This window comes from Flagellimonas lutimaris (assembly GCF_003581615.1).
Taxonomy (GTDB): domain Bacteria; phylum Bacteroidota; class Bacteroidia; order Flavobacteriales; family Flavobacteriaceae; genus Flagellimonas; species Flagellimonas lutimaris.
Window position 1 is genome coordinate 1 of record NZ_QXFH01000063.1, and the last position, 57,671, is coordinate 57,671.

Consider the following 57,671-nt stretch of genomic DNA (forward strand, 5'->3'; position numbering starts at 1 on the left):
TTCCATCCTCGGTCTCATCTCCGTTGGTGACCCCATCGCCATCACAGTCGGAACTGTTCCAGGTCGAATCAGGATCAACCGTTTGGCTATCCAGTACAAAATCACATGGGTCTTGTGGATCGGTGCCATCCTCATTCTCTTTTTCATTGGTCACACCATCGCCATCACAATCTGCTTCGAGATAATCGCCACTTTGCGGCAAGGTTATACTCTCCGGATTGTAGTCGCATGGATCCAATGGGTCCGTTCCATCCTCGGTCTCATCTCCGTTGGTGACCCCATCGCCATCACAGTCGGAACTGTTCCAGTTCGAATCGGGATCAACCGTTTGGCTATCCAGTACAAAATCACATGGATCCAATGGGTCGGTGCCATCTTCTTTCTCAACACCATTGGTGACACCATCGCCGTCACAATCTGCTTCGAGATAGTCGCCACTTTGTGGCAAGGTTATACTCTCCAGATTGTAGTCACATGGATCCAATGGATCTGTTCCATCCTCGGTCTCATCCCCATTGGTAACTCCATCCCCATCACAATCGTCTTTCTTCCATTCTTCTGATGCTGAACAATCCTGATTCTCGGATACAAAATCACAAGGATCGAGTGGGTCCGTTCCATCTTCATTCTCTTGTCCATTGCTCACACCGTCTCCGTCGCAATCGTCTTTCTTCCATTCTTCTGATGGTGAACAATCCTGATTCTCCAATACAAAATCACAAGGATCCAGTGGGTCCGTTCCATCTTCTTTTTCTTGTCCATTGCTTACACCATCACCATCGCAATCGTCTTTTTTCCATTCGTCGGATACTGAACAATCTTGGTGTTCCAGCACAAAATCACATGGGTCCAAGGGGTCAGTTCCATCTTCTTTTTCTCGTCCATTGCTTACGCCATCACCATCACAATCGTCTTTTTTCCATTCGTTGGATACCGAGCAATCCTGATGTTCAAGCACAAAATCACATGGGTCCAATGGGTCCGTCCCATCTTCTTTCTCCTGTCCATTGCTTACGCCATCGCCATCACAATCGTCTTTTTTCCATTCGTTAGATACTGAACAACCCTGGTGCTCCACTACAAAATCACAAGGATTCAATGGATCTGTTCCATCTACTTTCTCCTGTCCATTCTCTATACCATCACCGTCACAATCGTCTTTTTTCCAAGTTTCAGATGGCGAACAATTCTGATGCTCGAATATAAAATCACAAGGGTCATTAGGGTCTGTACCATCCTCATTTTCTTGTTCACAGGTAACCCCATCACCATCACAGTCCTCATTTGATAATTCGGCCATCAAGGGATGCCACAAACTAGCAGTACTCAATACAGAGGTGGTTCCCTGAGCAAAATCGCCAGGAACAACAGAATTATTGAAAAAGGAAGATGTATATAAATGGTCGACACTAAAGGACGAAGTAAGCCCAAATATCAAAATCAACACCATAAAGGTGAATTTTTGAGCTACGTAATTCCTTAGTCTCACAAAAGTAAAGTTCTCCATAAATGATAAGTTTTGGTCAACTAATCACCATGGCAAAAGCAGTTTTAGTAATTGTAAGAAAATTGGGGTTCTCTCGTTTGTTCTAATGTCACTGGTCCTTACGACACACATTGACTCAATTACGTCACATAATTAAACTATTTGACAATTACCTCCTATTTTAATCGATAAAAGGCGATTTCCTCATCATTATTTACCTCATCTACCTGTTTTGCAAATGGATAATTCCCAAGTAGGATGTACAGTGAAATTAAAACAGGCGAAAATTACTTTTCTTTTTGGTTTTGGCTAGTTTAAATCCTTTATTTTTTTTCTAATTATATTAACAATCCCGAATCCTTCTAAAAATGACTGGCAAGACATATAAATCCACTATTTTTGCCGAAATTTTTGTTGATGGAATTTGAAAAGGAAATAGCAAAACGAAGAACTTTTGGCATTATCTCTCACCCTGATGCCGGAAAAACAACCTTGACCGAAAAATTACTCTTGTTCGGTGGTGCAATCCAGGAAGCTGGTGCCGTAAAAAGCAATAAAATTAAGAAATCGGCCACAAGTGATTTTATGGAAATTGAGCGCCAAAGAGGTATTTCCGTAGCTACTTCCGTATTGGCTTTTATTTATAAAGACAAAAAAATCAATATCCTAGATACACCGGGACACAAGGATTTTGCAGAGGATACTTTTCGCACCCTCACTGCTGTTGACAGTGTTATTGTAGTAATTGATGTGGCCAAAGGTGTCGAGGAACAGACTGAGAAACTGGTAGAAGTTTGCCGTATGCGGAATATTCCGATGATCGTATTTATCAACAAATTGGACCGCGAAGGTAAAGATGCTTTTGATCTTTTGGATGAAGTGGAACAAAAACTAGGGTTGAAAGTAACTCCCCTTAGTTTTCCCATCGGAATGGGATATGATTTCAAGGGCATTTACAACATCTACGAAAAAAACATCAACTTATTCAGCGGTAATAGCAAAAAGAACATTGAAGAAACCATTGCCTTTGATGACTTGGATAATCCAGAGCTTGAAGAAATCATCGGGACTGATGCGGCCAATGAATTGCGAGATAATTTGGAACTTGTAGCTGGAGTTTACCCGGATTTTGATAAGGAGGCTTATTTAAAAGGTGAGTTGCAACCTGTTTTTTTTGGTTCTGCCTTGAATAATTTTGGAGTACGAGAACTTTTGGATTGCTTTGTGAACATTGCCCCATCTCCGCGACCTAAAAAAGCAGAGGAACGTTTGGTAAATGCCAATGAAAAGGATTTTTCTGGTTTTGTTTTTAAAATTCACGCCAACATGGACCCCAAACACCGGGATCGCTTAGCATTTATAAAAATTGTATCGGGTACTTTTGAAAGAAACACTCCGTATTTACATGTTAGACAAGGGAAAAAACTAAAATTTTCCAGTCCCAATGCCTTTTTTGCCGAGAAAAAAGAGATTGTGGATATTTCCTATCCTGGAGATATTGTTGGTCTTCATGATACTGGAAACTTTAAGATCGGAGACACATTGACCAGTGGCGAAGAATTGCATTACAAAGGGATTCCAAGCTTTTCTCCTGAACACTTTAGGTATATCAACAATGCCGACCCTATGAAGGCAAAACAATTGTACAAAGGAATCGATCAACTCATGGACGAAGGTGTTGCGCAATTGTTTACTTTGGAATTGAATGGACGTAAAGTGATTGGCACTGTTGGAGCTTTGCAATATGAAGTAATCCAATATAGATTAGAGCATGAATACGGTGCTAAATGCACCTATGAGAACTTTCCTGTACATAAAGCTTGTTGGGTAGAAGCCGAAGATGAAAACAATGAAGAATTCAAAGAGTTTAAACGCGTAAAGCAAAAGTTTTTAGCTACCGATAAAAGAGGTCAATTAGTATTTTTGGCAGACTCCCCCTTCTCTTTACAAATGACACAACAAAAATATCCTTCGGTAAAACTGCATTACACTTCGGAGTTCGAGTAAAATTCAAAACTCTATAGCTCACAGCATTCTGAATATGAGTGTATTGAAGATTTCATATGTCTTTTTTTTGTACATTGGATAGCATAACCAATTAAATAAAGGATATTATGACGACTTCAGTAAAACCACCAACTTGGTTCTGGGTGGTGAGCGTTATCGCTCTTCTATGGAATTTAGTAGGTGTTTTTAATTATCTCAACCAAGCTTTTAACCAACAGGCCATTTTAGAAACTTTGGATCAAGCCCAGCGTGAAGCTTTTGAAGGCATCCCATCTTGGGCCACAGCAGCTTTTGCTATTGCCGTATTTTCTGGAACTATTGCATCAATTGGCCTTTTGGTTCGTAAAAAATGGGCGAAACCACTTTTTATTATCTCATTGATTGCGGCCGTGGCACAATTTATCCACTGGCTATTCATTTCGAACGCAGTGGAAGCATTTGGACCCTCTACTTACGCCATGCCTGTAATCATTATCGTTATCGGGCTCTACCTGATCTCTCTTTCGAAAAAAGGCATTCAGAAAGGTTGGTTAAAATAAATTACAATAAAAAAGCCCCGAAGAATCATCGGGGCTTTTTTTATGCTTCTCCAGTAGGTCCAAAATTTAATGGAATTGCTGGTTGTTCGTAGTCTTGTATCGGTCCGTGTGCCTTTTCAAACCTGCTTACATTATCATTTAATGCCTTAAGCAGTTTTTTGGCATGCTGTGGCGTTAAAATTACCCTGCTCTTTACCTTCGCCTTCGGGGCACCTGGCATTAAGCTTATAAAATCCACAACAAATTCGGATACGGAGTGATTGATGATCGCAAGATTGGAATAAGTTCCCTCTGCAGTTTTTTCATCCAACTCTATATTGATCTGCTTCTGTTTTTTCTTTTCTTCAGCCATACTATTACTTATCTTAAAAAGAAAAACCCCGACCTAAAGGCCAGGGTTTGTTTTTATTTAGAATTTGAATTCCTCTTTTCGGGCCATGATTTCATCGTACTCCTCTTTGGAACCTACGATAATACTGTCATAATCCCTCATACCGGTACCGGCTGGAATCTTATGTCCTACAATTACATTTTCTTTCAATCCTTCCAAAGTATCTATTTTACCACTTACAGCGGCTTCGTTCAATACTTTAGTAGTTTCCTGGAACGATGCAGCCGAGATAAAGGACTTGGTCTGCAATGAAGCTCTTGTAATACCTTGCAAGATTGGCGTAGCAGTTGCTGCCACAGCATCTCTCGCAGTTACCAAGGTCTTGTCCTCTCTTCTAAGAATTGAGTTCTCGTCCCTAAGCTCTCGTATAGTCAAAATCTGTCCTGGCTTCAACCTTTCGGAATCACCGGCATCTTCAACAACTTTTTTACCGAAAATCTCATCATTCTCATTGATAAAGTCGTCTTTATGTGCCAACTGATTCTCTAAGAAGATAGTATCTCCTGGATCTTGGATTTTTACCTTACGCATCATTTGTCTTACAACAACCTCAAAGTGCTTATCATTGATTTTTACACCCTGTAAACGGTACACTTCCTGTACTTCGTTCACCAAGTACTGCTGTACTGCAGATGGCCCTTTGATAGACAAGATGTCTTCCGGAGTAATGGAACCATCGGACAATGGCATACCTGCACGTACGTAGTCATTTTCCTGAACCAGAATCTGGTTGGACAATTTAACCAAGTACTTTTTGATATCACCTGTCTTAGATTCAATAATAATCTCACGGTTACCACGCTTAATCTTACCGAAGGATACAACACCATCAATCTCGGACACAACGGCCGGATTGGATGGGTTACGTGCTTCAAATAGCTCGGTCACCCTTGGAAGACCACCGGTAATATCACCTGCTTTAGCAGATTTACGTGGAATTTTCACCAAGATCTTTCCTTCTTTAACCTTGTCACCATCATCGATCATCAAGTGGGAACCAACTGGTAAGTTGTAAGAACGCAATGTTTCACCTTTACCATCCTTGATCAACAAGGTTGGAATAAGTTTTTTGTTTCTGGATTCAGAAATTACTTTTTCTTGGAAACCGGTTTGTTCATCGATTTCAACTTGGTATGTAACCCCTTGCTCAATGTTCTCGTAGGCAATTTGCCCAGCGAACTCAGAAACAATCACACCATTGTATGGATCCCATTCACAAATTACAGTTCCTTTGGTAATCTTCTCACCATTCTTGATGAACAATTGAGAACCGTAAGGAATGTTGTTTGTACTCAATGTGATTCCTGTTTTTGGATCAACTATCTTAACTTCAGAAGTTCTGGAGATTACAATGTTGGTTTTACCACCTTCACTGTTTTCTCCTGCTACAAGTCTTAAATCTTCAATCTCTGCAACACCGTCAAACTTGGACTCCAACTTGTTGTCCTCAGAAATGTTACCTGCAATACCACCCACGTGGAAGGTACGCAACGTCAACTGTGTACCAGGCTCACCAATGGACTGTGCAGCAACAACACCTACAGCTTCACCTCGTTGTACCATTTTATTGGTGGCAAGGTTTCTACCGTAACATTTGGCACAGATTCCCTGTGGAGCCTCACAAGTCAATGGAGACCTTACTTCTACTTTCTCGATTGGAGCAGCTTCTACCCTTTTTACATCGGCTTCATTGATTTCCTGTCCTGCTTTCAGCACAAGTTCTTCGGTCAATGGGTTGTACACATCGTGCAACGATACCCTACCCAAGATTCTTTCACCCAAGGTTTCAACAATCTCCTCGTTTTTCTTCAATGGTTCTACCTCGATACCTCTCAAGGTTTCACAATCTTCGCTATTAACGATTACATCTTGTGAAACATCCACCAAACGTCTGGTCAAGTAACCCGCATCCGCTGTTTTCAAAGCGGTATCCGCAAGACCTTTACGTGCGCCGTGAGTAGAGATAAAGTATTCCAAAATCGACAATCCTTCCTTAAAGTTCGAAAGAATCGGGTTTTCGATAATTTCTCCACCACCTGCGGTAGATTTTTTAGGCTTGGCCATCAATCCACGCATACCGGTCAACTGACGAATCTGCTCTTTGGAACCCCTTGCACCGGAATCCAACATCATATATACAGAGTTGAATCCTTGCTTGTCTTCACGAATTCGCTTCATGGCCAATTCGGTCAACATAGCATTGGTAGATGTCCAAACATCAATAACCTGGTTATATCGCTCATTGTTGGTGATAAGACCCATGTTATAGTTCATCATAATACCATCGACCTGCTCGTTTGCCTCGCCGATCATATCCTGCTTTTCTGCAGGGATGATAATATCACCCAAACTAAAGGATAGACCACCTTTGAAGGCGAAATCGTATCCCATGGCTTTAATCTTATCCAAGAATGCGGCAGTCGTCGGCACATCAGTAACGGCAAGAATGTCCCCAATAATATTTCTTAGGGCTTTCTTGTTCAATACCTGGTTGATGAATCCTGCTTGTTCTGGCACTTCCGTGTTGAACAATACACGACCTACCGTGGTTTCAATAATTTGATAGACCAATTCACCTTCCTCGTTAAAGTCTTTTGCTCTTACCTTGATTCCGGCGTTAAGTGAAACTTTTTTCTCGTTGAAAGCAATCTCTACCTCTTCAGAAGAATAGAAGGTAAGTCCTTCACCCAAAACAGGCTCTTCTTTGGTAGACTTCTTATGCTTGGTCATATAGTACAACCCTAATACCATATCCTGTGACGGTACGGTAATCGGAGAACCGTTGGCTGGGTTAAGGATGTTCTGTGAAGCCAACATCAATAATTGTGCTTCCAAAATGGCCTCTGGCCCCAATGGCAAGTGAACTGCCATCTGATCCCCATCAAAATCCGCGTTAAATGCGGTACATGCCAATGGGTGCAAACGAATTGCCTTACCTTCTATAAGTTTAGGCTGGAACGCTTGTATACCCAATCTGTGCAATGTGGGGGCACGGTTCAATAATACCGGATGTCCTTTAAGGACGTTTTCAAGAATATCCCAAACTACGGGCTCTTTCTTGTCTATAATCTTTTTGGCAGATTTAACCGTCTTTACAATACCTCTTTCAATCAATTTACGGATGATGAATGGCTTGTAAAGCTCGGCCGCCATATCTTTAGGTAGACCACATTCGTACAAGTTCAATTCCGGTCCAACAACAATTACGGAACGAGCGGAGTAATCCACACGTTTACCCAATAGGTTTTGACGGAAACGACCTTGTTTACCTTTCAAGGAATCAGAAAGGGATTTCAATGGTCTGTTAGATTCTGTTTTTACCGCAGATGCCTTTCTTGTGTTATCAAAAAGGGAATCCACAGCTTCTTGAAGCATACGTTTTTCGTTCCTCAAAATCACCTCTGGTGCTTTGATTTCCATCAAACGCTTCAAACGGTTGTTACGGATAATTACCCTACGGTACAAGTCGTTCAAATCGGAAGTGGCAAAACGACCACCATCCAATGGTACCAACGGACGCAATTCTGGTGGAATCACTGGAATCACTTTCATGATCATCCACTCAGGGTTGTTCTCCCTATTGTTTTGCGACTCACGCAAAGCTTCCACAACCTGAAGACGTTTCAAGGCTTCAGTTTTACGTTGTTTTGAGGTTTCTGTGTTCGCCTTGTGGCGTAGTTCGTAAGACAATTGCTCCAAATCGATTCTGGACAATATGTCAATCAAACATTCGGCACCCATTTTAGCGATGAACTTGTTTGGATCATTATCCTCCAAGTATTGGTTCTCGGTAGGGATGGATTCCAAAATGTTTAAGTATTCTTCCTCGGTCAAGAAATCCATTTTATTGATTTCCTCACCTTCTGGACCTTTGGCAATACCCGGCTGGATAACCACATACCTCTCGTAATATATGATCATATCCAACTTTTTGGAAGGCAATCCCAAAAGGTACCCTATTTTGTTTGGCAGCGAACGGAAGTACCAGATGTGTGCCACAGGAACCACAAGGTTAATGTGCCCTACACGATCTCTACGTACTTTTTTCTCCGTCACTTCAACACCACAACGGTCACAAACGATTCCACGGTAACGGATTCTCTTGTATTTACCACAGGCACATTCGTAATCCTTTACAGGACCGAAAATACGCTCGCAGAACAACCCATCACGCTCTGGTTTGTGCGTTCTATAGTTAATGGTTTCAGGTTTCAACACTTCGCCACGGGACTCGGCCAAGATAGACTCCGGAGAGGCCAATCCTATGGAAATTTTGTTGAACCTTTTTTGTGCGTTATTATCTTTTATTCTAGCCATAACAATATGGTGATGATATAGTTAATGTATATAGTATTCTATTCTTCCAATCTGATATCCAAGCCCAAACCTTTAAGTTCGTGCATCAATACGTTGAAAGATTCTGGCAATCCAGGTTCTGGCATGGTCTCACCTTTTACGATGGTCTCATAGGTCTTGGCCCTTCCGATAACATCATCCGACTTAACGGTCAATATCTCTCTAAGGGTAGATGATGCGCCATAGGCTTCCAATGCCCAAACTTCCATCTCTCCAAAACGCTGACCACCAAACTGTGCCTTACCACCCAATGGTTGCTGAGTAATCAATGAGTATGGTCCAATAGATCTTGCGTGCATCTTGTCGTCTACCATGTGACCTAGTTTCAACATGTAGATAACACCAACAGTTGCACGTTGGTCGAAACGCTGACCAGTTCCACCGTCATATAGATAGGTGTGTCCAAATCTTGGAACTCCTGCTTCATCTGTAATCTCGTTGATTTGATCCAATGAGGCTCCATCGAAAATTGGTGTCGCATATTTCTGACCCAATTTTTGTCCGGCCCATCCCAATACGGTTTCATATATCTGACCAATGTTCATCCTTGATGGTACACCAAGTGGGTTCAATACAATGTCCACTGGGGTTCCGTCTTCCAAGAATGGCATATCCTCTTGACGAACGATACGGGCAACGATACCTTTGTTACCGTGACGACCTGCCATTTTATCACCAACTTTAAGCTTACGCTTTTTGGCGATGTAAACTTTTGCCAACTTCATGATACCTGCAGGAAGTTCATCCCCAACGGAGATGGTAAACTTGTCCCTTCTTAGGTTACCTTGAATATCGTTCAATTTGATTTTGTAGTTGTGCAACAAGTCCGCAACCAAAGCATTAGTAGCGTCATCTGTTGTCCAGCTTCCTCCAACCAAGTGAGCGAAATCGTCAACAGCATTCAACATTTTGATGGTGTATTTCTTTCCTTTTGGAAGTACTTCTTCACCCAAATCGTTGATTACGCCTTGTGATGTTTTTCCGCTGATCAAACTGAACAATTTCTCGATCAATTCATCTTTCAGTTGTTGGAACTTCACCTCGTAGTCCATTTCCAATCTGGCAATGGCTTCTTTATCTTCGGAACGCTTTCTCTTATCCTTAATGGAACGGGAGAACAATTTCTTGTCGATTACCACACCTCTCAACGATGGAGAAGCTTTCAATGAAGCATCCTTAACGTCACCTGCTTTGTCACCAAAGATGGCACGCAACAATTTTTCTTCAGGAGTTGGGTCTGATTCTCCTTTTGGAGTAATCTTACCAATCAAAATATCTCCTGGCTTTACTTCGGCACCGATACGGATCATACCGTATTCATCCAAATCTTTTGTTGCTTCCTCGGATACGTTAGGAATATCATTTGTTAATTCCTCCGCACCCAACTTAGTATCCCTTACTTCAAGAGAGTACTCGTCAACGTGAATAGAGGTAAAGATATCCTCACGAACAACTTTTTCGGAAATCACGATCGCATCCTCAAAGTTGTATCCTTTCCAAGGCATAAAGGCAACCTTCATGTTTCTACCCAAGGCCAATTCACCTTTTTCGGTAGCATAACCTTCACAAAGCACCTGACCTTTTTTCACTTTGTCGCCCTTTCTTACGATTGGCTTCAAATTGATGCTGGTTCCCTGGTTTGTTTTTCTAAACTTCACCAATTGATATGTCTTTGAGTCATCGTCAAAGCTTACCAAGCGCTCTTCTTCGGTCCTTATATATTTTATTGTGATTTTCTGAGAATCCACATATTCCACAACTCCATCTCCCTCTGCATTGATCAATACTCGAGAATCTGTAGCTACTTGTCTTTCCAGACCTGTACCCACAATTGGAGAATCCGGTCTCAACAATGGAACTGCTTGACGCATCATGTTTGACCCCATCAAGGCACGGTTCGCATCATCGTGCTCCAAGAAAGGAATCAAGGATGCAGAAATGGATGCAATCTGGTTTGGTGCAACGTCTGTGTACTTTACCTCTGTTGGATCCACTACTGGGAAATCACCTTCTTCACGGGCAATTACCTTTTCTCTTTCAATGGTGCCATCTTCCGCCAATGGAATATTGGCTTGGGCGATCTTCATTCCCTCTTCCTCTTCTGCACTAAGGTAGATATGGTTTTTCGTATCTACTTTTCCGTCTTCCACTTTACGGTAAGGGGTTTCCAAGAAGCCCATATTGTTCACCTTGGCAAATACGGACAAAGAAGAAATCAAACCAATGTTCGGTCCTTCAGGTGTCTCAATCGGACACAATCTTCCGTAGTGTGTATAGTGAACGTCACGCACCTCGAAACCTGCTCTTTCACGGGAAAGACCACCTGGCCCCAGTGCGGACAATCTTCTTTTGTGTGTAATCTCGGCCAACGGGTTGGTCTGGTCCATGAACTGGGACAACTGGTTGGTTCCGAAGAAGGAGTTGATCACGGACGACAAAGTCTTCGCATTGATCAAATCGATCGGGGTAAACACCTCGTTGTCACGAACGTTCATACGCTCACGGATGGTACGTGCCATACGTGCCAAACCTACACCAAATTGTGAGGATAATTGCTCACCTACGGTTCTTACACGACGGTTGGACAAGTGATCAATATCATCAATCTCTGCTTTGGAGTTGATCAACTCGATCAAATACTTGATGATAGTGATGATATCTTCCTTGGTCAACACTTGTTTGTCCATTCCGATATCCAAGCCCAATTTCTTGTTCATTCTGTAACGACCTACTTCACCTAAGTTGTAACGTTGGTCGGAGAAGAACAATTTGTCGATAATACCACGAGCTGTTTCCTCATCTGGCGGCTCTGCATTACGCAATTGTCTATAAATGTGCTCTACCGCTTCTTTTTCGGAGTTGGTAGGGTCTTTTTGCAAAGTGTTGTGGATGATGGCATAATCGGATTGTGCATTGTTCTCCTTGTGTAGAAGAATAGTTTTCACATCAGCATCAATGATTTCATCGATATGCTCTTTTTCCAAAACGGTATCACGATCAAGTACAATTTCGTTACGTTCGATGGAAACTACTTCTCCTGTATCCTCGTCCACGAAATCCTCATGCCATGTGTTCAACACCCTTGCGGCCAATTTACGGCCCAATACTTTTTTAAGTCCGGTCTTGGAAACTTTTACTTCTTCCGAAAGGTCGAAGATTTCCAAAATATCCTTGTCCCTTTCAAAGCCGATGGCACGGAACAAAGTGGTTACCGGTAATTTTTTCTTCCTATCGATATAGGCATACATCACCGAGTTGATATCGGTGGCGAATTCAATCCAAGATCCTTTGAAAGGAATTACCCTGGCTGAATACAATTTTGTTCCATTTGCGTGGAAAGATTGTCCAAAGAAAACCCCTGGAGATCTGTGCAACTGGGAAACTACAACTCGCTCTGCTCCGTTGATCACAAAGGTTCCACTAGGAGTCATGTAAGGGATAGTACCCAAATACACATCCTGTACAATGGTTTCAAAATCCTCGTGCTCTGGATCGGTACAGTATAATTTTAAACGTGCCTTTAAGGGTACGCTATAAGTAAGTCCACGCTCAATACATTCTTGGATGGAATATCTTGGTGGATCTATGAAGTAATCCAAAAACTCAAGTACAAACTGGTTTCTGGTATCTGTGATTGGAAAATTCTCCATGAAGGTGTTGTAGAGACCTTCGTTTCCTCTTTCGTCAGATTTAGTTTCAAGCTGGAAAAAGTCTTGGAACGATTTTATCTGAATGTCCAAGAAATCCGGATATTCCGGTATGTTCTTAGCGGATGCGAAATTAACTCTTTCAATAGTGTTTGTGAACATCTATGGACAAATTTTGATCGTGAATACTAAGTGGGTTCGTGTACGGCTTTATACACTCCTTATATAAATAGGCTAAGGTCTAACCAAAAAATGGAAAGACCTTAACCAAGTTCTTATGGGAAAAGCGATTATTTAAGCTCAACTTCTGCTCCTGCTTCTTCCAATGATTTTTTGATGCCTTCTGCTTCATCTTTAGCAACACCTTCTTTAACAGCTTTTGGTGCGCTGTCAACGATTTCTTTAGCGTCTTTTAGTCCAAGACCGGTCAATTCCTTAACCAATTTTACGACTGCCAATTTAGAACCACCAGCAGCTGTAAGGATTACATCAAATTCTGATTTTTCCTCAGCAGCTTCTGCTTCACCACCACCGGCAGCACCACCAGCAACAGCTACTGCAGCAGCAGCAGGCTCAATACCATATTCTTCTTTTAAAATGTCGGCCAACTCATTTACCTCTTTTACCGTAAGGTTTACCAACTGTTCTGCAAAATCTTTTAAATCTGCCATTTTTCTATCGTTTAATAAAAATTTTTAAAAATATACTTAGTTTATTGTGCGCGAATTATTCTTTCTCAGATAAGGTTTTAAGGATACCTGCCAATTTACCGCCTCCAGACTTAAGTCCAGAAATAACATTTTTGGCTGGTGATTGTAACAATCCGATGATATCCCCGATAACTTCCTCTTTGGACTTGATATTAACAAGTGCGTCAAGGTTTTCATCCCCAATGTAAACCGCCTCTTCAATAAAGGCACCTTTCAATACGGGCTTTTCTGATTTTTTTCTAAAGTTCTTGATAAGTTTCGCAGGTGCATTCCCAGTTTCGGACAACATCAAAGATGTATTTCCTTTTAATACATCGGGAAGTTCACCAAATTCCTTATCAGAAGCTTCCATTGCTTTTGCAAGCAATGTGTTCTTTACGACCGCTAGCTTAATGTTAGCCTTAAAACACGCTCTTCTCAAATTAGAGGTGTCTACAGCGTTCAATCCTGATATATCCGCCAAATAAATGTTTGGATTATCAGCCAACTGTGCAGTCAAGTCTTCTATTACTGTTGCTTTTTCTTCTCTTGTCATAGTTATAAAATTGAACTACCAGTTATTGAACTGCTTTTGGATCTAATTGAATACTAGGACTCATGGTACTTGACAAGTAAATACTTCTCATGTACACACCTTTAGAAGCGGAAGGCTTCATTTTCACTAGGGTGTCTATCAACTCCCTAGCATTTCCTGCTATTTTGTCCGCAGAGAAAGAAGCTTTTCCGATTGCAGCGTGTACAATACCTGTTTTATCCACTTTAAAGTCAATCTTACCGGCCTTAACATCAGATACTGCTTTAGCAACATCCATAGTTACGGTACCAGTTTTTGGATTGGGCATTAACCCTCTAGGACCCAAAATTCTACCTAATGGACCTAGTTTACCCATAACGCTTGGCATAGTGATGATTACATCAACATCGGTCCAACCGCCTTTAATTTTCTCCAAATATTCGTCCAACCCAACAAAATCCGCACCTGCTTCTTTAGCTTCTGCTTCTTTGTCTGGTGTCACCAATGCTAAAACTTTAACGTCTTTACCTGTTCCATGAGGAAGTGTAACAACGCCACGTACCATTTGATTGGCTTTTCTTGGATCTACACCCAAACGAACTGCCAAGTCAATGGAAGCATCAAATTTTACATTGGTTATTTCTTTTACTAAAGCTGATGCCTCTTCCAAAGAATAGAGTTTGTTCTTATCTATTTTGGACTGGGCGTCTTTCTGCTTTTTAGTCAACTTTGCCATTTAGTTACTGCTTTTTAAGATTTTAAAAAGGTCTTTTTCCGGCTATTTTCAGTCCCATTGATCTAGCGGTACCTGCAACCATACTCATTGCAGACTCCACTGTAAAAGCATTAAGATCGACCATTTTGTCTTCGGCGATTGCTTTTACTTGATCCCATGATACTGAACCGTTTTTAACCCTGTTAGGTTCGCCAGATCCTTTTTTAATCTTAGCTGCTTCCATCAATTGAACTGCCGCGGGTGGTGTTTTTACAACAAAATCGAAAGATTTATCCTTGTAAACGGTGATAACAACCGGCAATACTTTGCCTGGCTTGTCCTGCGTACGAGCATTAAACTGCTTACAGAACTCCATGATGTTAACACCAGCAGCACCTAAGGCGGGTCCAACCGGTGGCGATGGGTTCGCAGCACCTCCCCTAACTTGTAATTTAACTACCTTATCTACTTCTTTTGCCATTGTTTCTAATTAAATTTAAAGTGTGTCAATTGGAAGCAACACAGCTTTATATATGTAACAGCTCTAATTATACTTTTTCTACTTGCATATAGCTGAGTTCCAATGGTGTTTTTCTTCCGAAAATTTTCACCATCACTTCTAGCTTACGCTTTTCTTCATTGATTTTTTCAACAGTTCCATTGAAGCCGTTGAAAGGTCCATCAATAACCTTAACCGTTTCACCCAACACAAATGGAATTGCAACATTGTCTGTATTGACAGCCAACTCGTCCACTTTTCCTAGCATACGGTTTACTTCGGATTTTCTTAAAGGAATTGGATCACCACCTTTAACTTCGCCCAAGAAACCAATAACATTGGTTATTGAACGAATAATGTGAACCATTTCTCCTCCAAGATTGGCCTTTATCATAATATATCCAGGAAAGTAAACACGCTCTTTGTTGATTTTCTTTCCGTTTCTGATCTGAACAACTTTTTCGGTAGGCACCAGAACCTCTTCAAGATAGTCGCCAAAACCTGCACGCTCTACCTCACTTTCAATATAGCCCTTGATCTTGTTCTCTTGACCACTGACCGCCCTAACTACATACCATTTTTTCTCCAGAACCTCAGACATATCGACCGATCTTTACCCTATTAATTTTTCAAAATACAATGTAATCAAGTTACTGAACAAGGAATCTACACCCCATGTTGCCAAGGCAAATAAAATGGAGAAAACCGCCACAATAACCATTAGGTTAGAAGCTTTACTTCTTTCCAACCAAGTAACATTGTTTTTAAGTTCTTCTAATGATTCCTTTATGTAAGTGACCATGATATTATTTATTTTGCTTGCACGGGAGGAGAGGCTCGAACTCCCGACACCTGGTTTTGGAGACCAGTGCTCTACCAACTGAGCTACACCCGTTTATAATTACACTGAAAGGTATCCCGAGAAAATCGGGACACCCTTAAGTGCAATTTTATTCTAAAATGATTAATCTAAAATCTCAGTAACCTGACCGGCACCTACGGTTCTACCACCCTCACGGATAGCGAAACGCAAACCTACGTTACAAGCTACAGGCTGAATAAGATCAACAGTAATTGTCAAGTTATCACCAGGCATTACCATTTCAACTCCGTCAGGCAAGTTAATATTACCTGTTACGTCTGTGGTTCTCAAATAGAACTGTGGACGGTAGTTGTTGTGGAATGGAGTGTGACGACCACCTTCTTCTTTTTTAAGGATATAAACCTCAGCTTTAAATTTAGCGTGAGGAGTTACAGAACCTGGTTTACAGATAACCATACCTCTTTTGATATCAGATTTCTCGATACCTCTCAAAAGAATACCTACGTTATCACCGGCTTCACCTCTATCCAAAATCTTACGGAACATCTCAACCCCTGTAATTGTAGAAGTCAATTTTTCAGCACCCATACCGATAATATCAACAGCATCACCTGTGTTGGCAACACCAGTTTCGATACGACCAGTAGCAACGGTACCACGACCTGTAATAGTGAATACATCTTCAATTGGCATAAGGAAGTCTTTGTCAACTTCACGCTCTGGCTCTTCGATCCACTCATCAACAGCATTCATCAACTCCATAACAGTGTCAACCCATTTTTGCTCACCGTTCAAAGCACCAAGTGCAGAACCAGCAATAACAGGACCATTGTCTCCGTCATACTCATAGAAAGAAAGCAATTCTCTGACTTCCATTTCAACAAGCTCTAAAAGCTCTTCATCATCCACCATGTCAACTTTGTTCAAGAAAACAACGATACGTGGAATACCTACCTGACGTCCCAAAAGGATATGCTCACGTGTTTGTGGCATTGGACCATCCGTAGCAGCAACAACCAAGATAGCACCGTCCATCTGAGCAGCACCAGTAACCATGTTCTTTACGTAATCCGCGTGACCAGGACAGTCAACGTGAGCGTAGTGACGGTTTTCTGTTTGGTACTCAACGTGTGAAGTGTTGATTGTAATACCTCTTTCTTTTTCTTCAGGAGCATTGTCAATAGAATCAAAGCTTCTTGTTTCAGACAAACCTGCGTTGGCCAATACAGTGGTGATAGCAGCGGTCAATGTAGTTTTACCGTGATCCACGTGTCCAATGGTACCAATATTTAAGTGCGGTTTGGAACGATCAAAAGTTTCCTTTGCCATTTTAAATAATTTTAATCTTAGTTTATATTAGTGTACAAATCGTTTTGAGCCAATGACGGGATTTGAACCCGTGACCTCTTCCTTACCAAGGAAACGCTCTACCCCTGAGCTACACCGGCCTATGGGTTATCAGGTTTAGAGTTTAAAGTTACAAGTCTAGCTCGTCAAAACTTCAACCTTCGTCTTGAAACCAAAGTTTCAAGTTTAGAGCGGGAGACCGGGTTCGAACCGGCGACATTCAGCTTGGAAGGCTGACGCTCTACCAACTGAGCTACTCCCGCATTTTTCTGGACTTTCATCCAAAGATTCCAATATTTCAAAAAAACCTTCTTCCCAGTTGTTCCGCTGAACAACTTTTGTGGGGGGAGCAGGATTCGAACCTGCGAAGGTAAAAACCAACAGATTTACAGTCTGTCCTCGTTGGCCGCTTGAGTATCCCCCCGCCTTAATTTTCAATAACTTACGAGCCGATAGAGGGACTCGAACCCACGACCTGCTGATTACAAATCAGCTGCTCTAGCCAGCTGAGCTATATCGGCATTTCACCGCTTTTTAATCACTAAAAAAGCCCGCTATTTCTAACGGACTGCAAATGTATATATTTATATTTTAATTCAAAATAAATTTTGAAAAATTTTCATTAAGCTTTTGCCCTCTGTTTTTCCTTCTTTTTTACCAACTGTCTTTCTAAAGAACTACAGGCCGAATCCACAGCCTCCTCAAAAGTCTTACATTGCTTTTTAACCATGATTTTATCCCTAGGCACAAATACCATGATTTCCACTATCTTATTTTCTTTAGCACTTGTGTTCTCAACTTTTAAATAAACATCCGATTCGATGACCTTGTCGTAGAACACTTCCAACTTATCCATTCGTTTTTGGACAAAGTCGATGAGTTTACCATCAGCTGTGAAATTTACCGATTGTGCGTTTACTTTCATAAGACGAAGTTTTTAATACTGTCCGTGACAGTGAAGTTAAACAATACAAGAATTTTATTTCTTGTTTCTTGGATGGGCTTTTTGATGTACTTTTTTCAGTTCGGCAATACTATTGTGCGTGTACACTTGTGTGGACGCCAAACTGGAATGACCCAATAATTCCTTTACGGAATTTAAATCTGCCCCCCGGTTGAGCAAGTGCGTTGCAAAGGTATGCCTGAGTATATGTGGGCTCTTTTTTACCTTAGGGGACACCAAACTAAAATACTTATTTATAGTTCGATAAACAAGTGTTTCATAAATTTTAAGACCATCTTTTGTTAATAATAAATAAGAGGAATCCAATGCCTTTTTAAATCCGGAACGCTTGATCAAATACTTCTTAATCTGTTCTGTGGTATATGGCAACAAAGGAAGAATACGTTCTTTGTTTCTTTTACCCAATACTTTTAGGACATGTCCGGACAAGTCCACATCTGATATTTTTAAATTAACCAATTCGGCCCTTCGCATCCCCGTGGTATACAATAATTCAATGATAAGTTTATCTCGCTCACCTTCAAAATCATCACCAAAAGGGATTTTGGACAAAATGGCTTCCATTTCAGTTTCCGAAAAAGGAACCTCTACCTTTTTACTGGTTTTGAGCGCCCTGTGCTTCACCAAGGGTGAAATAGTTATATCACCAACCTTCAGCAAAAATTTATAATAAGCCTGCAGAGAAGATATTTTTCTGTTGATGGTTCTATTGGAAACTCCTTGATCGGACAATGCAACAATCCAATTTCGTATTAATGGATAAGAAACCTTTTTCAGGTTTCGCTCGTCATAATTCCCTTTGCAGAAGTTAGCAAAGGTCTCAATATCCTTTTTATATGCCTTTATGGTATGCTCGGAGTAATTCTTCTCCAACCTTAAATAGGATATAAAAGCTGATACGGACATATATCAAAGGTAATAATTACAATTGCGGTATAGCCAAAACGAAAAATCCCGCTCCAATATTGGAACGGGATTGATATATTTTGTTAAAGCGATAGCCCTATACTTCTTCTTGGTCTCTTAGGCCTTGAATGTATTGTGCTTTTTGAATTTGCGCTCTACGCTCTACAGAAGGTTTAGTAAACTGCTGTCTTGTTCTTAACTGACGCATGGTACCTGTTCTGTCGAACTTACGTTTGAAACGCTTTAAAGCTCTATCGATGTTTTCTCCTTCTTTTACTGGTATAATTAACATGGGCTACAACCTCCTTTCTTTTAGATTTTTGGAGTGCAAATATACGAATGATCTTTAACCGTTAAAGAAATATTTTATTTTTTTAATAATTATCTACGTAGTAGGCTTTTTGTATTCCTTTTTATCTACAATAATCTTGGCCAAAATTTCCTTTAAAATTTCCGAGGTGCCACCTCCTATTGGGCCAAGTCTACTATCCCTGCTCATTCTTGCCATTGGATAATCTTCGATATAACCATATCCACCCAAAAACTGAAGACAATTGTAGATTACCTCATCGGCCATTTTGGTAGATTTAAGTTTGGAAATAGTCGCTTCTTTGACCACATAAGCCCCTTTGTCCATTTGCGCAACAGTAGCATAATTAAATTGCTTGCACAACAACATATCCGAATAAAGGTCAACCAACCTATGTCGTAACGCTTGGAATTGATCAATGCTTTTGCCAAACGCCTCACGTTCGGACATGTATTGCAATGCATAGTCCAATGCAAACTCCGCTCTTGCATGGGCATTTATACCCATTACCAAACGTTCCAAAGAAAATGCTTCCATTATATAGGCAAAGCCTTCGTTCTCTACTCCCAATAAATTGGTCGCTGGGACTTCAACATTATCAAAGGCCAGTTCTGCAGTATCGGAAGCACGCCAGCCCAATTTGTTTAATTTACTTGCAGACACACCCTTGGCCTTTGTATCCATTACAAACATGCTGATTCCTTTATGGCCAGCATTTTTATCGGTTTTTGCTGCCAATATAATATAGTCCCCATAAACCCCATTGGTAATAAAAGTTTTGGAACCATTTACAATATATACATCGCCCTTCTTTTCCGCTGTGGTCCGCATAGCGGCTACATCACTGCCACCAAATGGCTCCGACACTCCCAAGCAACCAATCTTATCTCCAAGTACACTGGGTCCCAGATAGGCTCGCTTTTGGTCGTTGTTGGCCAACTTGTTTAAATACGTCATGGCCAAGTACTGATGGGCCCACATGGCTGCCGCAAAACCACCGGAATTGATCTTTTGCAATTCTTCGAGAAAAATCACCGTGTAAAAAAGATCCAAGCCCAAACCAGAATATTCCTCTGGGGTCATTAGCCCAAAATACCCCATCTCACCGAACTTCCTCCAAATAAATCTTTCTATATTTCCAGATTCTTCCCATTTCTCAATGTGGGGGACAACTTCTTTTTGTAAAAAATCCTTTAAACTCTCCCGGAACAAATTGTGCTCTTCCGTGAAGTACATATCGATCATACCACCTTTTTTATAGAGACAAATATAAGGCTATTCTATCTAGTTTTTCTGTAGGAAATTTATCGATATAACTCAATTCTTGAAATGATGCAAATGAACCATTTTCATCTCTGTATTCAATAATATTGGAAGCCAACGACCTGTTTATATAGATCAATTGGGATAGCTCCTCAATACCAACCTTATTAATATTGATTTTATTCAAGGTGGGAACTTCCATCACCTGAAATTTGAGCAATGCCTTTTCCGCTACTTCAGGTTTCAACCCATAAACATCATAGAGTTGGTCGTTCACCAAGAAACCGCCCAACCTATCCCTAAACTTGACGATTCTTTCGGAAAGTGTTTCTCCAATACCGTATACTTCCATCAAATCTTCGGCGGAGGCCGAGTTAAGGTCTTTTGCCATCTCTTCCTTTTTCACAAAGGATATTTTCTTTTTTGATGATTGATTTTTTCCAACCCAATCTGGAAATTTAAAATATGGCGAGACTTCATTGAGTAAAGAATCTGATATCTGGGTAACCGTTTGGAACTCCTCGACGGAATTCACAAACCTGCCCTGCACTCTAAAAGCAAACAATCTATCCAACTCAGAAATGGACAATCCCAAAATATACCCTTTATAATCTGTAATGTAATTTGGATTGAAGGGATATATTTTTATTGATGCTTCAGACCGGTAAATTTTTAAACTATCAATCCTATGCTGCTCACGAGCATTGAGAGCAAAACTGGTCTCTGTTTGGGATGGATTGGCTTTTACATAGTAATACCACCTTGCAGCACAATCACTAACACCAAGAAAAAGAAAATCCCACTCCGTTCTTGTTTATTGAACCTGAAGTGGGATTTTAATCTCATCAAGATATTGACTTTTACAATTTATCCACCAAATCTTCTGCACCGTCTTCCAATGCATCCTCTTTTTTGTTGATGGCGTTCATGTATTTCTTTAATTCTTTTCTAACTACCGGAGTCAGCAGTATTACACCAATAATATTAGGTACAACCATGGCAAAAATCATGGCATCTGAGAAGTCGATCACAGAACCAAGACTTATGGAAGCTCCAACTACAACAAAGAACAAGAATAATATTTTGTAAGCAAGGTCACTTGTTTTGCTTTTCCCGAAAAGGTACATCCACCCTTGCATTCCGTAGTAAGACCAAGAAATCATAGTAGAAAAAGCGAACAATATAACTGCGATGGTCAACACTATGGAGAAATGAGGAATTACCGTATCAAAAGCTGTTGCGGTAATCTCTACTCCTTCCGTAATCTCTGTACCGTACTGCAAGAAACCTGCCTCGTAGTTGGTAATGATGATTACCAAAGCGGTCATGGTACAGATTACAACGGTATCCACAAAAGGCTCCAAAAGAGCAACAATACCTTCACTCGCAGGATACTTGGTACGTACCGCGGAGTGAGCAATAGCTGCCGAACCTACACCAGCTTCGTTAGAGAAGGCTCCCCTACGAATACCTTGGATCATTACACCGATAAGTCCACCTGCAATTCCCAGTCCGGAAAAGGCTCCTTCGAAAATTAATCCGAAAGCATCATCAATGGAAGAGAAATTTGCTCCTAAAATAATTAAGGCTGCCAAAACATAAACACCAGCCATGAAAGGGACAATTTTTTCTGTTACGGAAGCAATCCTTTTGATTCCTCCAATAATTACGATGGCTACCAATACGGCCATGATAATACCGAAATACAATCCTGCATTGTCGTTTTCAAGGTTGAACAAATCCACAAACTGGGCAGCTGCCTGGTTGGCCTGGAACATGTTTCCTCCACCAAAAGAACCTCCAATAACAAAAATGGCGAACAATACGGCAAGTACTTTTCCCAGTCCTTTGGCATTTTTCTCTTTAAGACCTTTGGTCAAATAGTACATAGGACCACCGTAAACGGTTCCATCCTCACCTACATCCCTATATTTCACACCCAAGGTACATTCTGCAAACTTTGAGGCCATACCCAAAAGCCCTGCCAAAATCATCCAAAAAGTAGCTCCAGGACCACCAATGGATAAAGCAACGGCCACACCTGCTATGTTACCCAATCCAACAGTTGCGGATAGGGCAGCCGTAAGTGCTTGAAAGTGAGAAACCTCTCCATGGGCAGATTCATCCCTAATGGTATCTGGCAAATCATGTTCCTCTGCCGTATCGCCATATAAGTGGTCTACTCCATGCTTTTCAATATCTTCATACTTACCTTGAACCACCTTTATCGCAGTCCAAAAGCCAGTAAAGTTGATCAGCTTAAAATAAATGGTAAAGTACAATGCACCTCCTACCAAGACAATTAAAACCCAAGGAATCTGAAATTCTTCGGAAAAAGGAATCTCGTAGAATATGGCATCGACGAACCAACTCGTGTATTTGGAGAATACAGCATCAATTTTATCCGATGTACTTTCTTCCTGCGCAAAAGAAAGAGCTGGCAACATTAAACTTAATAAGGAAAGAAGTCTATACTTCATCATAATGTTTTGGTTATGTTAGTTTTTTGTAAAGGCCCCAATATCCTAAAAAATTTCTACGCAAAAAAATTAAAGGGTGTTAAACTAGCCTATCTGAAACATTTGGTTGAGCTTCCTGATCTGCTCCGGCCTTCCTAAAACAATAACCTTACTATTGGGTTGTAAAACCATATCCGCTTCTGGGTTAATGATATATTTCCCATCTGGGTCAATGTAACCTATTATGGTACAACCTGTTTTTCTTCTTAAGTCCAAATCTCGTAAGGAATTACAATCCATCTGATCGGTGAAATCCTCTATACTAACTTCTTCCAAGTTCGTGGTATGCTCGCCTTCTATGGAGAGTTGATCCAAGAAGGTAATCAAATCCGGCATCACCACTAAAGAAGCCATATGGTCACCACCAATTTTATCGGGCATTATGACCTTGTTCGCCCCAGCGAATTCCAACTTTTTTACGGAAGTAATTTGCGAAGCTCTACTTATAATGAATAAGTTTTTGTTGAGTTGCCTTGCGGAAAGTACTATAAATAGGTTGGCGGCATCATCAGGCACGGCAGTGATCAAATATTGGGCACGGTCAATTCCAGCTTGGCGCAATACCTCATCCTCATTGGCATCCCCTTCTATAAACAAAACATCCTCTTCATGCCGCTCAATGATTTCCTTATCCCTTTCTATCACCACAAAAGGTTTTTTATAGGCTATCAATTTTTCGGCGGCCTGCATACCATTTCTACCAAAACCGCAGACCACAACATGGTTTGACAGACTGTCTATTTGTTTTTTCACTTTTTTCTTTTTTAGCATGTCCAGTGAATTTCTTCCTAAAATATATTCCGAGACCACGGAAATGGCAAAACCAAATATAAAAACACTGGTGACGATTAAAAATACGGTAAAAATCTTTGCATTGGCATCCAAGGGCCTTACTTCCGAAAAGCCCACAGTGGTAACCGTAATAATGGTCATGTAAATAGCCTCTATCCATGTAAAATCGGACAGCATCTTGTAACCCACCACCCCTATCAATAATACCATTATCATTAGGGTAAGTGCCACAAGTATTTTGGAGCGCATTAATTTAATCATGATCAGAGGTCAAATACCGAGGTTCTTTTTGTGTAAATCAAGTCTTTAATCCGAAGCCAGAATGCAATAAAAAGGTAAAGGGCAAATCCAAAGCCCAAGGTTACAAATGTCAAATAGATGAAACTGGTACGTACCACACGGGCTCTGATACCAAGTCTTTCAGCTATCCGCCTACACACCTCGAAGCCTCTTTTTTGAAAGTAGTAAAGCGTATTATAAAATAAAGACATGGTTAAAATTATGTATTTCTATTCAATAATTGTGTACCAATGGCGCATTGCATGCATTTATTTTTAGAACAATAATTATTATAGAGCTCCAACTTTGCCTGACTTTCCAAGGCATTTTGTGTTTTTGATCTTATTTGCTTAAAGTTTTTGATGATGGAATTCTCTTCCCTTCCTTCCTATCTGGGAAACCAACTCAATCAACTCCTCGTTCCAATCCTTTCCTACATGCTTTGCATAGCAAAACCTGAGGGGAACCAAGGTATTGATGATGACTAGGTCGATAAATTTCTTGGATATTTTTTTTACCCGCTTATTGGAGATCTTACCAAAGGTATAGTGATCCTCCCAATACGATCCTGCGCAAACTTCAAAAACTTGGTAAATATCCCCAAGTTTGTTCAAATCCATCAATTTGGAAAAAATATTGTGATTACCTAAGTACAGACTAACTAATTGCGAAATCCTGATAGTGGGGAAATTTGGAGGCCTTAATCCGAAAAAATCCGGTTTTGACGGACTCTCGGTCAACTCAAACTTTTGGGTCAGGTATTTATACTCTTTTTTGAGTTGTAAATAATAGGTATCCGTTCAATCGGAAACATTCAAAAGTCCAAAATGGCCAAAAAGCAAAGCTTCCAATTGAAATGGTTCGTTACTAGTTTTGCGAGCAATCGAAAAATCCAATTGCTTGGCCCGTTCCAAAAAGTATGGTCCATTGACCTTAGAACCAAAATTCTTGGCCAACAATTTAAAAAGGACTGCTTCCCAATCATTTTTGGATGTTTCCAATAAATCCATGATTAATTTGGATTTATGTTCCAACCGCTCAATGTATAATCGATGCAACCAGTTTTCAACCAAAAATAAATCCAATTCCTTTAAATCCTTTTCACAGTTAATGAAAGAAGAACAGGAGTTTTCCAACAGATTTCGATAACGGTTCAAAAGTTCTTCGGAAACATAGTGCTTCACCTCCAAAGTTGGAATTTGTGAACTGTCTTTTCTAAAAACAGCAATGTCATCCTCCCAAACTACATGAAGAATGACATTGTCGTAATTTTCATCTGTTTCGTGATGATGCGCATACCAATCCGAAGATCTTAGGTGCATTTCCACATTACCGGCCCACAGCTGACCATCGATTTCAACTTTTGCGTTAAAAAAATCGGGGCCCGCGACCCTGTTTTGGATTCCGGTCGCCTTGACCAAAACGGTTTTGTTGTTGCTAGTACATAGTTGTTTGGTTGGAAGCTTGTTGTGCTTCCAAATAAAATAAAGTAGGTCTTCTCGCATTGATTTGGGATAAATGGAGGTCTACTCTGTCCGCTCGCCTTCCCAATTCATAAAGCCGCCCTCCAAGTTATATGCATTTTCTATTCCTATACTGTTCATAATGGCACAAGCTTGGCCGCTGCGGGCTCCAGACCTACAATAGACATAGTAATTCTTAGACTTGTCCAATTTTCCAAGTTCCTCCAGAAAGCCTTGTCCCAAATAAATATCAATATTCACTGCACCAGGAATATATCCTTCCTCAAATTCTTGGGGGGTACGAACATCCAACATTAAGGCATTGTCGTCATTTTTCATTTGTTCTTCCCATTCTTCTTGTGATAAATCTGCCATTTTTCTCAATTTAAGTTCTGCAAAAATAAAAATCCGGAGCATTACTCCAGATTTCTACTTGTTTTATTTTTGTTGCGTGCTATTTTATACAACACCTAATGGTAAAAGCTGCTACAAAAATCAACAGCAAAGCTGACCATCCTAAAATCTTTGTTTTTTTCATAGTTGATTATTCTATGAATTTATTCAACTCTTCGTTCAGTTCTTCGTACGTGAAACCACGCTCATAAAAAGTTCGTTTGTCCTTATTATATATTAAGGTAGCAGGAATTGCCCCGCCCCACGCTTCAGAAACTTTTGGAATCCAATCATTCTGCTTTGGATCGTCCAATATCACAACCTTAGCTTGTATGTCTTTCTTTTCCACATAGGGTTCCAATTGGGTCTTCCACATATTGGGCATATCCAAGCTTACGAATATCACCTCAACATCGTTGTCCTTTTGTTCAGCATAAACTCTCTCAAAATAGGGCATTTCTTGAATACAAGGTTTACACCAGGTCGCCCAAAAGTTAATGATGTAGGTCTTGTCGTCTTCCTTGTTCAACAAAGGCTCTAGACCTTCAAAATCATAAATGGGAAACTTAACTTCTGCAGTTGAATTGTCTTCCTGCGCAATCACTTCTTTATCAGCGGTTTGTGCAACCTCTTTGTTTTCCCTCTTCTTTTCGGCGCAACTCAAGAAAATGGCGACTACTAGTCCAAAAATTAATAACCTATTCATTATCCGATTTTTACATCTCCTAAAATACGCACCGAACATACCACATTCCAGTCTTTAACAAAAATTTATCAATCAAATATTTGGTGCAACATGCAAAATCTACATACATTTGTATATACAAATATTGTTTATACATGAATGTTGAAGAAATAATAAAAACCTCAAAAAAAATTCCTTTGGAACCCAGGACCCTAATTCACATGGAATTGGTACATAATAAAATCAATGAAATTATGTACGGGGCTCTGAAACCATTTGAGGTCTCTTTACAACAATTCAATGTATTGCGAATTTTAAGAGGGCAGCAAGGTAAACCCGCCAACCTTTCAACTCTTAATGATCGTATGGTGACCAAAATGAGCAACACAACACGATTAGTGGATAAACTTTTGTCCAAAGGTTTCGTGAACAGAACCGTTTGTCCATCTAATAGAAGAAAAGTAGAGATAGTAATCACTGATTCAGGTCTCAAGGCTTTGAGACAAATGGATGAATCATTGGAAGACGCTCACAAGGTCATCTATCAAAATTTTAAAAAAGAAGATTTAGAACAATTAAACTATTTACTGGATAAATTTTAAATATAGCATGAGTACAGTTATTGAAAATAGAACATGGCGCTACGCCACCAAAAAATTTGATGCCAACAAAAGGGTGTCAGAGGAAGATTTACAAACACTTTTGGAAGCTACACGCCTGAGTGCTTCTTCTTACGGACTACAACCCTATCACGTAATTGTGGTTTCTGACCAAAAAGTTAAAGAGCAGTTGAAACCTGCTTCTTGGGGTCAGTCTCAAATTACCGATGCGTCACACATTATCGTATTTGCTAACGCTACGGATTTTGGTGAAGAATTGGTAGATGATTTCCTGGAAAATGTAAGCAACACCAGAAACATTCCTATGGAAGGCCTTAAAGGGTACTCCGACTTTATGAAGTCGAAACTTATGGATCTCCCCGCAGATACCAAAGGTACCTGGACAGCAAAACAGGCTTATATCGCTTTCGGAAATTTAATGCAAGCGGCAGCTGAATTAAAAATTGACACCTGCCCTATGGAAGGTTTCGAATCTGACAAATACAATGAAATTCTAGGTCTTAACGGCAAAAACCTAAATGCGGCAGTTGTTTTGGCTGTCGGGTACCGCTCCGAAGAGGACGAAACCCAGCATTTGGCCAAAGTAAGAAAATCAAAAGAAGAATTATTTACTCATATATAATTATTGAACCCTTAACAATTAAAAACAGAAATTTAAAGCAATCATGAAAAAGACAATTTTAAGTTTAACATTGATCACCCTATTTGCATCCGCTGCAGTAGCAAACCCAGTTGAAAAAGAAACCAAAGAAGTAAAAACTTCTGAAAGCCAAGTAACCTGGAAAGGGTATAAAGTGGGAGGTTCTCACACAGGAACCATCTCTCTTAAATCCGGAGCTTTGGAATTTGATGGTGAAAAATTGGTCGGTGGAAGCTTTGTTGTGGATATGACAAGCATCAACACTACTGATTTGGAAGGTGAATACAAAGACAAATTGGACGGACACCTAAAATCTGATGACTTTTTTGGTACGGCCGATCACCCAACAGCCAAATTGGTTTTCACTAAAGTTAAATCAACAGGGAAAAATTCATACGAAGTAAAAGGAAACCTTACTATTAAAGCTACCACCGAACCTATATCTTTCGATGTTTCCGTTTATGGAGATAAAGCAACAGCTACAGTGAAAGTTGATAGAACAAAATACGACGTTAAGTACGGATCAGGAATCATTGGTACGGCCAAAGATAAATTGATCTATGACGAATTTGATTTGGTAGTTGATTTACAGATGTAATCAGTACCTGTTTAGTGTGTGAAAATCCCGTCCAAGAATTTCTCGGACGGGATTTTTTATTTTAAACAAAACATTGTTGTGCCGTTAAAAATTCCTCCCTATATTTGAAGCAATGATTAACAGAACAATAAATAACTGGTGGTGGATTAACTTACGGAAAACATCGTGAGCTAAGTCCCCATTATAACCATATAAAAGGCTTGTCATCACGACAAGCCTTTTTCATTTTATAGAGCTAATATGAAATACGAATTAAAAACACATTACAAAAAAATACTTGCGGACACCATTACGCCCGTAAGTGTTTATCTAAAAATTCGGGACAAGTTCCCCAATAGTATCCTTTTGGAAAGTAGCGACTACCACGCCAACGACAACAGTTTTTCGTACATCTGCTGCAATCCCATTGCATCGATTGAGGTAGTGAACGAAACCATTACCCAAAGGTTTCCTGATGGCACCAAAGAAATCACCGAAATCACACCGGATACCGATGTTACCGAGGTCATTCACAACTTTAGCAAGAAATTTACGGTAGCTCAAAACAACTTCAAGTTCATCAACAACGGACTGTTCGGATATATGGCCTACGATGCTGTTCGTTACTTTGAAGATGTACAGATTTCAAAAAAGGAAGATTCTGTCAATATTCCGGATATTTACTATGCGGTATACAAGAATATTATTGCCATCAATCATTTTAAGAACGAGGCCTATTTGTTCGCACATTGTTATGATTCCGAAAGCAATGTGGATGAGATTGAACAGCTTTTCAACGTTCGTACCTTCTCATCCTACAACTTTAATAAAGAAGGTGAGCCAGAATCCAACCTTAAAGATGAAGACTATAAAGAACAAGTAGAGTTGGCCAAAAAGCATTGCCAGCGAGGTGATGTTTTTCAATTGGTACTATCCAGAAGGTTCAAACAAAAATTTAAGGGAGACGAGTTCAATGTGTACCGAGCGCTTCGCTCCATCAATCCCTCCCCTTACCTATTCTATTTTGATTACGGCGACTTTAAAATATTCGGAAGTTCTCCCGAAGCACAACTGATCGTAAAAGAAGGCAAAGCAGAGATTCACCCTATTGCTGGGACCTATAAACGTACAGGGAACGATGAAAAAGATGCCGAATTGGCCAAAAAACTGGCACAGGACGAAAAAGAAAACAGCGAACACGTTATGTTGGTCGACCTTGCCCGAAACGATTTGAGCCGCAATGGAAATACCGTAAACGTGGAGACCTATCGAGAGGTGCAATATTTCTCACACGTTATCCACTTGGTGTCCAAAGTAACCGGACAAAAGAAAAACGAAAGCACCACTATGAAAGTCGTCGCCGACACCTTCCCTGCAGGAACATTGAGCGGAGCGCCAAAACATATGGCCATGCAACTCATTGAAAAATACGAGAAAACAAGTCGTTCTTATTATGGCGGAGCCATCGGGTTTATGGATTTTGAAGGCAACTTCAACCATGCCATTATGATCCGAACATTTTTGAGCAAGAATCACGAACTGTATTATCAAGCAGGAGCAGGTTTAGTGGCAGCCTCCAACCCCGATGATGAACTCCAAGAAACCTACAATAAATTGGGCGCATTGAACAAAGCACTCGAAATTGCCGAAACAATCTAAGCATGGGACGAAAGATTTTAATGATAGACAACTACGATAGTTTCACTTACAACTTGGTGCACTATTTGGAAGATTTGGATTGTGATGTTACCGTAAAACGGAACGACCAACTCACTTTGGACGAAGTGGAACCCTTTGAATACATAGTGCTTTCCCCTGGACCCGGAATCCCGGATGAAGCGGGGCTTTTAAAGGAAATCATAAAAACCTACGCACCTACCAAACGTATTTTTGGAGTTTGTTTGGGATTACAGGCAATCGGAGAGGTCTTCGGTGGGACCTTGATCAACCTCGACCAAGTATATCATGGAGTGGATACCACCATTATGGTAACCAAAGACGATCCAATTTATAAGGACATGCCGAAAACCCTTCAGGTGGGACGATACCATTCTTGGGTAGTGGACCCCGATTTACCAGAAGCCTTGGAAATCACCGCGGTGGACGAAAACGGACAAGTAATGTCACTTCGACATAAAGAATATGATATTACCGCAGTACAGTTTCACCCGGAATCCGTTTTGACACCCGAAGGAAAACAAATGCTGAAAAATTGGCTTAATAGAAAATAAAAACGAGATATGAGAATTGAGAATTCTCTAAAATCTAACATCTAATCTCTCACATCTAAAAAAAATGAAAGAGACATTAAATAAACTGATCAATCACGAGATACTCCCCAAGGAAGAAGCCAAACAGATTTTGGTAAACATTGCCAATGGGGCGTACAATACCTCACAAATTGCCGCATTTTTAACCGTTTACATGATGCGTAGCGTGACCATTGAAGAATTGGAGGGCTTTCGAGATGCCCTATTGGAACTTTGCCTGGCCGTAGACCTTGCCGAATACGACCCCATTGACCTTTGTGGAACAGGGGGAGATGGAAAAGATACCTTCAATATTTCCACCTTGGCCTCTTTTGTGACAGCAGGAGCGGGAATCCACGTAACCAAACATGGAAATTATGGGGTTTCCTCAAAATGTGGCAGCAGCAATGTGATGGAGTTTTTGGGCATCAAATTCAGTAATGAGGCTGATTTTCTAAAGAAAACTATAGAGGAAGCCGGTATTTGTGTGCTTCACGCACCCTTGTTTCACCCCGCTATGAAGAACGTTGCTCCCATCCGAAGAGAATTAGCAGTAAAAACATTTTTCAATATGTTGGGACCTATGGTAAATCCGGCGTTTCCAAAAAACCAAATGGTAGGTGTGTTCAGCTTGGAATTGGCAAGAATGTATGGATACCTATATCAAAATACAGATAAAAAGTTTACCATTTTAAATGCTTTGGACGGCTATGACGAAATCTCTTTGACAGGGGACACCAAAACCATATCCAATAACTCCGAAGCCATGTTGAGACCTGCTGATTTTGGCGTAGAAAAAGTTTTACAGCAAGAGATCGTTGGCGGCGAAGACGTAGCAGAATCCGCCCAGATATTCATGAATATTTTACAAGGAAAAGGTACCGAAGCCCAAAACAACGTGGTTTGTGCCAATGCTGGAGTCGCTATTGCCACGGTACAAAGCATCACGCCCATGGAGGGATTTGAAAAAGCTAAAGAGTCGTTATTTAGTGGCAAAGGTTTACAAGCTTTAAAAAAAATACAGGAATTAAGTAAAAACTAGTGTTATCTCGAATGCAGTTGGGAAATTGCTTAAGATTCTTCACTACGTTTAGAATGACAAAAACAGCATGAACATACTAGAGAAAATAGTAGCCGATAAACGCAAAGAAGTCGATTTAAAAAAATCGCTGATCACCCTGCCCCAATTGGAAGCCTCAGTGATGATGGAGCGTACCTCTGTCTCTTTGGCGGAAGTATTGCGAAATAGCAATTCGGGCATTATAGCAGAACATAAAAGACGTTCCCCATCCAAATCGGTTATCAACCAAAGTTTGAATGTGCAGGATGTGGCCAAAGGTTATGCCGACGCAGGTGTCTGTGGCATGTCCGTGCTTACTGACGGGAAATACTTTGGGGGTTCCTTGGATGATTTGGTACTCGCAAGGGCATCCACCAACATTCCCATTTTACGAAAAGAGTTCATTATTGATGAATATCAAATCGTGGAAGCCAAAGCCTATGGTGCCGATGTCATATTGTTGATTGCTGCCATTCTGACCAGGGAAGAAATCAAAACCTTATCTGAATTGGCCAAAGATTTGGGCTTGGATGTACTGCTGGAGGTTCATAACGAGGAGGAACTGAAAAAATCCCTCATGCCCAGTTTGGATATGTTGGGGGTAAACAATCGTAATCTTAAATCTTTTGAAGTGGATTTGGAAATCAGCAAGTCGCTATCCAAAAAAATACCTGATGATTTTGTAAAGGTTTCTGAAAGCGGGATTAGTTCCGTGGAAGCTATTCGTGATTTAAAGGAATTTGACTATCAGGGATTTTTGATCGGAGAAAATTTTATGAAGACGGACGAACCAGGTAAAAGCGCTAAAAAATTCATTGATAAAATAATCGCTTAATCATTACCATGAAACTAAAAATCTGCGGCATGAACCATAACCCAACCGAGGTTGCAGCATTGCAACCCGATTATTTGGGTTTCATTTTTTGGGAGCCTTCTTCTAGATATTTTTTTGGAGATATGCCCAAATTGCCCAGTTCCATCAAAAAAGTGGGTGTTTTTGTGGACGCACCTTTGGAAGAACTTATGGAAAAAGTGGAGCAGTATCAATTAAATGCAGTTCAACTCCACGGAAAGGAAAGTGCCGAGTATTGTAACGCTCTTCGTCATGTTGAACTTCATTCAGCATCTCAGAAGGATGAGACCTCAGAACCAGTTAGGAGTGACCAATTTGACATCATCAAAGTGTTCTCCATCAAAGATGATTTTGATTTTGATGTGCTCAAAGATTATGAGGATGTTTGCGATTATTTCCTTTTTGACACCAAAGGAAAACTCCCAGGTGGCAACGGCTATACTTTTGATTGGTCCGTTTTGGAAAAGTATCCATCAAACAAACCATACTTTTTAAGTGGTGGAATTGGATTGGATTCCTCAGAAAAATTAAAGAGTTTTTTAAACAGTCCCGCTTCCAAAAACTGTTTTGCCATCGATGTGAACAGTAAATTTGAAAGAGCGCCCGGATTAAAAAATATAGAAGACTTAAAAATATTCATCGAATCGCTTGAGAGCGATATTAACTAAAAAAGAAACCTATGAAGAGCTATCATGCAGATGAACGGGGGTATTACGGGGAGTTCGGGGGAGCATTCATCCCCGAAATGCTGTATCCCAATTGCGAAGAGCTTCGGCAGAACTACTTGAACATTATGGAAGAACCTTCTTTTAAAGAAGAGTTTCATCAATTGCTCAAAGATTATGTTGGTAGACCTACGCCCCTTTATTTCGCTAACCGTTTATCAGAAAAATATAACACAAAAATCTACCTCAAACGGGAAGATTTATGCCATACCGGTGCTCATAAGGTCAATAATACCATCGGACAGATTTTGATGGCCAAAAAATTGGGTAAAAACCGAATCATTGCAGAAACTGGCGCAGGTCAGCATGGTGTGGCCACAGCTACTGTTTGTGCGCTCATGGGAATTGAGTGCATTGTGTACATGGGAGAGATTGACATTGCCCGTCAAGCCCCAAATGTAGCTCGTATGAAAATGTTGGGTGCTGAGGTAAGACCTGCCACATCGGGCAGTAAAACATTGAAAGATGCCACGAACGAGGCAATTCGCGACTGGATCAACAACCCAGTGGACACACATTACATTATTGGTTCTGTTGTTGGCCCCCACCCCTACCCGGATATGGTGGCTAGATTTCAATCGGTTATCTCGGAAGAAATTAAAAATCAACTTCAGGAAAAAGAAGGTCGTGAAGACCCAGATTATGTGGTGGCTTGTGTAGGTGGCGGAAGTAATGCCGCAGGAGCATACTATCATTATTTAGATACTCCCGAAGTAGGCATAATTGCTGTGGAAGCAGCAGGAAAAGGGATACATTCTGGTGAAAGTGCTGCTACTTCAGCCCTTGGAAAAGTGGGTATTATACACGGTAGCAAGACCTTGTTGATGCAGACACAGGATGGACAAATTACAGAACCTTATTCCATTTCGGCAGGTCTGGATTATCCTGGTGTTGGTCCCATGCATGCGCACTTGTACGCCTCGGGCCGCGGGGAGTTTATTTCCATTACCGATGATGATGCCATGAAAGCCGGTTTGGAACTTTGCAAACTGGAAGGTATTATCCCAGCTATCGAGACATCTCATGCCCTTGCCATTTTTGAGGAAAGGAAATTCAACCCGGATGATGTAGTGGTGGTGAACCTATCCGGACGTGGCGACAAAGATTTACAGAACTATATCGATTATTTTAAATTATAGATGCCAGATATCAGATATAGGACCTTAGTCTCAACACTCATATCACACATCTCAAATCTTGATTTATGAACAGAATCAAACAAAAATTACAAGAGGACAAAAAAATCCTTTCCATATACTTTTCCGCTGGTTATCCAAATTTGAATGACACGGTACAGATTATTCAAGATTTGGAGAAAAGCGGAGTAGACCTCATCGAAATAGGGCTTCCATTTAGCGATCCTTTGGCAGATGGCCCTACTATTCAGGCCAGTTCCACTGCTGCTCTTAAAAACGGAATGAACACAGCTTTGCTCTTTGAGCAGTTAAAAGCGATTCGAAAAACGGTTTCCATTCCCCTTATTTTGATGGGATACTTTAATCCCGTGCTTCAATATGGAGTGGAGGAATTTTGTGCCAAATGTGAAGAAATTGGTATTGATGGACTAATTCTGCCCGACCTTCCATTGGATGTCTACAAAGAGGAATACGAAACTATTTTCAAAAAACACGGATTGATCAATGTATTTTTGATCACTCCGCAAACCAGTGATGAACGTATCAAAGCCATTGACAATGCTTCCGAAGGATTTATTTACATGGTGAGTTCGGCGAGCACCACAGGGGCCAAACAAGGATTTGGAGCGGAACAATCAGATTATTTTGAGCGTATTGCCAACATGCAATTGAAAAATCCTCAAATCGTTGGATTTGGCATCAGTAATGCAGAAACTTTTGGACAAGCGACTCAAAAAGCCAAAGGCGCCATCATTGGTTCGGCCTTCATCAAACATTTAACAGAAAATGGTGTAGATGGAATTAGTGACTTTGTGAAGCAAATTCGTTAAATTTCGGCTTTTAAAATCAACACTGATTTGTCTCATGAAGAAAACGCTATCCCTTGTTTCCCTATTCCTTACTTTTTCCCTTTTTGCACAAGATGATGTTGCTGTAAAATCTCAAGTGGCCGATGCCATTAACGAGATTCGAGAATTTATTGCCATTCCCAACGATGCCTTGGATGCAGCCGATATCGACCGAAACATTATGTGGTTGAAGCGCAAATTCGGTGATAGAGGTTTTAACACCGCTGTTTTGGACACAGAAGGGCTTCCCTTGTTTTTTGCCGCCACGCCTGTTAGTGAGGACAAACCAACCGTTCTTATTTACATGCATTTTGATGGCCAATCTGTCGATCCATCCAAATGGGACCAACCTAATCCCTACCAAGTGGTTTTAAAAGCACCAAAAGATGAAGGTTTTGAGACGGTTTCCTTTGATGAGTTGGGAGATGATATTAACTATGATTGGCGGTTGTTCGGAAGATCAACTTCTGATGATAAATCACCTATTGTGATGCTCTTGAACGCTATGGATTTGTTAAAGAAAGATCGCAAGGAAATTCCTTTCAATGTGAAGGTGATTTTGGATAGCGAAGAAGAAAAAAGCAGTAAACCTTTACCTGCCGCCGTAAAACAATATCGCGAACTATTGGAGTCCGATTTTTTGATGATTGTTGACGGACCTGTTCACGCTTCGGAAAACCCAACTGTCGTTTATGGTTGTCGCGGTATTACAACCCTTACCCTGACGACTTATGGTCCTATTAAACCACAACACAGTGGACACTATGGTAATTATGCGCCTAACCCTGGATTCCAATTGGCACAATTACTGGCCACCATGAAAGATGCCGAAGGTAGAGTGACCATTCCGGGATATTATGATGGTATTTCCATTGACGAAAGCACGGATTCCATTTTAAAAAGTGTTCCAGACAGTGACGAGGCCATAGCGGAGAAGCTACAGTTTAAAACGGCAGAAAAAGTAGGGGGCTATTATCAAGAAGCCTTACAATACCCATCCTTGAACATTCGCGGATTAGGCTCTGGCTGGGTTGGCGACAAGGCACGAACCATTGTTCCCGAAAGTGCCACAGCCGAACTGGATTTACGTTTAGTTGTAGAAAGCGATGGTAATCGTTTAAAGAAATTGGTAAAGGAATACATTGCAAAACAAGGATACAACGTTTTAGATCATGTCCCTTCCAAAGAAGAGCGTATGCGGTTTGATAAAATTGTAACTGTCGAGGAAGGCAGCGTTACCGATGCCTTTCGTACCGACTTGGACAATCCCTACGGTAAATTTATTGTCAACACCTTGAATCAAAGCTTTGGTGAAGAGGTAATTCAGATACGCACCATGGGTGGCACCGTACCGATTTCACCTTTTATAAACGAATTAAAGATTCCTGCATTTATTGTTCCTGTGGTAAATCCAGACAACAACCAGCATAGCCCCAACGAGAACATAAAAATTGGCCAGTTGGCCTATGGAATTAAGGCTTTTTATGGGGTTCTTTCTTCTGAAATGAACTAAAAAAACTCCCGATACTGCATTACCCTGAAGTCAACCGTATTGAAATCAGGGTTTTTGCTTTTTAAATCTTTATAGGCTTGTAAACTACCCACAGCTCTATTGGCTGCTCCCGAGGGAGCGGTTAAAGAAACGGTTTTGACTGTTCTAAACTTCTCGACTCCGCTCGAAGTGACAGGCAACTCCAAATGATGGATTCGTGGCACCTCGTTAGAAACGACCTCTAATTTTAATCCGTGCTCTTTAAGTTGTTTTCGAAAGAAGTATTCTGGACCATTTTTACTGTTACCGCCAGTGAACAAAAGAGTCTCGATATTAGGGTATTTTTGGAGGTACCCTACTAAATCCCGAAGCACCACATTTTGCATTCCCAAATCCGAGGCATCAATTTTTTCTCGCTCCGCACTTTGGACAATATCGCAGACCCCAATTTTGTTTTCAATCAAAAAACACTTTCGTTGTTCTACCGCTTCCTTTGCGGTTTCATATTTCAATCCCAAATCGAAGATTCTATCTAAAATGGGCCAAAGTTGTCCATTACAACTTCCGTAACAGAAATCTACGTCCTGTGGCTTTAGCTCTCCCGTGGTAAAACGGGGTGGCGGCAAAGTGCCCACAATTAATTTTGTGGCCTTGTGCAACAAAAAAGGTTCGTATGGATGAGTATGCTTAAATAGTTTTGACCCCAAAGTCTTTTTCCTATGCCGAATTCCTACTAGCGTTGATGTTTCCGTACAATGAACGGGTAACAATCTTTTCGTAGAGTTCTTTGTATTCCGAATTTTGGGTGATGTGGTACAGCGCGTTTTGCTGAATCACCAACAACGGCAACACAATCTTTTCCCTGATTTTCACCGACTCCCTAGAAACGGCTTCGTCCTCCATCAAAATTTTAAGACCCGAAATCTGCAACAACATCTTTTTGGACAATTGGAATTCATCGTGCAGAATATTCCAGAAATCACCAAACTCGGGATCATCCTTCATGTAATTGGTCAAGTCAAAATTGGATTTTGCCAAGGACATCATACTATTCAACATCAAAGCTTTAAAGAAAGGGACCTCTTTATAAAGTTTTTTCACCTCATTTAATCGTCCTTCTTCTTTCATTTGCTGAATAGCAGAACCCAACCCAAAATAACCGGGGACATTTTGTTTCAACTGGCTCCAAGAACCTACAAACGAAATGGCACGAAGGTCCGACAATGTCAATTGTTTTTTGTTGCCACGTTTTCCCGGCCTACTACCAATATTTGCTTTAGTATAATATTTTAGGGTACTCCTATTTTCCAAGTATGGGATAAATTTCTCATGCTGTTTTAGGGCATCATATTTATCAAAACTGAGTTCAGAGAGTTCTTCAATCAGTTTTCGCTGGGAGGCAGAAATCGTATGTTCCTTACCAAAAAGATTATTGCTTAGCCCCGCAGTGAGCAACTGCTCGGAATTATGAATAAACTGCTCCTTGGTGCCATAGGTACTGGTAATCGTCTGCCCCTGAATGGTAAGCTGTATCTCATGATTGGCCACATCTTTTGTCTGGGCAGCATAGAATTTGTGGGTTTTACCTCCACCCCTTGCCGGCGGCCCTCCTCTACCGTCAAAGAAAATAGCGCTAACGCCATTTTTCTTGCAGACTTTGCTCAACGTTTCTTTGGTCTTTAATATGGACCAGTTGGCTTTTAGGTAACCACCATCTTTGGTACCGTCAGAAAAGCCAAGCATTATGGTGTGAATATCCCTTCTTCGTTCAAGGTGTTGTCTATACTGTGGAATATCGAACAAGGTTTGCATCACTTCTTCCGAAGCGTCCATACCGTTCATGGTCTCGAATAAGGGAACAATATCAAAAGTAATTTCTTTCTCGTCCCAACCACACCATCTGAACAATCCGAACACAAACAATACGGAAAAAATATCTTCAGAATTACTGATGATATAGCGATTACATCCATCTTCTCCGTTCTTCTCCTGTACTGCCTTTAAATTTTGAATGTTGACAATGGTATCTTTTACAATTTCATCATCAAAATCCTTTGGATTTAATTTAAAGTCTTCCCTAAGCAGCAAGTTGACCAACTCTTTTTCCTTGAGCTCCTTAATACTTTCTTTGATGACTCCTTGTTTTTTCAATACCGTTTCCACTACCAATGCATGCTTGCTATGGTCTTGGCGAATATCCAAGGTGGCAAAATGTGTTTTGAAGATATGTACCTTATCAATAAACTGATCCAGTTCATCCAAATACAACCCGTGATAATACTCAATCAAATTTTCCCGAACCGAACTCAAATGCTCAACAATTCCTTCATAGGAAATCGGTGCATTGGGGTCGAACATAGCTTGATACAATTTACCGCTCAACTCATTAAGCTCTCCTTGCATTCCTTTAAAGGTCAATTTTTTACGGAGGTTCTTCAATTCATTATAGTAGCACTTCATTAGGGTCAACCTTAATTCATCGGCTACTTGTTTGGTAATGTCCGCTGTTACAAACGGGTTTCCGTCACGGTCACCCCCTGGCCAGAATCCCAGTTTCATAAGGTCGTAGTTCTCAAACTTATCGTCCCTAATATTGCTTTTTACATACTGGTACAATTCTCCAACAGCATCATAATACGTGTTACGAAGAATATAGATAATGTTTTTCGCCTCATCCAAGGGCGTTGGTTTTTTTGCATTGATCAAGGATGTCAATCCCAATTGTTGAAGAGTAACATCAATATCATGAATTCTATCTTCATCAATCAACGAGCGTAGTTCTGCGATAATATCCAAAACAGCTGGCGTGTAGAACTGCGTAGGGTGAGCCGTTAAAACAATGCGCGCACTAAAAGTTGACAATTTTTTGGAGACCTTGTCCCAATTTTTGGTACGGTTCACCAGTTCAAAATAATCCTTGATGGTCAACGAACTACTGTATTCTTGCAGTTTGGGAAAGGCAGAATCTTCCACACTATCGTACAACACCACTTGGCGTTCTACATACTGCACAATTCTGAACATAAAATCCAATCGTTCCCGCTCATCTTGAATATCTACAAAATTGGAAAAGAACACCTCTAATATCTCTTGTGGCTCTTTACCCTCCTTAAGTCCTTTTTCGCACTGATCGAGTAAAAGCGGGATGAGAATCCCAACATTTTCGACATTCTTGTAGGGCAAGCTCAAGAAAAGGCTATTATAGATATTGAATTTATTGGTTACCGATTTTTTAAATTCTTCTAACCGTTTAGTCTGCTGCTGCATGAATATGTTTTATGTTAGTTTAAAAATAGACAAACACTCAAAGGTCGTGAATAATGTATAACCTCAGGGTTAATTTTAAGTGTATCACAATTTAAGGCATGTGCACTTTAATCGTAACAACATGCCTTGTCGACTATAACTTAAAGATTACTTCGGATTTTACCAAAGTTTTTATCGGATGAATACGGGTTCGTTTTTCTTTACCGTATGTTCTTCGCTGTACAGATATCCGTCGTAGTCAAAATTTTTGATATCGTCCAATGTTTCGGCCCCAGTATCCAAAATGTATCTCACCATGGAACCTCGTGCTTTTTTGGCATAAAAACTAATGACTTTGAGTTTGTCATTTTTCCAATCCTTAAACACTGGAGCAATTACTGGCACCTTAAGATTTTTATCATCTACAGCGCCGAAGTATTCGTTGCTGGCCAGATTTACAAACAATTCGTCATCCTTTAATTCATTGTTCAAGGATTCGGTGATTTGGCCTTTCCAAAACTCGTACAGGTTCTTTTTACGACCCACTTTCAGTTGTGTACCCATTTCCAATCGGTAAGGCTGCATCAAATCCAAAGGTTTTAAAACACCGTACAGACCAGACAGGATTCGCAAGGTGTCTTGCAAGCGGTCCAATTTGTCTTCTGGGATGGTGTAAGCATCCAACCCTTGATACACATCACCATTAAATGCATAAATGGCTGGTCGGGCATTATCTTCGGTGAAAGGCAATGAAAATTGTTGGTTACGCTCCCAATTCAGATCTGCCAGTTTATCCGAAATGGACATCAGTTCCGACAACGCCTTTGGCTTTTTCTTTCTCAAAACGGAGTTCAATTTTTCCGCTTGTTCCAAAAATTGGGGCTGACTATATTTTGATGTGGGCAAAGCCGTATCATAATCAAGCGACTTTGCTGGAGATATCACAATTTTCATCTTATTCTAATTTTTGTAAAAATAACGAGGATTTTACTTTTTTGGAAGGGTATTCCAAAGGTGTTTTCAATCTTAAGATTGAAGAAAACTATGATTCGTGATGTTTGGAATATCCTCGCCACTTTTCAATGCAGTTCACCATATCCTCGGGCAGTTCAGAATTAAAACGCATAAAATCACCCGTAACAGGATGCTCAAAACCAAGGGTTTTGGCATGCAAAGCTTGCCTAGGCAACACTTTAAAGGCATTCTCCACAAACTGTTTGTATTTGGTAAAAGTGGTGCCCTTTAAAATCTTGTCGCCACCATAACGTTCATCATTGAACAAAGTGTGGCCAATATATTTCATGTGAACCCTAATTTGATGGGTTCTTCCAGTTTCCAACTTACAGGAAATTAAGGTAACATAGCCAAAACGTTCCAATACTTTGTAGTGGGTAACCGCTTCTTTGCCCTCGTCGCCATCGGGAAATACCATCATCTGGAGACGATTTTTGGGATTCCGGGCGATATGTCCTTCAACGGTTCCTTCGTCTTCTTCCACATTGCCCCAAACCAAGGCCACGTATTCCCGCTCACTACTCTTATCGAAAAACTGCTGTGCCAAATGGGTCATTGCCGACTCTGTTTTGGCGATTACTAATAATCCTGATGTATCCTTATCTATCCGGTGCACCAAACCGGGTCTGTCCGAACTGTTATTGGGCAAGTTTTCAAAATGGTAAACAAGTGCATTGATCAAGGTTCCCGAATAATTCCCGTGGCCAGGATGCACCACCATGCCGGCTGGTTTATTAACAACCAGAAGCACATCATCCTCATAAACAATATCCAAAGGAATGTCTTCCGGAGTCAGTAAAAACTCATAAGGTGGATGTTCGAACATCACCTTTACCTCATCCCCGGCTTTTACCTTGTAATTTTGTTTTACAATGGAACCGTTTACCCAAATATGCCCCTTTTTAGCGGCTTGTTGAATTTTATTCCGGGTGGCGTTCTCTATAAAGTTCATCAAGAATTTATCCACGCGCAAGGGCTCTTGGCCTTTCGAGGCCACAAAAGCATGATGCTCATAGAGGTCATCCTGAGATAGTTCATCTTGATTATCTGATGTATCCATGATTAATTGGAGTCTGCCTTCACCCTAGCGCTGCCGGGAATAGTTCCGTTTCCACATATCAGCTCCACTTTGGAGGTTTTGGGCAATTTATCTCCGGGCTTTATATACTTCCCTTTGTATTTCATTCTGTAGACCATGTCCTTGCCCAGTTCATCTATGTAAGTTACACGTTCCACTTCCAAGCCTACGGCTTTTAGCATGGATGATGCATTACGTTGGGTTACTTGGACAATATCCGGCACGGTCACCTTTTTGTATCCCGATGGGTTTACCGTAAAATATATTTTACGGTTGGTCTTTACCTTATTCCCCGCTGGCGGGTTTTGGTCCAATATGGAAAATCTTGGATAATCTGGATTAAAATCTGAGGAGTCCAACACTTGATATCGTAAACCGGCTTCCTCAACTGCCTCTCGCATCTCCATTACCGACATCTTCGAAAAATTGGGCACTTCCACAAATTCACCATGGTTAGTTGTACCCTTGAGCCATTGCAAGGCAACAAATACCAAAACCAGAACTGCCACTGCGGCTAATCCAAGCTGGATTAAAAAAGTCTTACTTTTTAAAAAGTTGAAAAAATTTTTCATGTAGTTCACCTTAACGGGACAAATATAGGAAAGCCAACCCTTTTTTCTTTATTTTGGCTTTGCGATATTTTACAAGTCAATGAAAAAGAACATTGCCATCATAATGGGCGGCTATTCCAGCGAGCATAATATTTCCATTAAAAGCGGAAATGTAGTATTCAAATATCTGGATGCAAAAAAATACAGTGCATACCGAATCGTCATAACCAAAGAAAAATGGTTTTATCTAGATGATGAGAATCAAGAGCATCCTGTTGAGAAATCTGATTTCAGTATCCATGTTGATGGTGTAAAGATTCAATTTGATTGTGTTTTCAATGCCATACACGGAACACCAGGAGAAGATGGCTTAATGCAAGCTTACTTTGAACTGTTGGGGATTCCACAAACTTCCTGCAACCATTATGAGGCAGCGCTCACTTTTAATAAACGTGACTTGTTAAGTACACTCAAACCTTATGGAGTGCCTTGTGCCACTTCTTATTTTTTGAATAAAGGCCAATCGGTTGACGAGAATGCCATCGCGGACAAAGTAGGGCTTCCTTGTTTTGTAAAGGCCAACAGGGCCGGTAGTAGCTACGGGGTTTCCAAAGTGCACAAAAAAGAAGATCTGGGCAATGCTATCGAAAGCGCATTTAAAGAGGATACCCAAATCATTATCGAATCTTTTCTGGACGGTACGGAAGTTTCTGTCGGCGTTATCACCTACAATAATGAAGTTACTGTTCTGCCAGCGACCGAAATCATCTCAGAAAACGATTTTTTTGATTTTGAGGCCAAATACATGGGCAAATCAAAAGAAATTACTCCTGCTCGAATAACCGCGACACAGGAATCGAATGTCAAAAAGTTAGCAGAGCACATCTATAAAATGTTAGGATTAAAAGGATTTACCCGAAGTGAGTTTATTTTTATTGGTGATGAGCCACATCTTCTGGAAGTAAACACTACCCCTGGACTTACCGAGGAGAGCCTTCTGCCTCAACAGGCAAAAACAGCAGGAATTTCCCTCGAGGAGCTTTTTGATAGTGCGATTGTTGAAGCTTTGCGATAGAAACCTTATTTTTAAAAAACTTTATTCCACAACATGAGACGTGCACTGTTCCCCGGGTCCTTTGACCCACTTACTTTAGGACATTATGATATTATAAAAAGAGGTGTCACTCTTTTTGATGAATTGGTCATAGCCATTGGAATAAACGCAGATAAAAAATATATGTTCTCATTGGAGGAACGTGTTAAGTTTATTGAAGAGGCTTTTAAAGACGAGCCAAAAATAAAAGTGACCACCTATAAGGGAATGACAGTTGACTTTTGCAAAAAAATAGATGCCAATTTTATTTTGAGGGGATTAAGGAATCCAGCGGATTTCGAATTTGAAAAAGCCATTGCTCATACCAATCGAAAACTTTCTGAAATTGAGACTGTTTTTCTATTGACTTCCTCTGGCAAATCCTACATCAGTTCTTCTATAGTACGAGATGTTATTAGAAATGGAGGTGACTACACCGGATTGGTTCCGGATACCGTTTTCGTCAAATAAGAACACGGTAAAATCACGTCGGTCAAAACTATTGGTAAGTAATTTCTTTCATTTATATTTTAGCATAACATGCCTTAATTGAGCGAATACCACATTAATAAGTGTTTTCACAACAATAAATCTTACAAAATAACCAATAATTATACTTTGGTCAGAAATTTCTTAGAGAAATAACGTTTTTAAACATCCCCCTAGTTTTGAAAGCAGTTAAAAAAGTTGACCAATTTTATTTACTTAAACAATTGCCCAAGGCAACAGCCCTTCTTTGTAAGAAAGGAATCTTGCTCGATGCATCCTGCTCTTGGCTCGACATTTTTGGTTTGCCTCCACAAGATGAAACTACCAAAACTAAAGTTTCCTTATTGTACTCAGAAATTCCAGATCTAAAAAGAAGACTTAAAGAAAATAAGTCGTTCTCTCTTCAACATAAAATAGAAAATACCGATGGTACCCGCTATTTGAAAAGTTATTTTGCTCCTTGGTTCGATGAAAAAGAAAATGTAATTGGAACCATCATCCAGACCGACGACATTACCCCTGAAGTTCAAAAAGAACAACAAATTGACTGGTTGAACAATATTTTGGAAACTAAGGTCGAAGTATCTGAAACTGGGTGGTGGGAATTTAACGTGCAAACAGAAGAACTTTCTTGGTGCAAGGAAACAAAACGAATACACCAAGTTCCCGACTGCTTTGAACCCACTACGATAGAAGCCATTAACTTTTTTAAACCAGGATATAGTCAGAATAAGGTTTCCATGCTTTTTCACAAAGCGATTGCCAGCAACCAATCATACAACACGAAATTAATGATTGTAACCTTTAATGGTGAAGAAAGATGGGTGCGAATAACTGGAAAACCTTTTGTAAAAGATGGAAAAGTCATAAAAGTATTCGGGACAATCAAAGATATTCACGATCAAGAAATAGCCGAGACCAGGATAAAAGAACACCAGCAATTACTTTCTACATTGGTAGATAGTCTTCCATTGAACGTTTATGTAAAAGACCTAGAGTCCAGAAAGGTATTGGTAAACAAAGGTGAGTGCAACTACTTCGATAAAAGGGTTGAAGAACTCATAGGCAAGACCGATTTTGACCTCTATGGAGAGAAAGATGCACAAATATCAAGAGAAGAAGATATCCAAGTCATGAAAAACCTTACCCCAATTATAGGTAAGGAAACCGTTAGTACGCTTAATGGCAAAACCACACATTTCTTGACCTCTAAAATCCCGCATTTTGACTTAGAAGGCAAGGTTTGCGGACTCATAGGCATGAGTTTGGACATCACCGCCATGAAAAAGAAGCAGGAGGAACTGTGCAACTTGATCAACATAACCTCCATGCAGAACCAAAAACTTATCAGTTTTGCACATATCGTTTCGCACAATTTAAGGTCGCATTCCGCTAATTTCTCCATGCTTTTAGGATTCTTAAACTCCGAAAAAGATCCACAAGAAAGAAAACGTATTATTGATATGCTTACCCAGGCTTCTGACAATTTATTGGAAACCTTGGGCAACCTTAATCAAGTAGTAGATATAAACACCAAGACAGCGGAGACAAAAAAGCCACTTAACCTACAAAATAATATTGTTAAGGTACTTGAAAATTTTTCAGCCTTATTGGACAAGGACGATTCTCAAATCATAAATAATGTTGAAGAAAATATTGAAGTATCCTGTATTCCCGCTTACCTAGACAGCATAATATTAAACCTTGTCTCCAATGCTGTCAAATATAAAAGCCCAAACAGAACGCTCTTGATTACCATAAATGCCGTAAAATCCACTGAAGGAGTTTTATTGAGCATTTCTGATAATGGAATGGGAATAGATTTGGATAAGTACAGAGACAAAATTTTTGGTATGTACAAAACATTCCACAACAGAAAGGATGCCAAAGGCTTTGGTCTATACCTTGTAAAGAACCAAATTGAAGCCATGGGCGGAAGTATAACAGTGCAGAGCGAAGTTGACAAAGGCACTACATTTAATGTGTATTTTAATGAAGAAAGTTAGTTGTATTTTTATCGTGGATGATGACCCCATTACAGTATTTGGCATCAAAAAAATGTTGAAGTCTGTTGCAAGTTGTGACGACATACAAATTTTTCAAAATGGACATGAGGCTCACGAGGCAATCAAAGAAAGGCTGAAAGAAGGAAAAATAATTCCCGAGGTCGTTTTCTTAGATATAAACATGCCCATAATGGATGGTTGGGAATTTCTTGATGAATTGATTGCATTAGATATAAAAGAACATATCACAATCAATATGATCACCTCCTCGATTGACCCGTTGGACTACAAAAAGTGGAATGGCTTTAAAAATAGGTGTCCTTATACACTCAACTTTAAGAACAAACCCATTTTTAAAATCGAGGCCAACGACCTTGGCTGTATGGATATAGCCTCTTAAATTATAATATTCTGTATTTTTGAAGCCGCCAAGCACATGTTTTTGTGCGAATCAAAGTTCCCGAAGTATTTTGAAGTATATAGTTTTTTTAGCGGCCCTTTTCCTTTTTATATCCTGTGAATCCGAGACCCAGGATGAAAAATCCTCCTATCCAACCCATTATGAATCCTCTGATGGCATGGAAACGGCTACCTATCAACAAACCATCGATTATTATATTACCCTTGCACGTGATTTTCCGGAAATAAACATTCACACCATCGGCAAAACGGACAGTGGCTATCCTTTGCACACGGTGACATTTAATCCTGATGGAGATTTTAACTACGAAAATATTCGCAAGGAAAAATCCATTATCCTAATCAATAACGGGATACACCCTGGTGAGAGCGATGGTATAGACGCCACAATGATGCTCTATAGAGATTTGGCCACCAAAAAATTGGCCATGCCCAAAAATACAGTATTGGTCACCATACCCATCTACAACATAGGAGGTTCGCTTAATAGAAACTCCACCACAAGGGCCAACCAAAACGGCCCTTTGGAATATGGTTTCCGAGGAAATGCGCGCAATTATGATTTAAATAGGGATTTCATTAAAATGGACACCCAAAATGCCCAGACGTTCGCTCAAATATTTCATATGGTAAAACCCGATGTTTTTATCGACAACCATGTAAGCAACGGAGCAGATTACCAATACACCTTGACCCACCTTTTTACCCAGCACAACAAACTTGGAGGTGAAATGGGAGAATACCTGCACGACACTCTAATGCCCAGCCTTGAAAATTCCTTGGCCGAGAAGGAGTGGGACATTACCCCTTACGTCAATGTTTTTAATACACCGCCAGAAATGGGATTCAGTCAATTTATGGATCACCCAAGATATTCCACAGGATACACAACACTTTGGAGCACCTTGGGCCTAATGGTGGAGACCCATATGCTAAAGCCATACAAACAACGTGTTGAAGGCACATATGATTTAATGCAGAGCCTGATCGAAGTAGTTGAAGTAGAACACAAGAACATTAAAGTGCTTCGCAAGAAAACCTTGGAAAACAACTTGGACCTTTCAGAATATTACTTTAACTGGCAAGTAGACACCACACAAAGTTCCATTCTTAAATTTAAGGGTTACGAAGCGGAACAATTTACAAGCGAAGTAACCGGGCTTCCCAGATTAAAATATAACCGGGACAAACCGTTTACCAAGGAGACAGTTTACCAAGATTATTTTTACCCATTAGATACCGTTGAAGTGCCCGATGCCTACATTGTAAAAAGAAGCTGGAAAAAAGTAATTGAACGATTGGATGCAAATAAAATTCAATATTCACCCATAAAAAAAGACACTGCGCTTTCCGTAGAAGCCTATAAAATAAGGAATTACGATACTCGGAATGCTCCATACGAAGGTCATTACCTCCACTCTAATACCCAGGTGGACAAAGGCATTAAAAAAGTTCATTTTAGAGAAGGTGATTTATTGGTACCAACCCGTCAGCCGGGGATTCGCTATCTTATGGAAACCTTGGAACCTCAAGGTGCAGATTCATTTTTTAACTGGAACTTTTTTGATACCGTACTGCAGCGCAAAGAGGGTTTCTCCCCTTACGTTTTTGAAGATGTTGCGCTGGAAATGTTGCAAAAAGATTCTTTATTATTACGGGAATTCGAGGCAAAAAAAGAAGCTGAACTCAATTTTGCCAACAATTGGTACGCGCAATTAAATTGGATTTTTGAACGCTCCGAGCATTTTGAGGAAGCTTACCTTACCTACCCCATTTTTAGGATAGCAAAAAACATTGATGCCTCTGGATTACTCTCTAACTAAAAGGCCAATCCTCGAACAATATCTTAATGTTGTGGTAAGAATTTTTTAATGCTTTTTTGGTCTTTTTGGGGCCTTTCCACTTTACTCTTTTAATACCTTCTGATTTTTCCGGCACCAATTTTCCTTTGTAATCAGTGGACATAATGAACCAATGCGTTTGCTTCAATCGGTACTCCCCGTTTCTTTTAAATACATGAAAAGTAGTATGGAGAAATTTTTCAATCTTAAGGTTTTTTACCCCAGTTTCCTCCTCTACTTCGCGAATTGCTGCGCGTTCTATGGACTCTCCCTTATCTACTTTTCCTTTGGGCAGATCCCATTTTCCATTTCGGTAAATAAACAGAACTTTTCCCTTTTTGTTTACTACAAATCCGCCACCTGCAACTACTACGGGAATTTTATGCATAAAAAGCTTCAGGATTTTCTGTTCATCAGGATGGTACAGATAAGCTTTTTTAATTTTCTTTTTGGACAAAAGTCGAATAGCCTCAACAATGGAATCACCATCCAAAGAAAACAAATTACCGTTGGAATCCTGGGGGCGCTCGTTTGTTAAAATCAGTGGAGCCTCATTAACAAAAACTTCATACATTTGCGCAATGGTTTTAGATAAGGGTATCGCAAAAAAAACAGCCGAGCTGTTATTACAAATTAATGCAATAAAGTTGGAACCTGAAAATCCTTTTACATGGGCTTCAGGTTGGAAATCGCCTATTTATTGCGATAATAGGGTCATGCTCTCCTACCCCATGGTCAGGAATTTTGTAAGGGAAGAAATCGCAAAGCAAGTTGAAAAACTCTACGGAAAGCCTGATGTAATTGCCGGAGTAGCTACGGGGGCCATTGGAGTAGGCATTTTAGTCGCCGAAGCACTTGGACTTCCATTTGTTTATGTTAGACCCAAACCGAAAGAGCACGGAAGGCAAAACCAGATTGAAGGGTATTTTGAAGCAGGGCAAAGTGTGGTTGTCATTGAAGATTTGATCAGCACGGGCAACAGCAGCCTTAACGCAGTAAAAGCACTTAAAGAGCAAAAAGCCGATATTAAAGGAATGATTGCCATTTTTACCTACGGGTTTCCCGTTTCCACGGAAAATTTTGAAAAAGAAGGTGTGGAACTCCATACCCTATCCGATTACGAAAACCTTATTGAGCAAGCTTCGGAAACCAACCATATTCAAGAAAACCAATTACAGACATTATTAGAGTGGAGATCAAATCCACAAGAATGGAAATAAAATTTTACAATGCATATTGAAGCCTCAAAAAAGAAAGTAGCCAAAAGCGATAAAGAAGTATTTGAGTTCTTGACAGACATCAAAAACTTTGAAACCTTAATGCCGGATAATATTGACAAATTTGAAGTCTTGGACGAAAACACATTCAAATTTGCATTAAAAGGTATGCCCGAAATTGTGCTTAGGTTGAAAGAGCAAAACCCAAATGACAAAGTGATTCTGGGTGCCGCAAGCGATAAACTTCCGTTTACCTTAACCGCAGATATCACTTCTTTAGGAGAGAATGAAAGCGAGGTAGCGTTAAGTTTTGAAGGTCAATTCAATGCCATGATGGCCATGATGATCAAGGCACCTATCACTAATTTTATGGGAACGCTGTCCAACAATATGGATAAAATAGGTCAGTAAAGCAGGCTTACTTCCTTTAAGTCAAATTCTTTAAAAACCCTATCCTCCAATTCGAGTACCAATTTGCCCGATGGTGACACCTTACGGATATACCCCATAAACATTTCATCTTGCTCATTTGTAAAGGTCGATGGTTTATCTTTTCTAAAAAGCATCTTTTCGTAGGCAGGCAATAATTGAGGTACCGTTTTTGCCTCGATTCCCTCAAAATAAAACCTGATACGTTCCAATATCATAAGAAGAAGCTCATCAAGATTAAAATTACGGCCCGTTATCGCTTTTAAGGAAGATGCTTTATCCAAATTCGCAAAATCAGTTTGGTTCACATTTAAGCCAATTCCGATAATGGAATGACCTACCTTGTCGCCTTTCAAGACATTTTCAATCAAAATACCACAAATTTTCTTGGAACCTGACATAATGTCGTTGGGCCATTTAACTTTGACTTTGGGAACCGAAAGTTCACTCAATGTATCAATAACAGCCAAAGAAACTGCAATGTTCAAAACAAATTGGTATTGGACATTCAGCGAATCAAATTTTTTTAACACACTGAAGGTAAGGTTTTTACCTCCTTCTGACTGCCAAGAAGTTCCCATTTGCCCCCTACCCTTAAGTTGATTCTTAGTAACAACAACAGTGTAATCAGATAGATTTTCAGAACGCAACAAATCCTTTAAATATAAATTTGTGGACTCCGTGGCATCAAGTTTGAGTATTTGAAAATGTTTTCCCAATATGGCAAGCCTTTATGATTTGTTAAAAACTAGGGCTAAGAAAACAAAAAAAACATAACTTTGTAAAAACTAAAATTTTTGAATGCAGAAAACGAAAGCTAGCGCAGATGAATTGATTGCCTTAATCTTAGAAGGAATAGAAGATGTTAAAGGAGTTGATATAAATCTACTTGACCTGAGGGAAATCGAAAATACAGTTTGCGACTACTTTATCATCTGCAATGGTACTTCCAACACGCATGTAAATGCAATTGTTTCCTCTATCCAAAAAAAGGTCAGTAAAGCCATTCACGACAAGCCATGGCATGTCGAAGGCTCTGAAAATGCCGAATGGGTGCTGATGGATTATGTCAATGTTGTAGTGCATGTATTTCAAAAACATATTAGGGAATTTTATGACATTGAGGGACTTTGGGGAGATGCCAAAGTTACTATGGTGGAAAGCAGTTACAATTCTTAAAAAAAAATGGCAAAAGAAAACAATCCAAATAATACCCCGAAAAAACCACGTCTTAGTTCGTGGTGGATATATGGTGTGGTAATCGCCTTGATCATTGGCTTCCAATTTTTTGGAGGAAGCAGTTTTTCGAGTACAGAAAAAACCACAACATCAGAATTACAGGAATTTTTACGCAACGGTGACATTTCCAAAATCGTTATCATTACCAATACACGTCAAGCCAAGGTTTTCCTCACCGAGGAAGCTTTAAAGAAAGATGTGCATAAAGGTGTGGCCGAAAAACCACTATTACCTTCATCTGGACTGGTACCCCAATATGTTCTCGATTATGGTGATCTTCAGATTTTCCAAAATGAAATCACTGAAATCAAAAAGGAAAACAATCTGGATACCATTGTTGAGTTCGATACAGAATCCAACGTGCTCGGTGAAATATTCTTAACCCTGTTGCCATTTGCACTGATTATCGGTATCTGGATTTACCTGATGCGAAGGATGTCAGGCGGTGCCGGAGGTGGTGCAGGCGGACAGATTTTCAACATTGGAAAATCGAAAGCCAAACTATTTGACGAAAAAACAGATACCCGCACATCATTTAAAGATGTTGCCGGTTTGGAAGGAGCCAAAGAAGAGGTCCAGGAAATCGTAGAATTCCTTAAAAATCCAGATAAATACACTTCCTTAGGTGGTAAAATACCCAAAGGAGCCCTTTTGGTAGGCCCTCCTGGAACAGGTAAAACATTATTGGCGAAAGCTGTGGCAGGAGAAGCTAAAGTGCCATTCTTCTCGCTATCAGGTTCCGACTTTGTAGAAATGTTCGTAGGGGTTGGCGCATCAAGGGTGCGCGATTTGTTCAAACAAGCAAAGGACAAATCTCCTGCTATCATTTTTATTGATGAAATTGATGCCATCGGACGTGCAAGGGGTAAAAATAACTTTACAGGTTCCAATGATGAACGGGAAAACACCCTTAACCAATTATTGACCGAAATGGATGGTTTTGGAACCAACACCAATGTAATCGTATTGGCTGCGACCAACCGTGCCGATGTATTGGATAAAGCATTGATGCGTGCAGGACGTTTTGACCGTCAAATTTATGTTGACCTACCCGACCTGAACGAAAGAAAAGAGATATTCGAAGTACACCTGCGTCCCATTAAGACTGCCGAAACCTTGGATTTGGACTTTTTGGCCAAACAAACACCTGGATTCTCGGGAGCTGACATTGCCAACGTTTGTAACGAAGCGGCACTTATCGCTGCCCGTAAAGAGAAAAAAGCGGTGACCAAGGAAGATTTCTTGGATGCCGTGGATAGAATTGTAGGTGGTCTGGAAAAGAAAAATAAAATCATCACCCCCAATGAAAAGAAAACCATTGCATTCCACGAAGCAGGCCACGCCACTGTAAGCTGGATGTTGGAACATGCTGCACCTTTGGTAAAAGTAACCATTGTTCCTCGTGGACAGTCGCTGGGAGCTGCATGGTATTTGCCCGAAGAACGTTTAATTGTTCGTCCAGAACAAATGCTGGATGAGATGTGCGCCACAATGGGTGGTAGAGCTGCAGAAAAAGTAATGTTTGATCAAATATCCACCGGGGCCCTGAGCGATTTGGAAAAAGTTACCAAACAGGCTCGTGCCATGGTAACGATATATGGGCTAAATGAGGAATTGGGTAACATTACCTATTACGATTCATCAGGTCAGAACGAATACGGGTTCACCAAGCCCTATAGTGAGGAAACAGCCCAGAAAATTGACCAAGAGATTTCCAAAATGATTGAAAAGCAATATCAACGGGCTATCCAATTGCTAGATGATAATAAAGACAAGCTTACTGAACTTGCAGAAAGACTTTTGGACAAAGAGGTTATTTTCAAAGATGATTTGGAGAAGATTTTCGGCCAAAGACCTTTTGAAAAAGAGGAAGAGGAACTTGAGCCTGCCAAATAAAATTATTGCGTAAAGTCTAATCAAAAGAATTATATTGATTCAGTAGAAAAGAACAAAACCATTAATGGGAGTTTTTAAAAAACTTTTCGGAGGAGGAAAAAAGGTTTCCAAGGAAACCACGGAAACCCGTGGTGACCATATGCCCGATTTAAAAATTCCTGTGGATGAAAAATTCACCATCTACTTTAAAAAGAATGGTGGAAAGTTTATTTACTGTGAAGACTTTGCCGAAGTCTCCGAGGCACTCAAAAACATTATTTCGGAAAACGATTGGCAAAACCATCTTTTCTTCTCGATGGACCCAAGGCTGGAAACCCGTTTTGCGTCAGAAAACTTGGAGTTTACGGGAAATCGTGGCGAAAGTGATATTTTCTTTACCACATGTGAACACTTAGTTGCCCATAATGGTTCCATTTTGGTATGTTCCAATCAAATCAAAGAAAAAAAATTAGACGAATTACCCTCTAATCTAGTGGTTTTCGCTACCACCAGTCAGTTGGTGGACTCTATTAGTGAAGCACTTAAAATTATTAAAGAACGCTATCAAAAAAATATTCCCAATAACATTACCACTTTAAAGCACTTTCAGCAAACGCCCGAAAATAAAGATGACTTTCTTTCTTACGGAAGTGCCTCAAAAAATGTATATCTTTTACTCCTAGAAGATTTCTAAATACATGAGAGAAATTTTAAGACGCTCCATTACCGGGGTTATTTATGTGGTACTTCTCCTGGGTGCGGTATTTTTGAGCTCGGATGCCTTCGACTTCCTTTTCATGGCATTTGGTCTTGCTTGCCTGTACGAATTTAAAAGAATTGTACACCTTAAAGGATATTACATTTTTGTGGCCTATCTCGCCCTCTGGTGGGTTTTCATTTATTTGACCAACGATACTACCGCAGTCAACTTACTAATGCTATGTACGGTTGCTGTAAATCTTGCCCTACTGATGTTCCTCTTTTCAAAAAAGCCAAGGAAGTTCACCAACTTTCAAAAATTTATCATCGGCCTTTTTTATATAGGAGGAGGTTGTATTTTTCTAACAATGATTCCTTACAAACATGAAAGTTTTGCCCAATTTTTAATTATGGGCATCTTTATCTTGATATGGGTCAATGATACATTTGCCTACTTAATGGGAAGAACTTTGGGCCGTACAAAGCTATTTCCTGCAGTTTCTCCAAAAAAAACCATTGAAGGTTCTGCAGGAGGTCTTATTTTTGCACTGGTAGCTGCCTATTTTTTATCGTGGTACGAAACAAGACTTACGGTAACGGAGTGGATGGCTATGGCCTGTTTAATAGTGGTTGCAGGGAGTTTGGGCGATTTATTGGAATCAAAGTTCAAGCGTATGGCCGGAGTAAAAGATAGCGGAGCTATTTTACCGGGGCATGGCGGAATTTGGGACCGACTGGATAGCTTGGTGTTTGCTGCACCTTTTGCGTATTTGATCTTAAATATATTCTCCTATGTTTCATAAAGAGGGGCAAAAAATTATAATTACCACTTTTTTTCTAGTGGTAGCTGCCGTTTTGGCTGCACAATACTACATTGATGTGGAATGGGTTCGGATGGCCGTTCAAATTGCTGCACTTTTGGTTTTGATAGCCATTCTGCAGTTTTTTAGAAACCCGAAAAGATTGGTTACCCCAAATTTTGATGAAATTTTGGCCCCCGTTGATGGCAAAGTTGTTGTAATCGAAGAGGTTGATGAACCAGAGTATTTCAAAGAAAAAAGAAAACAAGTATCCATATTCATGTCGCCCACCAATGTGCATGTGACCCGTTATCCTGCCAGTGGTACGGTAACCTATTCAAAATATCACCCTGGTAAGTATTTGGTGGCCTGGCACCCAAAATCCAGTACGGAAAACGAACGCACAACAATTATACTCCACACCCCTAAGTTTGGCGAAATAGGTTATAGACAAATAGCTGGTGCCATGGCACGCAGAATCGTAAACTATGCCGAAGAGGGTGAACAGGTAACTCAAGGGGAAGATGCTGGCTTCATTAAATTTGGCTCCAGAGTAGATCTATTGTTGCCCCTGGACTGTGACATTACCGTTGAATTGAACCAAAAAGTAGTTGGGGCACGTACTTGTATTGCCTCTGTAAGACCATTGGATGATTAGTGAAGATCTACATAAGAGATTTAACGATGCCGTTGACTTTGTTAACGACTATACGGATCCTTTGCCTGCGGATTTGTTATTAAAGCTATATGCTTATTTTAAAATTGCCAACAAGAACTTTGACAATCCAGGAAGTAGAACACCGCTCATCAATGCATTCAAAGCAAACGCTCTGTTTCAAGCGAAAAGAATAAGCGTCGAGGAAGCGATGGAAAAATATGTTGCCTTGGTGGAGAAGGAGCTAAAATCACTCTAAGAAGCCAAATCTGGCGTCGCTAACGACTTTTCAAAATACGTAAAGTAAATACCTCCAAAAATCGTAACTAAGAAATAGAGGGCCACTACATAGCTCCCTATAGATAAGTACGCATTGATTCCGAACCAATCGTTTGTAAAATATATCAAGGCCATTCCCCCTACTCCCCGAATCACTTCGATCCAAACTGCATAACTTTTACCATCCATTAAAGTGGTATATCCATAAATACCTACAAAAATGAAAGCTCCGAACAATAATAGCCCATCAAAACCAATCTCTGAATAACTGTAGAACATAAACAGCATTAAAAAAGTAGTAACAATCAATTGAAAAAGGACATAGGCCTTAAGCAAAGAGGAGGTTTTGGGCTGATATTTCCTAAAATTGTATACATTTTCAATAATGGCAACCGGATATTTCTCTTTTACATCTTGTGGTCGCCAACCCGTAGGCATAAACCAAATGCGCAATTTGTCCCAATAACTTTTAGTGCGCCATGCATCTTGGATCAATCGCCATAAATGTTGAAAATTTATAATAATGGGGTTCCATGTGTTTGCTGGTTTCAGTACACCATACTGCGGGGGCACATCATCCAATTCCTCCTGAAAGGTTCCAAACATCCTGTCCCAAACACAAAAAATTTGTCCAAGGTTCTTATCTATATACTCCTTATTTATAGCATGGTGCACCCGATGTTGTGATGGGGTAACGATTACATATTCCAAAACCCCCATTTTACCAATATGCTGGGTGTGGTACCAGAACTGGGCAAACAGATGTATTGGTGCTAAAATAGCTATCACTTGGTTTGGAACCCCCAACAGGGCGGCGGGCACCAATAAAAGTGCATAATAACCCAATAAATTGGAAATAGGTTGACGAAGCGCACAGGCCAAATTGAACTCTTCACTACTGTGATGAATCACATGCTGGTTCCAAAAAAAGTTGATATGGTGGCTCAATCTATGGTTCCAATAGCCTGCAAAGTCCAAAACTATAAAAGCCACCACCCAAACCAACCAAGTTGCCTTGATTTCAATCAATGCGAGATGTTCCAATAAAAAAGGATAGCTCACCAGAATAAGCACAAGCCCTAAAGAATCTTTCACCACATTGGTTAAGCCGGAGCTAAGACTGCTCACGGTATCCATGAGGTTGTGTTTTTGATCTTTTACAAAACGGCCGTAAAGTATTTCAACAAGTACTAGGCCAATAAAAAAAGGTGTAGCATATAACAATGCCGTTGCATACGATTCCATTTCAAAAATTTAAGCTTTGCTCGATGCAAGAATGGGATTATACGCTATTAAGTTACTCCAAATTTTTAAATAATTGAATATCGTTGGCATCCGTTAGATCTGGAATGTGCTCGGAGCGTGGTATGCAAAAAACGCTTCGTGGTTGTTCACCCACCAAAATTGCAACAGCTTTGGGCAATTCTTTTTCATTTCGAACAGGGTCCATAGGACAATTCTTTAAATATGGATAAATTTCCGCTCCGGAAAAACTAAAAATGTTCATGCTCACTCGAAGCTCACCTGAAGCTTCTTTATATTTGGGAACATCTTCCACATTTGGTTTTTCAATGATTTGTTGTAGAAATCCATCCGAAGAAATATCCATAACAGCAAACTTTGCAATTCGATCTTCAGTGTAATCAAATCCGGAGCTTCCATAACTGATTAAGGCATGGAGGGCCTTTCTGTTCTTCCGTAAATCCTCCAGAGCACCAACAGAGTATAAATTATCCCCATTACAAACGGTAAAAGTAGTCTGTTTCAGCTCTGGATATTGGTCTAGACATTGTTGTAAGGCATCTGCTGTACCCAATGGTTTTGCTCTTCCGTCTGGCACGGTTTGAATGGCAAGAAACACTTCCATTCCAGATGGAAGCCCATCATTATCCTTCAAATTTTGAAAGGCTTGGTTTTCTGGACTGGTGATCA

At 40.2% G+C, this 57,671-nt stretch carries 55 protein-coding genes, 5 tRNA genes and 2 pseudogenes (1 of these 62 running past the window's edge); 26 read left to right on the top strand and 36 right to left on the bottom strand.

Annotation, left to right across the window (positions count from 1 at the left end; all coding sequences use genetic code 11):
- A pseudogene (locus D2V08_RS01795) lies at positions 1 to 1,507 on the bottom strand (hypothetical protein); the annotation flags it as partial.
- A 396-nt stretch (positions 1,508 to 1,903) separates the two neighbouring features.
- On the opposite strand from D2V08_RS01795, the gene D2V08_RS01800 reads away from it, so the two are divergent.
- Together D2V08_RS01800 and D2V08_RS01805 are read left to right on the top strand one after the other, a co-directional pair.
- Positions 1,904 to 3,493 (top strand): peptide chain release factor 3, encoded by a 1,590-nt coding sequence (locus D2V08_RS01800; RefSeq protein WP_119606410.1) that lies wholly within the window; start codon positions 1,904 to 1,906, stop codon positions 3,491 to 3,493.
- A gap of 107 nt (positions 3,494 to 3,600) precedes the next feature.
- On the top strand, positions 3,601 to 4,032 hold the full coding sequence (locus D2V08_RS01805; RefSeq protein ID WP_119606411.1) for a hypothetical protein: 432 nt from the start codon (positions 3,601 to 3,603) through the stop codon (positions 4,030 to 4,032).
- A gap of 40 nt (positions 4,033 to 4,072) precedes the next feature.
- Here D2V08_RS01805 and D2V08_RS01810 read toward each other — a convergent pair whose 3' ends face one another.
- The 26 genes and pseudogenes from D2V08_RS01810 to D2V08_RS01935 form a co-directional block, all read right to left on the bottom strand.
- The gene (locus tag D2V08_RS01810) at positions 4,073 to 4,384 is read right to left on the bottom strand and encodes a DUF3467 domain-containing protein (protein ID WP_119606412.1); all 312 of its coding nucleotides are present in this window, start codon (positions 4,382 to 4,384) and stop codon (positions 4,073 to 4,075) included.
- Between the two features lie 57 nt (positions 4,385 to 4,441).
- Complete coding sequence (gene rpoC / locus D2V08_RS01815) at positions 4,442 to 8,740, bottom strand: DNA-directed RNA polymerase subunit beta' (RefSeq protein WP_119606413.1); 4,299 nt, start codon at positions 8,738 to 8,740, stop codon at positions 4,442 to 4,444.
- A gap of 38 nt (positions 8,741 to 8,778) precedes the next feature.
- The gene (gene rpoB / locus D2V08_RS01820) at positions 8,779 to 12,588 is read right to left on the bottom strand and encodes a DNA-directed RNA polymerase subunit beta (protein ID WP_119606414.1); all 3,810 of its coding nucleotides are present in this window, start codon (positions 12,586 to 12,588) and stop codon (positions 8,779 to 8,781) included.
- 128 nt (positions 12,589 to 12,716) lie between these two features.
- A complete protein-coding gene (gene rplL, locus D2V08_RS01825; RefSeq protein ID WP_119606415.1) occupies positions 12,717 to 13,097 on the bottom strand; it encodes a 50S ribosomal protein L7/L12 in 381 nt (126 codons plus the stop codon).
- Positions 13,098 to 13,152: 55 nt separating this feature from the next.
- Complete coding sequence (gene rplJ / locus D2V08_RS01830; RefSeq protein WP_119606416.1) at positions 13,153 to 13,671, bottom strand: 50S ribosomal protein L10; 519 nt, start codon at positions 13,669 to 13,671, stop codon at positions 13,153 to 13,155.
- Between the two features lie 22 nt (positions 13,672 to 13,693).
- Positions 13,694 to 14,386: a 50S ribosomal protein L1 gene (gene rplA / locus D2V08_RS01835; RefSeq protein ID WP_119606417.1), complete on the bottom strand. Its 693-nt coding sequence runs from the start codon at positions 14,384 to 14,386 to the stop codon at positions 13,694 to 13,696.
- A gap of 22 nt (positions 14,387 to 14,408) precedes the next feature.
- A complete protein-coding gene (gene rplK / locus D2V08_RS01840) occupies positions 14,409 to 14,846 on the bottom strand; it encodes a 50S ribosomal protein L11 (protein ID WP_119606418.1) in 438 nt (145 codons plus the stop codon).
- A gap of 67 nt (positions 14,847 to 14,913) precedes the next feature.
- A complete protein-coding gene (gene nusG, locus D2V08_RS01845; protein ID WP_014033479.1) occupies positions 14,914 to 15,465 on the bottom strand; it encodes a transcription termination/antitermination protein NusG in 552 nt (183 codons plus the stop codon).
- 12 nt (positions 15,466 to 15,477) lie between these two features.
- Positions 15,478 to 15,666, bottom strand: coding sequence for a preprotein translocase subunit SecE (secE, locus tag D2V08_RS01850; protein WP_119606419.1), 189 nt, complete (start codon positions 15,664 to 15,666; stop codon positions 15,478 to 15,480).
- Positions 15,667 to 15,686: 20 nt separating this feature from the next.
- Positions 15,687 to 15,759: transfer RNA gene (locus tag D2V08_RS01855), tRNA-Trp, on the bottom strand.
- A gap of 69 nt (positions 15,760 to 15,828) precedes the next feature.
- Positions 15,829 to 17,016 carry an elongation factor Tu gene (gene tuf / locus D2V08_RS01860; RefSeq protein ID WP_119606420.1) on the bottom strand — a complete coding sequence of 396 codons (1,188 nt, stop codon included), beginning with the start codon at positions 17,014 to 17,016 and terminating at the stop codon, positions 15,829 to 15,831.
- A gap of 47 nt (positions 17,017 to 17,063) precedes the next feature.
- A tRNA-Thr gene (locus D2V08_RS01865) sits at positions 17,064 to 17,135 on the bottom strand.
- 89 nt (positions 17,136 to 17,224) lie between these two features.
- A tRNA-Gly gene (locus D2V08_RS01870) sits at positions 17,225 to 17,297 on the bottom strand.
- A gap of 78 nt (positions 17,298 to 17,375) precedes the next feature.
- Positions 17,376 to 17,458, bottom strand: a tRNA-Tyr gene (locus D2V08_RS01875).
- 23 nt (positions 17,459 to 17,481) lie between these two features.
- A tRNA-Thr gene (locus D2V08_RS01880) sits at positions 17,482 to 17,555 on the bottom strand.
- Positions 17,556 to 17,656: 101 nt separating this feature from the next.
- The gene (gene hpf, locus D2V08_RS01885) at positions 17,657 to 17,959 is read right to left on the bottom strand and encodes a ribosome hibernation-promoting factor, HPF/YfiA family (protein WP_100817503.1); all 303 of its coding nucleotides are present in this window, start codon (positions 17,957 to 17,959) and stop codon (positions 17,657 to 17,659) included.
- A gap of 54 nt (positions 17,960 to 18,013) precedes the next feature.
- Positions 18,014 to 18,904 carry a tyrosine-type recombinase/integrase gene (locus D2V08_RS01890; protein WP_119606421.1) on the bottom strand — a complete coding sequence of 297 codons (891 nt, stop codon included), beginning with the start codon at positions 18,902 to 18,904 and terminating at the stop codon, positions 18,014 to 18,016.
- Between the two features lie 97 nt (positions 18,905 to 19,001).
- A complete protein-coding gene (rpsU, locus tag D2V08_RS01895) occupies positions 19,002 to 19,196 on the bottom strand; it encodes a 30S ribosomal protein S21 (protein WP_119606422.1) in 195 nt (64 codons plus the stop codon).
- 93 nt (positions 19,197 to 19,289) lie between these two features.
- A complete protein-coding gene (locus tag D2V08_RS01900) occupies positions 19,290 to 20,459 on the bottom strand; it encodes an acyl-CoA dehydrogenase family protein (RefSeq protein ID WP_119606423.1) in 1,170 nt (389 codons plus the stop codon).
- A 10-nt stretch (positions 20,460 to 20,469) separates the two neighbouring features.
- Positions 20,470 to 21,072, bottom strand: coding sequence for a ComEA family DNA-binding protein (locus tag D2V08_RS01905; protein ID WP_245980469.1), 603 nt, complete (start codon positions 21,070 to 21,072; stop codon positions 20,470 to 20,472).
- Positions 21,073 to 21,337: 265 nt separating this feature from the next.
- Positions 21,338 to 22,957, bottom strand: coding sequence for an alanine/glycine:cation symporter family protein (locus D2V08_RS01910; protein ID WP_119606424.1), 1,620 nt, complete (start codon positions 22,955 to 22,957; stop codon positions 21,338 to 21,340).
- 84 nt (positions 22,958 to 23,041) lie between these two features.
- Positions 23,042 to 24,049 carry a potassium channel family protein gene (locus D2V08_RS01915; RefSeq protein ID WP_119606425.1) on the bottom strand — a complete coding sequence of 336 codons (1,008 nt, stop codon included), beginning with the start codon at positions 24,047 to 24,049 and terminating at the stop codon, positions 23,042 to 23,044.
- A 2-nt stretch (positions 24,050 to 24,051) separates the two neighbouring features.
- Positions 24,052 to 24,279: a PspC domain-containing protein gene (locus D2V08_RS17545; RefSeq protein ID WP_014033469.1), complete on the bottom strand. Its 228-nt coding sequence runs from the start codon at positions 24,277 to 24,279 to the stop codon at positions 24,052 to 24,054.
- Positions 24,280 to 24,417: 138 nt separating this feature from the next.
- A pseudogene (locus tag D2V08_RS01925) lies at positions 24,418 to 25,572 on the bottom strand (DUF2851 family protein).
- Between the two features lie 21 nt (positions 25,573 to 25,593).
- Positions 25,594 to 25,905 (bottom strand): rhodanese-like domain-containing protein, encoded by a 312-nt coding sequence (locus D2V08_RS01930; protein ID WP_119606426.1) that lies wholly within the window; start codon positions 25,903 to 25,905, stop codon positions 25,594 to 25,596.
- A 169-nt stretch (positions 25,906 to 26,074) separates the two neighbouring features.
- Positions 26,075 to 26,629 (bottom strand): TlpA family protein disulfide reductase, encoded by a 555-nt coding sequence (locus D2V08_RS01935; protein WP_119606427.1) that lies wholly within the window; start codon positions 26,627 to 26,629, stop codon positions 26,075 to 26,077.
- 134 nt (positions 26,630 to 26,763) lie between these two features.
- Between D2V08_RS01935 and D2V08_RS01940 the strand changes: the two genes are divergently transcribed.
- The 11 genes from D2V08_RS01940 to D2V08_RS01990 all read left to right on the top strand — a co-directional run bounded on the left by D2V08_RS01940 (position 26,764) and on the right by D2V08_RS01990 (position 36,829).
- Complete coding sequence (locus D2V08_RS01940) at positions 26,764 to 27,210, top strand: MarR family winged helix-turn-helix transcriptional regulator (protein ID WP_119606428.1); 447 nt, start codon at positions 26,764 to 26,766, stop codon at positions 27,208 to 27,210.
- A 7-nt stretch (positions 27,211 to 27,217) separates the two neighbouring features.
- Positions 27,218 to 27,850, top strand: coding sequence for an NAD(P)H-dependent oxidoreductase (locus tag D2V08_RS01945; protein WP_119606429.1), 633 nt, complete (start codon positions 27,218 to 27,220; stop codon positions 27,848 to 27,850).
- A gap of 43 nt (positions 27,851 to 27,893) precedes the next feature.
- Positions 27,894 to 28,466 carry a YceI family protein gene (locus D2V08_RS01950; protein ID WP_119606430.1) on the top strand — a complete coding sequence of 191 codons (573 nt, stop codon included), beginning with the start codon at positions 27,894 to 27,896 and terminating at the stop codon, positions 28,464 to 28,466.
- Between the two features lie 240 nt (positions 28,467 to 28,706).
- The gene (locus D2V08_RS01955; protein WP_119606431.1) at positions 28,707 to 30,104 is read left to right on the top strand and encodes an anthranilate synthase component I family protein; all 1,398 of its coding nucleotides are present in this window, start codon (positions 28,707 to 28,709) and stop codon (positions 30,102 to 30,104) included.
- A 2-nt stretch (positions 30,105 to 30,106) separates the two neighbouring features.
- Positions 30,107 to 30,676 (top strand): anthranilate synthase component II, encoded by a 570-nt coding sequence (locus tag D2V08_RS01960; protein WP_119606432.1) that lies wholly within the window; start codon positions 30,107 to 30,109, stop codon positions 30,674 to 30,676.
- Positions 30,677 to 30,740: 64 nt separating this feature from the next.
- Complete coding sequence (gene trpD / locus D2V08_RS01965) at positions 30,741 to 31,736, top strand: anthranilate phosphoribosyltransferase (RefSeq protein WP_119606433.1); 996 nt, start codon at positions 30,741 to 30,743, stop codon at positions 31,734 to 31,736.
- Positions 31,737 to 31,803: 67 nt separating this feature from the next.
- Positions 31,804 to 32,589: an indole-3-glycerol phosphate synthase TrpC gene (gene trpC / locus D2V08_RS01970; protein ID WP_119606434.1), complete on the top strand. Its 786-nt coding sequence runs from the start codon at positions 31,804 to 31,806 to the stop codon at positions 32,587 to 32,589.
- Positions 32,590 to 32,597: 8 nt separating this feature from the next.
- Entirely contained in the window at positions 32,598 to 33,275 is a 678-nt protein-coding gene (locus tag D2V08_RS01975) for a phosphoribosylanthranilate isomerase (RefSeq protein ID WP_119606435.1), read from the top strand.
- An 11-nt stretch (positions 33,276 to 33,286) separates the two neighbouring features.
- Positions 33,287 to 34,471 carry a tryptophan synthase subunit beta gene (trpB, locus tag D2V08_RS01980; RefSeq protein ID WP_119606436.1) on the top strand — a complete coding sequence of 395 codons (1,185 nt, stop codon included), beginning with the start codon at positions 33,287 to 33,289 and terminating at the stop codon, positions 34,469 to 34,471.
- 65 nt (positions 34,472 to 34,536) lie between these two features.
- On the top strand, positions 34,537 to 35,298 hold the full coding sequence (gene trpA / locus D2V08_RS01985; protein ID WP_119606437.1) for a tryptophan synthase subunit alpha: 762 nt from the start codon (positions 34,537 to 34,539) through the stop codon (positions 35,296 to 35,298).
- A 34-nt stretch (positions 35,299 to 35,332) separates the two neighbouring features.
- Entirely contained in the window at positions 35,333 to 36,829 is a 1,497-nt protein-coding gene (locus tag D2V08_RS01990) for a M20/M25/M40 family metallo-hydrolase (protein WP_119606438.1), read from the top strand.
- On the opposite strand, the gene D2V08_RS01995 is transcribed toward D2V08_RS01990, so the two are convergent.
- The 5 genes from D2V08_RS01995 to D2V08_RS02015 all read right to left on the bottom strand — a co-directional run bounded on the left by D2V08_RS01995 (position 36,826) and on the right by D2V08_RS02015 (position 42,718).
- Positions 36,826 to 37,515, bottom strand: coding sequence for a uracil-DNA glycosylase family protein (locus D2V08_RS01995; RefSeq protein ID WP_119606439.1), 690 nt, complete (start codon positions 37,513 to 37,515; stop codon positions 36,826 to 36,828). The two genes, D2V08_RS01990 and D2V08_RS01995, sit on opposite strands and share 4 nt — an antisense overlap.
- Positions 37,516 to 37,525: 10 nt before the next feature.
- The gene (locus D2V08_RS02000) at positions 37,526 to 40,075 is read right to left on the bottom strand and encodes a phosphoenolpyruvate carboxylase (RefSeq protein WP_119606440.1); all 2,550 of its coding nucleotides are present in this window, start codon (positions 40,073 to 40,075) and stop codon (positions 37,526 to 37,528) included.
- A gap of 171 nt (positions 40,076 to 40,246) precedes the next feature.
- On the bottom strand, positions 40,247 to 41,008 hold the full coding sequence (gene yaaA / locus D2V08_RS02005) for a peroxide stress protein YaaA (RefSeq protein ID WP_119606441.1): 762 nt from the start codon (positions 41,006 to 41,008) through the stop codon (positions 40,247 to 40,249).
- Positions 41,009 to 41,096: 88 nt separating this feature from the next.
- Positions 41,097 to 42,128: an RluA family pseudouridine synthase gene (locus D2V08_RS02010; RefSeq protein ID WP_119606442.1), complete on the bottom strand. Its 1,032-nt coding sequence runs from the start codon at positions 42,126 to 42,128 to the stop codon at positions 41,097 to 41,099.
- A gap of 2 nt (positions 42,129 to 42,130) precedes the next feature.
- The gene (locus D2V08_RS02015; RefSeq protein WP_119606443.1) at positions 42,131 to 42,718 is read right to left on the bottom strand and encodes a PASTA domain-containing protein; all 588 of its coding nucleotides are present in this window, start codon (positions 42,716 to 42,718) and stop codon (positions 42,131 to 42,133) included.
- A gap of 79 nt (positions 42,719 to 42,797) precedes the next feature.
- On the opposite strand from D2V08_RS02015, the gene D2V08_RS02020 reads away from it, so the two are divergent.
- The 5 genes from D2V08_RS02020 to D2V08_RS02040 all read left to right on the top strand — a co-directional run bounded on the left by D2V08_RS02020 (position 42,798) and on the right by D2V08_RS02040 (position 48,528).
- A complete protein-coding gene (locus D2V08_RS02020; RefSeq protein WP_119606444.1) occupies positions 42,798 to 43,772 on the top strand; it encodes a D-alanine--D-alanine ligase in 975 nt (324 codons plus the stop codon).
- Between the two features lie 33 nt (positions 43,773 to 43,805).
- Entirely contained in the window at positions 43,806 to 44,261 is a 456-nt protein-coding gene (gene coaD / locus D2V08_RS02025) for a pantetheine-phosphate adenylyltransferase (RefSeq protein ID WP_119606445.1), read from the top strand.
- A gap of 197 nt (positions 44,262 to 44,458) precedes the next feature.
- A complete protein-coding gene (locus D2V08_RS02030) occupies positions 44,459 to 46,285 on the top strand; it encodes a PAS domain-containing sensor histidine kinase (protein ID WP_119606446.1) in 1,827 nt (608 codons plus the stop codon).
- Positions 46,272 to 46,685 carry a response regulator gene (locus D2V08_RS02035; RefSeq protein ID WP_245980470.1) on the top strand — a complete coding sequence of 138 codons (414 nt, stop codon included), beginning with the start codon at positions 46,272 to 46,274 and terminating at the stop codon, positions 46,683 to 46,685. The genes D2V08_RS02030 and D2V08_RS02035 overlap by 14 nt, the downstream gene beginning before the upstream one ends.
- 70 nt (positions 46,686 to 46,755) lie before the next feature.
- Positions 46,756 to 48,528 carry a M14 family metallopeptidase gene (locus D2V08_RS02040; protein ID WP_119606448.1) on the top strand — a complete coding sequence of 591 codons (1,773 nt, stop codon included), beginning with the start codon at positions 46,756 to 46,758 and terminating at the stop codon, positions 48,526 to 48,528.
- On the opposite strand, the gene D2V08_RS02045 is transcribed toward D2V08_RS02040, so the two are convergent.
- Positions 48,521 to 49,120, bottom strand: a complete 600-nt coding sequence (locus D2V08_RS02045) for an NUDIX hydrolase (RefSeq protein WP_119606449.1) — start codon at positions 49,118 to 49,120, stop codon at positions 48,521 to 48,523. The genes D2V08_RS02040 and D2V08_RS02045 overlap by 8 nt on opposite strands.
- Before the next feature lie 7 nt (positions 49,121 to 49,127).
- Between D2V08_RS02045 and pyrE the strand changes: the two genes are divergently transcribed.
- Positions 49,128 to 49,766: an orotate phosphoribosyltransferase gene (pyrE, locus tag D2V08_RS02050; protein ID WP_119606450.1), complete on the top strand. Its 639-nt coding sequence runs from the start codon at positions 49,128 to 49,130 to the stop codon at positions 49,764 to 49,766.
- A gap of 9 nt (positions 49,767 to 49,775) precedes the next feature.
- Positions 49,776 to 50,174, top strand: coding sequence for an SRPBCC family protein (locus D2V08_RS02055; RefSeq protein ID WP_119606451.1), 399 nt, complete (start codon positions 49,776 to 49,778; stop codon positions 50,172 to 50,174).
- Here D2V08_RS02055 and D2V08_RS02060 read toward each other — a convergent pair.
- Positions 50,168 to 50,911 (bottom strand): biotin--[acetyl-CoA-carboxylase] ligase, encoded by a 744-nt coding sequence (locus tag D2V08_RS02060; protein ID WP_119606452.1) that lies wholly within the window; start codon positions 50,909 to 50,911, stop codon positions 50,168 to 50,170. The genes D2V08_RS02055 and D2V08_RS02060 overlap by 7 nt on opposite strands.
- A gap of 82 nt (positions 50,912 to 50,993) precedes the next feature.
- Between D2V08_RS02060 and rsfS the strand changes: the two genes are divergently transcribed.
- From rsfS to D2V08_RS02090, 6 genes are all read left to right on the top strand, one after another.
- Entirely contained in the window at positions 50,994 to 51,371 is a 378-nt protein-coding gene (rsfS, locus tag D2V08_RS02065; RefSeq protein ID WP_100817468.1) for a ribosome silencing factor, read from the top strand.
- 6 nt (positions 51,372 to 51,377) lie between these two features.
- The gene (gene ftsH, locus D2V08_RS02070; protein ID WP_119606453.1) at positions 51,378 to 53,327 is read left to right on the top strand and encodes an ATP-dependent zinc metalloprotease FtsH; all 1,950 of its coding nucleotides are present in this window, start codon (positions 51,378 to 51,380) and stop codon (positions 53,325 to 53,327) included.
- A 64-nt stretch (positions 53,328 to 53,391) separates the two neighbouring features.
- Positions 53,392 to 54,000 carry an LUD domain-containing protein gene (locus D2V08_RS02075; protein ID WP_119606454.1) on the top strand — a complete coding sequence of 203 codons (609 nt, stop codon included), beginning with the start codon at positions 53,392 to 53,394 and terminating at the stop codon, positions 53,998 to 54,000.
- Between the two features lie 4 nt (positions 54,001 to 54,004).
- Positions 54,005 to 54,808, top strand: a complete 804-nt coding sequence (locus tag D2V08_RS02080) for a phosphatidate cytidylyltransferase (protein ID WP_119606455.1) — start codon at positions 54,005 to 54,007, stop codon at positions 54,806 to 54,808.
- Complete coding sequence (locus D2V08_RS02085; RefSeq protein ID WP_119606456.1) at positions 54,798 to 55,463, top strand: phosphatidylserine decarboxylase family protein; 666 nt, start codon at positions 54,798 to 54,800, stop codon at positions 55,461 to 55,463. Before D2V08_RS02080 ends, D2V08_RS02085 begins: the two co-directional genes overlap by 11 nt.
- Complete coding sequence (locus D2V08_RS02090; RefSeq protein ID WP_119606457.1) at positions 55,456 to 55,719, top strand: acyl-CoA-binding protein; 264 nt, start codon at positions 55,456 to 55,458, stop codon at positions 55,717 to 55,719. The genes D2V08_RS02085 and D2V08_RS02090 overlap by 8 nt, the downstream gene beginning before the upstream one ends.
- Here the strand turns inward: D2V08_RS02090 and D2V08_RS02095 are convergent.
- Both D2V08_RS02095 and D2V08_RS02100 read right to left on the bottom strand, forming a co-directional pair.
- A complete protein-coding gene (locus D2V08_RS02095; protein WP_119606458.1) occupies positions 55,716 to 56,984 on the bottom strand; it encodes a sterol desaturase family protein in 1,269 nt (422 codons plus the stop codon). The two genes, D2V08_RS02090 and D2V08_RS02095, sit on opposite strands and share 4 nt — an antisense overlap.
- A 52-nt stretch (positions 56,985 to 57,036) precedes the next feature.
- On the bottom strand, positions 57,037 to 57,671 hold the 3' portion of the coding sequence (locus tag D2V08_RS02100; protein ID WP_245980471.1) for a sugar phosphate nucleotidyltransferase. It continues 199 nt past the right edge of the window; the window shows 635 of its 834 coding nt (coding positions 200-834); its start codon lies beyond the right edge, outside the window; the stop codon is at positions 57,037 to 57,039.

Excerpts from the sequence above, each read along its gene's own strand:
- D2V08_RS01800 (WP_119606410.1), top strand. The coding sequence starts at position 1,904 with ATGGAATTTGAAAAGGAAATAGCAAAACGAAGAACTTTTGGCATTATC.
- D2V08_RS01805 (WP_119606411.1), top strand. The coding sequence starts at position 3,601 with ATGACGACTTCAGTAAAACCACCAACTTGGTTCTGGGTGGTGAGCGTT.
- D2V08_RS01810 (WP_119606412.1), bottom strand. The coding sequence starts at position 4,384 with ATGGCTGAAGAAAAGAAAAAACAGAAGCAGATCAATATAGAGTTGGAT.
- rpoC (WP_119606413.1), bottom strand. The coding sequence starts at position 8,740 with ATGGCTAGAATAAAAGATAATAACGCACAAAAAAGGTTCAACAAAATT.
- rpoB (WP_119606414.1), bottom strand. The coding sequence starts at position 12,588 with ATGTTCACAAACACTATTGAAAGAGTTAATTTCGCATCCGCTAAGAAC.
- rplL (WP_119606415.1), bottom strand. The coding sequence starts at position 13,097 with ATGGCAGATTTAAAAGATTTTGCAGAACAGTTGGTAAACCTTACGGTA.
- rplJ (WP_119606416.1), bottom strand. The coding sequence starts at position 13,671 with ATGACAAGAGAAGAAAAAGCAACAGTAATAGAAGACTTGACTGCACAG.
- rplA (WP_119606417.1), bottom strand. The coding sequence starts at position 14,386 with ATGGCAAAGTTGACTAAAAAGCAGAAAGACGCCCAGTCCAAAATAGAT.
- rplK (WP_119606418.1), bottom strand. The coding sequence starts at position 14,846 with ATGGCAAAAGAAGTAGATAAGGTAGTTAAATTACAAGTTAGGGGAGGT.
- nusG (WP_014033479.1), bottom strand. The coding sequence starts at position 15,465 with ATGTCTGAGGTTCTGGAGAAAAAATGGTATGTAGTTAGGGCGGTCAGT.
- secE (WP_119606419.1), bottom strand. The coding sequence starts at position 15,666 with ATGGTCACTTACATAAAGGAATCATTAGAAGAACTTAAAAACAATGTT.
- tuf (WP_119606420.1), bottom strand. The coding sequence starts at position 17,016 with ATGGCAAAGGAAACTTTTGATCGTTCCAAACCGCACTTAAATATTGGT.
- hpf (WP_100817503.1), bottom strand. The coding sequence starts at position 17,959 with ATGAAAGTAAACGCACAATCGGTAAATTTCACAGCTGATGGTAAACTC.
- D2V08_RS01890 (WP_119606421.1), bottom strand. The coding sequence starts at position 18,904 with ATGTCCGTATCAGCTTTTATATCCTATTTAAGGTTGGAGAAGAATTAC.
- rpsU (WP_119606422.1), bottom strand. The coding sequence starts at position 19,196 with ATGTTAATTATACCAGTAAAAGAAGGAGAAAACATCGATAGAGCTTTA.
- D2V08_RS01900 (WP_119606423.1), bottom strand. The coding sequence starts at position 20,459 with ATGATCGATATGTACTTCACGGAAGAGCACAATTTGTTCCGGGAGAGT.
- D2V08_RS01910 (WP_119606424.1), bottom strand. The coding sequence starts at position 22,957 with ATGAAGTATAGACTTCTTTCCTTATTAAGTTTAATGTTGCCAGCTCTT.
- D2V08_RS01915 (WP_119606425.1), bottom strand. The coding sequence starts at position 24,049 with ATGATTAAATTAATGCGCTCCAAAATACTTGTGGCACTTACCCTAATG.
- D2V08_RS17545 (WP_014033469.1), bottom strand. The coding sequence starts at position 24,279 with ATGTCTTTATTTTATAATACGCTTTACTACTTTCAAAAAAGAGGCTTC.
- D2V08_RS01930 (WP_119606426.1), bottom strand. The coding sequence starts at position 25,905 with ATGGCAGATTTATCACAAGAAGAATGGGAAGAACAAATGAAAAATGAC.
- D2V08_RS01935 (WP_119606427.1), bottom strand. The coding sequence starts at position 26,629 with ATGAATAGGTTATTAATTTTTGGACTAGTAGTCGCCATTTTCTTGAGT.
- D2V08_RS01940 (WP_119606428.1), top strand. The coding sequence starts at position 26,764 with ATGAATGTTGAAGAAATAATAAAAACCTCAAAAAAAATTCCTTTGGAA.
- D2V08_RS01945 (WP_119606429.1), top strand. The coding sequence starts at position 27,218 with ATGAGTACAGTTATTGAAAATAGAACATGGCGCTACGCCACCAAAAAA.
- D2V08_RS01950 (WP_119606430.1), top strand. The coding sequence starts at position 27,894 with ATGAAAAAGACAATTTTAAGTTTAACATTGATCACCCTATTTGCATCC.
- D2V08_RS01955 (WP_119606431.1), top strand. The coding sequence starts at position 28,707 with ATGAAATACGAATTAAAAACACATTACAAAAAAATACTTGCGGACACC.
- D2V08_RS01960 (WP_119606432.1), top strand. The coding sequence starts at position 30,107 with ATGGGACGAAAGATTTTAATGATAGACAACTACGATAGTTTCACTTAC.
- trpD (WP_119606433.1), top strand. The coding sequence starts at position 30,741 with ATGAAAGAGACATTAAATAAACTGATCAATCACGAGATACTCCCCAAG.
- trpC (WP_119606434.1), top strand. The coding sequence starts at position 31,804 with ATGAACATACTAGAGAAAATAGTAGCCGATAAACGCAAAGAAGTCGAT.
- D2V08_RS01975 (WP_119606435.1), top strand. The coding sequence starts at position 32,598 with ATGAAACTAAAAATCTGCGGCATGAACCATAACCCAACCGAGGTTGCA.
- trpB (WP_119606436.1), top strand. The coding sequence starts at position 33,287 with ATGAAGAGCTATCATGCAGATGAACGGGGGTATTACGGGGAGTTCGGG.
- trpA (WP_119606437.1), top strand. The coding sequence starts at position 34,537 with ATGAACAGAATCAAACAAAAATTACAAGAGGACAAAAAAATCCTTTCC.
- D2V08_RS01990 (WP_119606438.1), top strand. The coding sequence starts at position 35,333 with ATGAAGAAAACGCTATCCCTTGTTTCCCTATTCCTTACTTTTTCCCTT.
- D2V08_RS02000 (WP_119606440.1), bottom strand. The coding sequence starts at position 40,075 with ATGCAGCAGCAGACTAAACGGTTAGAAGAATTTAAAAAATCGGTAACC.
- yaaA (WP_119606441.1), bottom strand. The coding sequence starts at position 41,008 with ATGAAAATTGTGATATCTCCAGCAAAGTCGCTTGATTATGATACGGCT.
- D2V08_RS02010 (WP_119606442.1), bottom strand. The coding sequence starts at position 42,128 with ATGGATACATCAGATAATCAAGATGAACTATCTCAGGATGACCTCTAT.
- D2V08_RS02015 (WP_119606443.1), bottom strand. The coding sequence starts at position 42,718 with ATGAAAAATTTTTTCAACTTTTTAAAAAGTAAGACTTTTTTAATCCAG.
- D2V08_RS02020 (WP_119606444.1), top strand. The coding sequence starts at position 42,798 with ATGAAAAAGAACATTGCCATCATAATGGGCGGCTATTCCAGCGAGCAT.
- coaD (WP_119606445.1), top strand. The coding sequence starts at position 43,806 with ATGAGACGTGCACTGTTCCCCGGGTCCTTTGACCCACTTACTTTAGGA.
- D2V08_RS02035 (WP_245980470.1), top strand. The coding sequence starts at position 46,272 with ATGAAGAAAGTTAGTTGTATTTTTATCGTGGATGATGACCCCATTACA.
- D2V08_RS02045 (WP_119606449.1), bottom strand. The coding sequence starts at position 49,120 with ATGTATGAAGTTTTTGTTAATGAGGCTCCACTGATTTTAACAAACGAG.
- pyrE (WP_119606450.1), top strand. The coding sequence starts at position 49,128 with ATGGTTTTAGATAAGGGTATCGCAAAAAAAACAGCCGAGCTGTTATTA.
- D2V08_RS02055 (WP_119606451.1), top strand. The coding sequence starts at position 49,776 with ATGCATATTGAAGCCTCAAAAAAGAAAGTAGCCAAAAGCGATAAAGAA.
- rsfS (WP_100817468.1), top strand. The coding sequence starts at position 50,994 with ATGCAGAAAACGAAAGCTAGCGCAGATGAATTGATTGCCTTAATCTTA.
- ftsH (WP_119606453.1), top strand. The coding sequence starts at position 51,378 with ATGGCAAAAGAAAACAATCCAAATAATACCCCGAAAAAACCACGTCTT.
- D2V08_RS02075 (WP_119606454.1), top strand. The coding sequence starts at position 53,392 with ATGGGAGTTTTTAAAAAACTTTTCGGAGGAGGAAAAAAGGTTTCCAAG.
- D2V08_RS02080 (WP_119606455.1), top strand. The coding sequence starts at position 54,005 with ATGAGAGAAATTTTAAGACGCTCCATTACCGGGGTTATTTATGTGGTA.
- D2V08_RS02085 (WP_119606456.1), top strand. The coding sequence starts at position 54,798 with ATGTTTCATAAAGAGGGGCAAAAAATTATAATTACCACTTTTTTTCTA.
- D2V08_RS02090 (WP_119606457.1), top strand. The coding sequence starts at position 55,456 with ATGATTAGTGAAGATCTACATAAGAGATTTAACGATGCCGTTGACTTT.
- D2V08_RS02095 (WP_119606458.1), bottom strand. The coding sequence starts at position 56,984 with ATGGAATCGTATGCAACGGCATTGTTATATGCTACACCTTTTTTTATT.